46 protein-coding genes (2 of these 46 running past the window's edge) are annotated in these 57671 nt (G+C 48.4%); 31 read left to right on the forward strand and 15 right to left on the reverse strand.

Annotation, left to right across the window (positions count from 1 at the left end; all coding sequences use genetic code 11):
* Window positions 1-1292: the 3' portion of a trigger factor gene (gene tig / locus LQ567_RS08170; RefSeq protein ID WP_231004010.1), read on the forward strand. The gene continues 115 nt to the left of window position 1, outside the view; 1292 of the gene's 1407 nt are visible here — the last part of the coding sequence; its start codon lies off the left edge, out of view; its stop codon occupies window positions 1290-1292.
* A 67-nt stretch (window positions 1293-1359) separates the two neighbouring features.
* Window positions 1360-2271 carry a hypothetical protein gene (locus LQ567_RS08175; protein ID WP_231004011.1) on the forward strand — a complete coding sequence of 304 codons (912 nt, stop codon included), beginning with the start codon at window positions 1360-1362 and terminating at the stop codon, window positions 2269-2271.
* A gap of 57 nt (window positions 2272-2328) precedes the next feature.
* Here the strand turns inward: LQ567_RS08175 and LQ567_RS08180 are convergent, their stop codons facing one another.
* Complete coding sequence (locus tag LQ567_RS08180) at window positions 2329-3144, reverse strand: metallophosphoesterase family protein (protein WP_231004012.1); 816 nt, start codon at window positions 3142-3144, stop codon at window positions 2329-2331.
* Window positions 3145-3408: 264 nt separating this feature from the next.
* Here LQ567_RS08180 and LQ567_RS08185 point away from each other — a divergent pair, with 264 nt between their 5' ends.
* The 4 genes from LQ567_RS08185 to LQ567_RS08200 all read left to right on the forward strand — a co-directional run bounded on the left by LQ567_RS08185 (window position 3409) and on the right by LQ567_RS08200 (window position 6386).
* Window positions 3409-4092, forward strand: a complete 684-nt coding sequence (locus tag LQ567_RS08185) for a ClpP family protease (protein WP_262909588.1) — start codon at window positions 3409-3411, stop codon at window positions 4090-4092.
* Between the two features lie 87 nt (window positions 4093-4179).
* On the forward strand, window positions 4180-4833 hold the full coding sequence (locus LQ567_RS08190) for a ClpP family protease (protein ID WP_231004013.1): 654 nt from the start codon (window positions 4180-4182) through the stop codon (window positions 4831-4833).
* Window positions 4834-4935: 102 nt separating this feature from the next.
* Entirely contained in the window at window positions 4936-6183 is a 1248-nt protein-coding gene (clpX, locus tag LQ567_RS08195; protein WP_231004014.1) for an ATP-dependent Clp protease ATP-binding subunit ClpX, read from the forward strand.
* Window positions 6184-6239: 56 nt separating this feature from the next.
* Window positions 6240-6386 (forward strand): hypothetical protein, encoded by a 147-nt coding sequence (locus LQ567_RS08200; RefSeq protein WP_231004015.1) that lies wholly within the window; start codon window positions 6240-6242, stop codon window positions 6384-6386.
* Between the two features lie 278 nt (window positions 6387-6664).
* On the opposite strand, the gene LQ567_RS08205 is transcribed toward LQ567_RS08200, so the two are convergent.
* The gene (locus tag LQ567_RS08205) at window positions 6665-7717 is read right to left on the reverse strand and encodes a LacI family DNA-binding transcriptional regulator (RefSeq protein ID WP_231004016.1); all 1053 of its coding nucleotides are present in this window, start codon (window positions 7715-7717) and stop codon (window positions 6665-6667) included.
* Window positions 7718-8034: 317 nt separating this feature from the next.
* On the opposite strand from LQ567_RS08205, the gene LQ567_RS08210 reads away from it, so the two are divergent.
* The 4 genes from LQ567_RS08210 to LQ567_RS08225 all read left to right on the forward strand — a co-directional run bounded on the left by LQ567_RS08210 (window position 8035) and on the right by LQ567_RS08225 (window position 12207).
* Window positions 8035-9501 (forward strand): circularly permuted type 2 ATP-grasp protein, encoded by a 1467-nt coding sequence (locus LQ567_RS08210; RefSeq protein ID WP_231004017.1) that lies wholly within the window; start codon window positions 8035-8037, stop codon window positions 9499-9501.
* 9 nt (window positions 9502-9510) lie between these two features.
* Window positions 9511-10449 (forward strand): alpha-E domain-containing protein, encoded by a 939-nt coding sequence (locus tag LQ567_RS08215; RefSeq protein WP_231004018.1) that lies wholly within the window; start codon window positions 9511-9513, stop codon window positions 10447-10449.
* 20 nt (window positions 10450-10469) lie between these two features.
* Window positions 10470-11378 (forward strand): transglutaminase family protein, encoded by a 909-nt coding sequence (locus LQ567_RS08220; RefSeq protein WP_231004019.1) that lies wholly within the window; start codon window positions 10470-10472, stop codon window positions 11376-11378.
* A gap of 208 nt (window positions 11379-11586) precedes the next feature.
* Complete coding sequence (locus LQ567_RS08225; RefSeq protein WP_231004020.1) at window positions 11587-12207, forward strand: YdeI/OmpD-associated family protein; 621 nt, start codon at window positions 11587-11589, stop codon at window positions 12205-12207.
* Window positions 12208-12483: 276 nt separating this feature from the next.
* Here LQ567_RS08225 and LQ567_RS08230 read toward each other — a convergent pair whose 3' ends face one another.
* The gene (locus LQ567_RS08230; protein ID WP_231004021.1) at window positions 12484-14223 is read right to left on the reverse strand and encodes an ABC transporter substrate-binding protein; all 1740 of its coding nucleotides are present in this window, start codon (window positions 14221-14223) and stop codon (window positions 12484-12486) included.
* Window positions 14224-14258: 35 nt separating this feature from the next.
* Here LQ567_RS08230 and LQ567_RS08235 point away from each other — a divergent pair, with 35 nt between their 5' ends.
* Both LQ567_RS08235 and LQ567_RS08240 read left to right on the forward strand, forming a co-directional pair.
* The gene (locus LQ567_RS08235) at window positions 14259-15920 is read left to right on the forward strand and encodes a M1 family metallopeptidase (protein ID WP_231004022.1); all 1662 of its coding nucleotides are present in this window, start codon (window positions 14259-14261) and stop codon (window positions 15918-15920) included.
* Window positions 15921-15929: 9 nt separating this feature from the next.
* A complete protein-coding gene (locus LQ567_RS08240; protein ID WP_231004023.1) occupies window positions 15930-17444 on the forward strand; it encodes a polysaccharide biosynthesis C-terminal domain-containing protein in 1515 nt (504 codons plus the stop codon).
* Between the two features lie 226 nt (window positions 17445-17670).
* Here LQ567_RS08240 and LQ567_RS08245 read toward each other — a convergent pair whose 3' ends face one another.
* Complete coding sequence (locus LQ567_RS08245; protein WP_231004024.1) at window positions 17671-18237, reverse strand: C40 family peptidase; 567 nt, start codon at window positions 18235-18237, stop codon at window positions 17671-17673.
* A gap of 597 nt (window positions 18238-18834) precedes the next feature.
* Here LQ567_RS08245 and dnaE point away from each other — a divergent pair.
* A complete protein-coding gene (gene dnaE, locus LQ567_RS08250; protein WP_231004025.1) occupies window positions 18835-22506 on the forward strand; it encodes a DNA polymerase III subunit alpha in 3672 nt (1223 codons plus the stop codon).
* Between the two features lie 191 nt (window positions 22507-22697).
* Here the strand turns inward: dnaE and LQ567_RS08255 are convergent, their stop codons facing one another.
* Window positions 22698-23015, reverse strand: a complete 318-nt coding sequence (locus tag LQ567_RS08255) for a GIY-YIG nuclease family protein (protein ID WP_231004026.1) — start codon at window positions 23013-23015, stop codon at window positions 22698-22700.
* A 184-nt stretch (window positions 23016-23199) separates the two neighbouring features.
* A complete protein-coding gene (gene uvrA / locus LQ567_RS08260) occupies window positions 23200-26034 on the reverse strand; it encodes an excinuclease ABC subunit UvrA (protein WP_231004027.1) in 2835 nt (944 codons plus the stop codon).
* A gap of 341 nt (window positions 26035-26375) precedes the next feature.
* Between uvrA and LQ567_RS08265 the strand changes: the two genes are divergently transcribed.
* From LQ567_RS08265 to LQ567_RS08290, 6 genes are all read left to right on the forward strand, one after another.
* A complete protein-coding gene (locus LQ567_RS08265; protein ID WP_231004028.1) occupies window positions 26376-27074 on the forward strand; it encodes a hypothetical protein in 699 nt (232 codons plus the stop codon).
* 150 nt (window positions 27075-27224) lie between these two features.
* Window positions 27225-27899, forward strand: coding sequence for an OmpA family protein (locus LQ567_RS08270; protein WP_231004029.1), 675 nt, complete (start codon window positions 27225-27227; stop codon window positions 27897-27899).
* 39 nt (window positions 27900-27938) lie between these two features.
* The gene (locus LQ567_RS08275; RefSeq protein ID WP_231004030.1) at window positions 27939-28640 is read left to right on the forward strand and encodes a porin family protein; all 702 of its coding nucleotides are present in this window, start codon (window positions 27939-27941) and stop codon (window positions 28638-28640) included.
* Between the two features lie 281 nt (window positions 28641-28921).
* Window positions 28922-29623, forward strand: coding sequence for an outer membrane beta-barrel protein (locus LQ567_RS08280; protein WP_231004031.1), 702 nt, complete (start codon window positions 28922-28924; stop codon window positions 29621-29623).
* A gap of 883 nt (window positions 29624-30506) precedes the next feature.
* A complete protein-coding gene (locus LQ567_RS08285; protein ID WP_231004032.1) occupies window positions 30507-31010 on the forward strand; it encodes a GNAT family N-acetyltransferase in 504 nt (167 codons plus the stop codon).
* Between the two features lie 37 nt (window positions 31011-31047).
* Window positions 31048-31746 carry a hypothetical protein gene (locus LQ567_RS08290; RefSeq protein WP_231004033.1) on the forward strand — a complete coding sequence of 233 codons (699 nt, stop codon included), beginning with the start codon at window positions 31048-31050 and terminating at the stop codon, window positions 31744-31746.
* Window positions 31747-31920: 174 nt separating this feature from the next.
* Here LQ567_RS08290 and LQ567_RS08295 read toward each other — a convergent pair whose 3' ends face one another.
* A complete protein-coding gene (locus tag LQ567_RS08295) occupies window positions 31921-32436 on the reverse strand; it encodes a GNAT family N-acetyltransferase (protein ID WP_231004034.1) in 516 nt (171 codons plus the stop codon).
* 426 nt (window positions 32437-32862) lie between these two features.
* Between LQ567_RS08295 and leuC the strand changes: the two genes are divergently transcribed.
* The 3 genes from leuC (at window position 32863) to LQ567_RS08310 (ending at window position 36733) form a co-directional block, all read left to right on the forward strand.
* Window positions 32863-34269 (forward strand): 3-isopropylmalate dehydratase large subunit, encoded by a 1407-nt coding sequence (leuC, locus tag LQ567_RS08300; protein ID WP_231004035.1) that lies wholly within the window; start codon window positions 32863-32865, stop codon window positions 34267-34269.
* A 202-nt stretch (window positions 34270-34471) separates the two neighbouring features.
* The gene (gene leuD / locus LQ567_RS08305; protein ID WP_231004036.1) at window positions 34472-35068 is read left to right on the forward strand and encodes a 3-isopropylmalate dehydratase small subunit; all 597 of its coding nucleotides are present in this window, start codon (window positions 34472-34474) and stop codon (window positions 35066-35068) included.
* 147 nt (window positions 35069-35215) lie between these two features.
* On the forward strand, window positions 35216-36733 hold the full coding sequence (locus LQ567_RS08310; protein ID WP_231004037.1) for an alpha-isopropylmalate synthase regulatory domain-containing protein: 1518 nt from the start codon (window positions 35216-35218) through the stop codon (window positions 36731-36733).
* 104 nt (window positions 36734-36837) lie between these two features.
* Here LQ567_RS08310 and LQ567_RS08315 read toward each other — a convergent pair whose 3' ends face one another.
* Window positions 36838-37266: a globin domain-containing protein gene (locus tag LQ567_RS08315; protein ID WP_231004038.1), complete on the reverse strand. Its 429-nt coding sequence runs from the start codon at window positions 37264-37266 to the stop codon at window positions 36838-36840.
* A 458-nt stretch (window positions 37267-37724) separates the two neighbouring features.
* Here LQ567_RS08315 and leuB point away from each other — a divergent pair, with 458 nt between their 5' ends.
* Together leuB and LQ567_RS08325 are read left to right on the forward strand one after the other, a co-directional pair.
* Window positions 37725-38795 carry a 3-isopropylmalate dehydrogenase gene (leuB, locus tag LQ567_RS08320; protein ID WP_231004039.1) on the forward strand — a complete coding sequence of 357 codons (1071 nt, stop codon included), beginning with the start codon at window positions 37725-37727 and terminating at the stop codon, window positions 38793-38795.
* A gap of 362 nt (window positions 38796-39157) precedes the next feature.
* Entirely contained in the window at window positions 39158-39817 is a 660-nt protein-coding gene (locus tag LQ567_RS08325) for a hypothetical protein (protein ID WP_231004040.1), read from the forward strand.
* Window positions 39818-40108: 291 nt separating this feature from the next.
* Here LQ567_RS08325 and LQ567_RS08330 read toward each other — a convergent pair whose 3' ends face one another.
* Complete coding sequence (locus LQ567_RS08330) at window positions 40109-40543, reverse strand: carboxymuconolactone decarboxylase family protein (protein ID WP_231004041.1); 435 nt, start codon at window positions 40541-40543, stop codon at window positions 40109-40111.
* Window positions 40544-40703: 160 nt separating this feature from the next.
* Here LQ567_RS08330 and LQ567_RS08335 point away from each other — a divergent pair, with 160 nt between their 5' ends.
* Together LQ567_RS08335 and LQ567_RS08340 are read left to right on the forward strand one after the other, a co-directional pair.
* A complete protein-coding gene (locus LQ567_RS08335) occupies window positions 40704-41831 on the forward strand; it encodes a 5-(carboxyamino)imidazole ribonucleotide synthase (protein WP_231004042.1) in 1128 nt (375 codons plus the stop codon).
* Between the two features lie 35 nt (window positions 41832-41866).
* Window positions 41867-42520, forward strand: a complete 654-nt coding sequence (locus LQ567_RS08340; RefSeq protein ID WP_231004043.1) for a hypothetical protein — start codon at window positions 41867-41869, stop codon at window positions 42518-42520.
* Between the two features lie 8 nt (window positions 42521-42528).
* On the opposite strand, the gene hutG is transcribed toward LQ567_RS08340, so the two are convergent.
* From hutG to hutH, 4 genes are all read right to left on the reverse strand, one after another.
* Window positions 42529-43506, reverse strand: a complete 978-nt coding sequence (gene hutG, locus LQ567_RS08345) for a formimidoylglutamase (protein ID WP_231004044.1) — start codon at window positions 43504-43506, stop codon at window positions 42529-42531.
* A gap of 118 nt (window positions 43507-43624) precedes the next feature.
* The gene (locus tag LQ567_RS08350) at window positions 43625-45634 is read right to left on the reverse strand and encodes a urocanate hydratase (RefSeq protein WP_231004045.1); all 2010 of its coding nucleotides are present in this window, start codon (window positions 45632-45634) and stop codon (window positions 43625-43627) included.
* Between the two features lie 206 nt (window positions 45635-45840).
* The gene (gene hutI / locus LQ567_RS08355) at window positions 45841-47091 is read right to left on the reverse strand and encodes an imidazolonepropionase (RefSeq protein ID WP_231004046.1); all 1251 of its coding nucleotides are present in this window, start codon (window positions 47089-47091) and stop codon (window positions 45841-45843) included.
* A gap of 2 nt (window positions 47092-47093) precedes the next feature.
* The gene (gene hutH, locus LQ567_RS08360) at window positions 47094-48677 is read right to left on the reverse strand and encodes a histidine ammonia-lyase (RefSeq protein WP_231004047.1); all 1584 of its coding nucleotides are present in this window, start codon (window positions 48675-48677) and stop codon (window positions 47094-47096) included.
* Window positions 48678-48802: 125 nt separating this feature from the next.
* Here hutH and LQ567_RS08365 point away from each other — a divergent pair, with 125 nt between their 5' ends.
* The 3 genes from LQ567_RS08365 (at window position 48803) to LQ567_RS08375 (ending at window position 50980) form a co-directional block, all read left to right on the forward strand.
* A complete protein-coding gene (locus LQ567_RS08365) occupies window positions 48803-49684 on the forward strand; it encodes a LysR family transcriptional regulator (protein ID WP_231004048.1) in 882 nt (293 codons plus the stop codon).
* Between the two features lie 162 nt (window positions 49685-49846).
* Window positions 49847-50380 carry a Crp/Fnr family transcriptional regulator gene (locus LQ567_RS08370; protein WP_231004049.1) on the forward strand — a complete coding sequence of 178 codons (534 nt, stop codon included), beginning with the start codon at window positions 49847-49849 and terminating at the stop codon, window positions 50378-50380.
* Between the two features lie 9 nt (window positions 50381-50389).
* Window positions 50390-50980 carry a DinB family protein gene (locus tag LQ567_RS08375; RefSeq protein ID WP_231004050.1) on the forward strand — a complete coding sequence of 197 codons (591 nt, stop codon included), beginning with the start codon at window positions 50390-50392 and terminating at the stop codon, window positions 50978-50980.
* 164 nt (window positions 50981-51144) lie between these two features.
* Here LQ567_RS08375 and LQ567_RS08380 read toward each other — a convergent pair whose 3' ends face one another.
* Window positions 51145-53403, reverse strand: a complete 2259-nt coding sequence (locus tag LQ567_RS08380; RefSeq protein ID WP_231004051.1) for an ATP-binding cassette domain-containing protein — start codon at window positions 53401-53403, stop codon at window positions 51145-51147.
* A gap of 44 nt (window positions 53404-53447) precedes the next feature.
* On the opposite strand from LQ567_RS08380, the gene LQ567_RS08385 reads away from it, so the two are divergent.
* Window positions 53448-53876: a MarR family winged helix-turn-helix transcriptional regulator gene (locus tag LQ567_RS08385; RefSeq protein ID WP_231004052.1), complete on the forward strand. Its 429-nt coding sequence runs from the start codon at window positions 53448-53450 to the stop codon at window positions 53874-53876.
* Between the two features lie 39 nt (window positions 53877-53915).
* Here LQ567_RS08385 and LQ567_RS08390 read toward each other — a convergent pair whose 3' ends face one another.
* The gene (locus LQ567_RS08390) at window positions 53916-56726 is read right to left on the reverse strand and encodes a hypothetical protein (RefSeq protein WP_231004053.1); all 2811 of its coding nucleotides are present in this window, start codon (window positions 56724-56726) and stop codon (window positions 53916-53918) included.
* A 233-nt stretch (window positions 56727-56959) separates the two neighbouring features.
* Here LQ567_RS08390 and LQ567_RS08395 point away from each other — a divergent pair, with 233 nt between their 5' ends.
* On the forward strand, window positions 56960-57671 hold the beginning of the coding sequence (locus tag LQ567_RS08395; RefSeq protein ID WP_231004054.1) for a translocation/assembly module TamB domain-containing protein. 4160 nt of this gene lie beyond the right edge of the window; the window shows 712 of its 4872 coding nt (coding positions 1-712); it begins with the start codon at window positions 56960-56962; its stop codon lies off the right edge, out of view.

Below are 57671 nucleotides of genomic sequence, written 5' to 3' on the forward strand. Positions count from 1 at the left end.
AAGCCAATATTCCCGGCTTCCGCCCCGGAAAAGTTCCCGCCGGTTTAATAAAAAAGATGTACGGTCCTTCTCTTTTTATGGATGAAGTGCTGCGCTCGATCGATAAAGAAATCCTGAATTACCTGGATACCAACAAGGTAAATATTTTTGCCCAGCCGCTTCCCCTGGAAAACGATATGGCGAAGCTGGATGCAAACAATCCTGCAGACTATGATTTTCATTTTGAGATCGGCTTAAAACCCGACTTTAAAATGCTGGATCTGGCAAAACTGGATATCACCGGATACAACATCGACATTACCGATGAAATGATAAAGGAAGAGGTAGAACGCCTGCAAAACCGGTATGGCAACATGACCGACAAAGATACCGTTGAAGACGATGATAACGTGGTGAACGTAACATTTACAGAAACCGGTGCAGATGGCAATGAAGTAGAAGGCGGTATTAAGAAGGACAATTCCCTGCTGGTAAAATACTTTGCACCGGCCGTAAGAACAGCCTTGAATGGCAAAAAAGCCGGCGACAGCATCAACATTACACTGGGTGAAGCTTTTGAAGAAAAGGAACTGGAATTTATTGCACAGGACCTGGGACTGAACAAAGACGAAGCCGCTACAAAAGAAAAAACCTTCAAACTGGAAATCACCAAAGTTGGGTTGCTGGAAAAAAAGGAACTGAACGAAGAATTCTTCAACCAGCTCTACCCCGCAGGCGACGTAAAAACCGAAGAAGATTTCAAAGCAAAAATAAAGGACGAGATCTATAATTACTGGGCGTCTCAAAGCCGGAACCAGATCCACGATCAGCTGTTCCACAAACTGGTAGACGACACAAAAATAGACTTCCCGGAAGCGTTCCTGAAAAACTGGCTGATTACGCAGAACAACCAGCCGCAGGAGGGCGAAAACCAGCAAGCGGCAAAAACACCGGAGCAGATCGAAGCAGAAATGCCTTCTTTCCTGAACCAGCTGAAATGGACGTTGATCACCGAAAAGATCGTGGCAGACAACGCCATCCAGGTAGGGCCCGATGAGATCCGGGATTTTGCCAAACAACAGCTGTTCCAGTACATGGGCGGCGCCATGGGTATGACGGATGATCAGCCCTGGGTGAACGACTATGTAGAACGCATGATGAAAGACCGGAAATATGTAGAGGATGCGTACAACCGCCTGCAGTCGCAGAAGGTATTTGAGTGGGCCGAAACCAAGGTAAAGCCCAAGGCTACATCCATTAAAGCGGAAGATTTTGCTAAAATGGTAAGTGAGCATCAGCATCACCACCATTAATCGATAAAAGATGTTTAAAAAGCCGTTCTAAAAATGAGCGGCTTTTTTTATGTATTTTTAAAATACCATGAACCCGTTAACCAGTAAACTACAATACCGGGACTTTGAAAAAGGCGAATTCACGGGCATCGCGGAGCGTACCCTCCAGGAAACGATGGCACTGATCCTTGCCTATCCCTGGACCGGACAACGGGACCATTTTGTAGTAGGGCTTACGGGCCCGGGTGTAACGGTTCAGGACAACCGGGGCAACTACCTGAAGCTGGCGCTTTATTACAACGGCAAATATATCGCGTATTATTGCTATGCCGCAGGACGACTGTACCAGAAAGCCTTCGAAAAACCGGAGGATGTTACCGATGCGGTTACCGCCTTTTTTACATCGTCCGATAACCCGCCGGAAGGCTTTTTGTTTCAGAAAAGCTTCTTTCAAAATCAGGGAACGCATTTCCCAACCAGGAATTTCCGGTATTCCATACAGGACTTAAGCTTCTGGCAGCTGATCTCCCGGGGAGGCACCGTATTTCATATTTTTATTGGAATCTTTCTTATCGCCACCGTTATTCCGGGTATCCGTAACTACAACAGCCCGGCTACGCAGGGCTTTTTATTGGTGCTGTTCCTCATTCTTTTTTTGATCGGCGGAGGCATCAATCTCTTCCTGCTTTACAGGTATTATATGGCCGATAAAAACACGGTGATCATTCTTTCTAAAGGGCTGCCGGATTTCTATTTCGGCAATGAACAGCAGCAAACCAAATACAATAAGCAGGATATTCAGAAAATTGAGCTCAAAAGGCGATCGAACAGGCGCAGCCCGGTCAGCGAATTTGCCGTATATAAGATCTGTATGACCAACGGAACCGAGCTCCGGTTTACCAGCCTGCTCATTCCTCCGGATCAACTTTCTGAAAAAATGCATAAGGTACAGGTAAAAGCAGTTGAACGGTTCGCCTGGCCCGCCTTCAGGGCTTTATAAACAACCTGTCTGCACCTACATGCCGCCAACACCGGATGCGGTTCCCTTAACGCAGCGTCAGAGCCGCGCTTCATTCAGCCGCCCGGCAGGATTCATCACATAGGTAAGTACGCTGCTGTCTTCCAGCAACTCCACCACCCTGAACCCGTGGTACGATGTGCCCCAGTTACCGCCTACATGTGCATCAAAAACAAAGGGAATATCCAGCTTTTTCTTGATCCCATCCTCATCATGATCATGCCCGTTGAAAACAGCTCTTACATTTTTATACCGTTTCAGCAGGGCCAGGAATTCCGGGCAATCGATACCATGAGTGGTAAGCTTCGCCGGGTTGATGTGAACAATTACAAAGAGATTTTTCGCCTTCTTATGCTGCTCCAGTTGCTGCTCCATCCATTTCAGATCCGGGCAGATATACTCTCCTTTTTCATTGGAGGTCGTTGCGGCTAGGAATACCGCACCATTCACCACAAAATCGTAATTCACCGGGCGGTTCCAGATGCGCTGCCAGTGCTCCGGGGTCACCATATCATGATTTCCGGGCGTTACATAATAACTCATTTTTAATTGCTCAATAAGCGCCTTGGCCGCCGGGTAATGTACCGGATCATTATGTACAATATCGCCGTTCAGCATGCAAAAATCAAAAGGCGTTCTGGCATGTTCCTCGTTGATCCGTGAAATCGCATTTTTTAAAAACCGGTCATAGTCCGTATCCGGCTGTCCGTAATGTATGTCAGACGCTATAGCAAAACGCAGTCTCTTTTTCTTCTTCAGCAGTTCGTTTACCTGTTCGCCGGCCCGTACAATATTTCCATTTGCCAGCAGTAAAAAAGCCGGTGCGGCTATTCTTAAAAACTCTTTGCGTTTCATTTTTCAGGATTTTGCTAAAGTTATTTCAATTTGCAGATATCCTACCGGTCATTCCATCAATAAATTATTAACAAAAAGCGCTTGCAATATGCAGTTATGACGAATTTACCGGGCCAAAACCGGCCAACTTGGCATTTAAAACCACTATTTTGCAAATGGAGAAATATTTGATTACTTTTAAAAGCTGTTGGCAGCCACCTGGTAATAAAGACCGGGCAGCAGAGGCGGCAGCCATTCAATTTTAACCTGTAACTTAAGATTATTATGACTTATAACTCAGAATTTGAAAAATATGCGGTAAAGCACCGGGGTATTTCAAGCAATACCCTGCATAGCTATGGTAACCACCTGGTAACCGCATTAACGCCCAATATTATTGAGGAGCGGCCCATGAATGTGGCCGTGATGGACGTGTACAGCCGGTTGATGATGGACCGTATCATTTTCCTTGGCTACCCCATTAACGACGAGGTCGCGAATATTGTAACCGCACAACTGCTGTTCCTGGACAGTACCGACCGCGTGCGGGATATCAACATGTACATTAACAGTCCCGGGGGAAGTGTTTATGCCGGGTTGGGTGTATATGACACGATGCAGTATGTAACCCCGGATGTGGCTACGATCTGTATTGGGATGGCAGCATCCATGGGTTGTGTGTTGCTTGGCGCCGGCACCCACGGCAAAAGAGCTGCATTGAAGCACGCGCGCATTATGATGCACCAGCCCAGCGGTGGTATTGGCGGACAAGCCAGTGATATTGAAATCACCGTGAACGAGATCCGCAAATTGAAAAGAGAGCTGTATGAGATCGTAAACCATCATACAGACAAGCCGATCGAGCAGATCGAAAAAGATTTTGAGCGGGATAAATGGATGACCGCCTCAGAAGCCAAGGAGTATGGCTTTGTAGATGAAGTATTGCTGATGAACAAGAAGAAAAAGTAAAACCGTTTACAAGTTGAAACATTTACAGGACGGCACGCTCCCTTCAACTTGTCAACCGATCAACTTATCAACAAAAAAAGAAACAACATGATATCCAATTTAAATGAAGATAAATGGTTAAACCCGCTTCGCTTTGATGGTGAAGGAGAAGAAGAAGAGCCAAAAGAAGCGGCAGATAAACGGGATGACCTGATGATGCTGAACAAACGCCTGGAGCAACTGTTCTTTGAAAAAAGAGCGGTATACCTGTGGGGGGTGGTAGATGATAAAAGCGCACGCGAAATCACCACCAAACTCCTGTTGCTGGATGCCGACAAGCCCGGAACGGAGATCAAATTCTACATCAACAGTCCGGGTGGCGTGGTAACCAGCGGAATGGTCATCTATGATACGATGAAGATGATCAAAAGCCCGGTAAGCACCATTTGTATGGGTTTGGCCGCATCTATGGGCAGCATCCTATTAAGTGGCGGAGAAAAAGGAAAGCGGTATATCTACCCCCACGGCGAGGTAATGATCCACCAACCCTCACTGGGCGGTTTTATCCGCGGTGTGAGCTCCGACCTGGAGATACAAGCCAAACAAACCCAACGGGTTAAAATGATCGGGGCCCAGATCCTGGCGGAAAACTGCGGCAAGACCGTAGACGAAATCCTGCGGGATTTTGACCGCGATTACTGGATGGATGCACAGGAAGCCATTGCATACGGCATAGCAGATGCGGTTGTAACTCAGCTATAAACACATCCCGAAAAGTAATAATTATATCATAAAAAATGGAAAATCGCTGTATTCACAGCGATTTTTTTAACTTTGCACATTAATTCTTTTAATCACTGTACTATGCCGGATAACGTGTTGAAATGTTCATTTTGCGGAAGGAACCGGGACGAGGTAGAAATACTGATCGCGGGGCAGGATGGACATATTTGCGAAAACTGTGTGGAGCACGCACAGGAAATTATTAACCAGGAGCTTCATTTCAGAGAAGATACCAAAAGCGTCAGCGGCTTCAATCAGTCGATCCGGAAGCCGATGGAGATCAAAAGCTTCCTGGACGACTATGTAATCGGCCAGAATGATGCAAAAAAAGTACTGGCTGTTGCTGTTTACAATCATTATAAACGATTAAAACAAAAGAACCGCGAGATCGATAATCACAATGATGTGGAGATCGAAAAAAGCAATATCATTATGGTGGGTGAAACCGGAACCGGTAAAACCCTTCTGGCACGAAGCATTGCCAAAATGCTGAATGTGCCCTTTGCCATCGTAGATGCCACAGTATTTACAGAGGCAGGATATGTTGGCGAAGATGTGGAAAGCATTCTGACCCGTTTATTGCAGGTATGCAACTATGACGTGGAAGCGGCGGAACGGGGTATTGTGTATATTGATGAGCTGGATAAAGTGGCCCGCAAAAGCGATAACCCCAGCATTACCCGCGATGTGAGCGGTGAAGGGGTACAACAGGGTCTGCTGAAACTGCTGGAAGGAACCGATGTACTGGTACCTCCGCAGGGTGGCCGTAAACATCCGGATCAAAAACTGATCAAGGTAAATACCCAGAACATTCTTTTCATATGTGGCGGTGCCTTCGATGGCGTTGACAAGATCATTGCGCGTCGGGTACAAACCAATACCATCGGTTTTAATGTAGACAAAGAAGAGCAGGAAGATATGAAAAAGAACCTGCTTCGTTTTGTGAATGCACAGGACCTGAAAACTTTTGGCCTGATCCCTGAGCTGCTGGGCCGTTTGCCCGTGGTTACCCACCTGGATCCGCTGGATGCCGTTACGTTGCGGGCCATCCTCACCGAGCCGAGGAACGCGCTGATGAAGCAATATAAAAAGCTTTTTGAACTGGAAGGTATTGAGCTGGAGATTGAACCCGCAGTTTTGGATTTTATGGTAGACAAGGCGGTTGAATACAAACTGGGGGCCCGTGGGCTGCGCAGCATCTGCGAAAGCATTTTAACGGATGCCATGTATGAGTTGCCCTCGACTTCAGAAACCCGCTTTACCCTTACCAGGGATTATGCACGGCGTAAATTTGAAAAAAGCAAAATGGGACTGGTAAAGGCTGCATAGTTTTTTAACGACGGTCCCGGAAATTCAATTTAATTTTTAACCATCAAACGCTTTATATGCAGGAATTAATCGACAAATTAAAAGCAGACGCACAGTTAAGTGACGAACAGGCACAAAAAGCCATTGAAGCAGTAAAGAATTATATTATTGAAAAATTCCCCATGCTGGAAGGTGCGGTGGCCAACCTCTTCGGAAAAGGCTGATCCCTCTTGCATACCTATATTTTTGAAACAGGCTACGGCCTGTTTTTTATTGCGGGGCTATTTGCATTCAGGTTCTTATCGAACAATTCATCGGTGCCGGATATCGCTGATCGGCAGCTGCGGATAGCAACAAGGTTCGATATGGCGAAAGCCAATTTGTTTTCCAATACCACGTCGCATCGGTCATTGCTACCTATGATTCCGGACCGGGTGGGTCTATTCCTGTTTCAGGGGCACCTTAATAACAGAACGAACGGGGCCTGTTCCGGCACTGCCACTCACCCTTCGTAGAACCGGTAGTTTTCTTTTGTAAGGATATCGATTGGCATAAATACCTGTTGTTCTACAGGCTCCCCTTTGATCAGTTTATTGTAAAGGGCCATCACTCCTCTGTACGCCTGTTCTCTTGGCTTTTGAGAAATAATGAAGTCGATGCGGCCGCTTTCGAGACCGCTGATATTTTTATCGATCAGATCAAAACCGATCAGCCGGATGTTGCTGATGCCCGCTTCTTCCAGGAACCGCGCCACATAAAATACCCGGGAATTTGTTACAAAGATCAGGTCTACCCGCTGCGCCTTCAGTACTGCCGTCAGCTCCTTTTTTATTGAAGCGTAGTCCGTTCGCTGGATATCGGATTTTAAGATCCGCCCTTTTTTACGGTCCTTGAAATAGGCACGGAAACCCTTTTCCTTTTCCAGCAGGTGATAGTAACTATCCGGTGTCTTTGAAATATGTACAATGAGGCAGGTGCTGGTTTCTTTGGAAATAAAATCGGCCAGCTGGCCTCCCAAAAATCCACTGCGATATAAATTCGGGCCAATATAGCTCAGGCTGTTCTGTCCCGGTACATCCGAATTAATGTATACAAAGGGGATCTTCTGTTCGGTAAGCTGTTCCGAAAACACTTCAGCATCTCCTTCAAAATGCGGCGCCATCAGCACGCCGTCTGTCTTGCTTTTCAGGATCCTTTTTGTTTGACGAACAAAACTTTGTTTGTCATTCAGATCAAAAAAATATTTTTCAATCGTAACGCCAAATTGCCGCACCTCGGCTTCTGCCTGACCGATCCCATCCAGCGGTGCCTGCCAGTAGGTTGTTTCTTTTGAAACCGCGGGAATCAGTATCGCCAGCCTGATTACCTTTCGCGAAGCCAGCGTACGGGCCAGGATATTGGGCCGGTAATCATACTTCTTAATAATGGCTTTGATCTTTTTCTCGGTGGCCAATGCCACTCCCGGCCGGTTATGCAATACCCGGTCTACGGTAGCAATCGATACATTCGTCATCTTTGCAATATCCTTAACACCTATGCGCGTCCCTGACTTCATTTAATTTGGTTTTACAATCAAATATAACGTTAATTTACAGTATGTCCCTCGCCAAAAAAGCAGTCTTAACATTGTTTATTTTCCTTCGCCATTGACCGGCCCTGTGGCTCGCGATCGCCGACTTTCACCGGAACCGCACCGATCAGGCAAACCCGCAAGTTACGGCCGCAGCAACCTTTCAATGCACCGATCCGTTAAAGCGAAGGACCGGCAGCCGGTATATGACCACCAAAAAGACGTTGCCGGAACACCGTTTTAAATTTGCCGTTCTTTTATCTTTTTTATATCTTCCAGTAAAGAAACCAATACCGGAAATTATGACGCACTGGAGTGATGCTTATCTTTCTGAGCCGTCTGCTTATGACGAAATGCATGTTGAAGGCGGAACCGTAAGGGTGCCTTATGAACGGGTGAATGAATTCCTGAAAAAATATACCACGGGCGCATTCAGGGAAAAGGAGAAAATGGCGGGTAACCTGTTCCTGAACCGGGGGATCACATTTACCGTTTACAGCGAAAAAGAGGGTATCGAACGCATCTTTCCTTTCGACATTATTCCACGTATCATTACGGCCTCCGAATGGGCCGTTATTGAGGCCGGCATTAAACAACGCCTCAAGGCATTGAACCTTTTCCTGAAGGATATCTACCACAACCGGCAGATACTGAACGACGGGGTGATCCCGGCCGCACTCATTGCCAGCTGCCCGCATTATACGAGAGACGTTTATGGCATCCGGGTACCGCACGATATCTATGTACACATTTCCGGCATCGATCTGATCCGGGATGCCGACGGCACTTTTTATGTGCTGGAGGATAACCTTCGTACGCCCAGCGGTGTGAGCTATATGCTGGAGAACCGGGAGATCACCAAACGCATCTTCCCGGACCTGATTGCAACCAGCAAGGTAAGAAGCATTTCAGATTATCCGTTGCTGCTGCATAAGGTATTATCGGCGGTGGCCCCGCGCGACATGAACAATCCTACTGTTGTGTTGATGACTCCGGGTATCTATAACAGCGCCTATTATGAGCATACCTTCCTTGCCAAATACATGGGCATTGAACTGGTTGAAGGCCGGGACCTGGTGGTGCAAAACGACCGGGTATATATGAAATCGACCAGCGGCCTGAAACAGGTCGATGTGATCTACCGCCGCGTGGATGATGACTTCCTGGATCCGCTGGTGTTCCGGCCAGACAGTACGCTGGGCGTGGCGGGCTTGCTGAATGTATGCCGGAAAGGGAATGTAAGCATCGTAAATGCCGTAGGCAACGGGGTTGCAGACGACAAAGCGGTTTACCGGTATGTACCCAAAATGATCGAGTATTATCTCAATGAAACCCCCATCCTGAAGAACGTGCCCACTTACAGCATGGAAAACGAAGAAGAACGTGCGCATGTTATTTCCAACATCAGCAAAATGGTGGTAAAGAAAACCAATGAAAGCGGCGGGTACGGATTGCTAATGGGCGATAAGGCATCCGACGCCGAAATTGCGGAAACCATTACGGCCATCAGCGAAAACCCCAGGAACTTTATCGCACAGCCCATCATCACACTGAGCACCGCCCCTTGTTTCATCGATAACAAACTACAGGCACGTCATGTAGATCTTCGTCCGTATGCCCTTTGCGGACCCGGCGGGGTAGAGATCGTTCCCGGTGGCCTCACCAGAGTAGCACTCCGGGAAGGAAGCAAGGTGGTAAACTCCTCCCAGGGAGGCGGCAGCAAGGATACCTGGATCGTAAACGACACCTCATTCACCGGATCAATTTAGTTCACTCATATGTTAGCAAGAACCGCAGACAATCTTTACTGGATGAGCCGTTATATGGAGCGCGCAGACGTGATCTTACGCACGCTTTCCAACGGGTTTTATGCCAGCTACGACATCAATGACTACCAGTTGTTTAACTGGAATTCCATTGTAAAGATCTTTTGCTACCTCCCCGAGGAAGCCCTTGAAGCCGTTTCCGCAAACTCCGATAATGTATTGCGGCAACTGCTCATACATGATGAGAACAATTCATTAAAAGAGCTGGTAACAAAAGCGAGGGAAAATGCCCGAGGTACCCAGGAGCATCTTACAAAAGAGGTTTGGGAGGCCATCAACGAAACCTACCACTCTACCATAAGCATCGATATCGAAACCGCCATTTCCTCAGGCGAACAATTGAACATCCTGCTGAAACAGATCGATGAGAGCCTGATCTATTACGGTGTGTTTGAAAATACCATGCCGCGGGGCCAGGGCTGGAATTTTATGAACCTGGGGCGGTTTATTGAGCGCAGCATTCAAACGCTTAATTTCACCGAAGCCAAATTCCTGTCGCTCGATCAGAAGGACCCCGAAAGCATTCACATCCTCTACTGGAAAAACCTGCTGCTCAACCTGAGCGGTTATGAACTTTACCTGAAAACATACCGCGGTGGCGATCACTCCGAGCACATTATCGACATGATCTTCCTGAACAGCGCTTTTCCACGGAGTATCGCATATACACTTCATAAGATCTGCCTGTATATCCAGAAAATTCTCAGGGAAAACGACAACCACAACAATCCGCAGATTGAGCGTAAAACGGGTATGCTTCATGCAAAGATCGCCTATACAGACCTGGAAGAGATCCGGCGGAAAGGTGTACAGGCCTTTATCGGCGAGCTAAAATCCGATCTTCACCAGCTCAGTCAGCTCATTGGTCAAAGTTTCTTTTCGTATTATTAGTTTACTTCCAATCTGCATTCATGCCTACATATAATATCCGACATATTACCGAATACCTCTACGATGCACCGGTTGTTGACAGCATCAACCAGGTAAAGATCTATCCTTTCCACGGCAATGATCAAAATGTGATCCAGCAGGAAGTGCTTATCACCGGGGATCCCACATTGAGTTTCTTTATCGACTACTGGGGTAACCGGGTGGGCGTATTTACGATACCCGAGCCGCACTATTCGGTAAAGATCGACAGCCGGATCACCGTGCACACAGAAGCACCGTCCATGCGGCTGATGAAGCCGCTGCCGGAGATCATACGCCTGGATTACAGCACACCCTTTACCATTACCTCCGGCCACATCATTGACGATATCCTGGCGCAGGCGCCGGCCAATGTACATAAACGCACGCTGGTAGAATGGTGCAGCCAGTATGTATATCATCACTTCAGATATGAAAAAGGGGTGACCACCATCGAAACCACTATCGACGAAATTCTTACGCACCGGAGCGGTGTATGCCAGGATTTTGCACACCTGCTGCTGCACTTGCTGCGCACGCTGGGTATTGCCAGCCGTTACGTTAGCGGTTATATTTGCCCTAACCGGAACGGCATGCGTGGCCAGGGTGCTACCCATGCCTGGGTAGAAGCCTGGATGGACGAATACGGGTGGTATGGCATTGACCCCACCAATAATATGTGGGTAACGGATACCCATGTAAAACTGGCCGTGGGACGCCATTTCAACGACTGTTCTCCGGTGAAAGGCGCGTTCAAAGGCATTGCCAACCAGAGTATGAATGTTTATGTAAGCGTGGGATACGAAGACGGGCATACCATTGAAGACAATAACGAAGTAGAAATGCATCAGCAAAAAGTGCAAACCCCTGCCATCATTCCCAAACAGTTCTTTATGCAGCAGCAACAATGAGCGAAGGACGGATTTGAGATTTGAGATTCGAGACTGCAGATTTCAGACTTCAGCGTTCAGCAGTCAGCAATCAGCTATCAGCGATAACGTTATGTGTTGAAATTTGGTGCTTTGGCTCCTGAGATTTGAGATTCGAGATTTGCTTTTTAGAATTTAACATTTGGCTCCACAATTATCAGCTTCCGGTAACTTCAATAAAATCTTTACCATGGCAACCCGGGATCCCAAACACGAAATGTATATATCCAACGCGCAACCCTTTGCCCAACCGGTGCTGGAACATATCCGGAAGCTGGTGCACAAAGCCTGCCCGGATGTTGAGGAAACCATGAAATGGTCCTTCCCGCATTTTGACTACCACGGAAAAATATTATGCAGCATGGCCGCCTTTAAACAGCACGCCGCGCTGAACTTCTGGCTGAGTAATGATATAGAGGCATTAAAACCTTATCGGGTGGTTGAGGGCACGGCCAAAGCAATGGGGCAGCTTGGCAAGCTTACATCGGTTAAAGACCTGCCGCCGGACAAGATCTTGCTGCTGGCCATAAAGGAGGCCATGATATTGATTGATGCCGGGGCATCCCTGAAAAAAGCGCCACCCCAAAAAGCCGCGGAATTACCCGTGCCGGATATGCTTAAAAAGGCCCTGGCAAAAAATAAAACGGCCAAAGCCGTTTTTGAAAAGTTTCCACCTTCCCATCGCAAGGAATACATTCAATGGATCACAGAAGCTAAAACCGATGCCACCCGGGATAAGCGCATTGCCACCACGCTCGAATGGCTTGCTGAAGGGCGGAACCGGAACTGGAAGTATGAGCGGAAAAATTAAGCGAACAGTTCCAGGTTTGGTTTAACGTTCAAGGTTAGCGTTCCGGGAGCAGCGTTTGCATACCAGCCTGCAAATTTTAATACTAAATGCCAAAGATCAAAAAACAAGAACCAAAGAACAAAAAAGCAAAAATCCCAATATCAAAATCCAACGCTACAGGACAGGAGCGCGATAAATGGGTAACTTAAGCTTAAATGCTAAACCGAAAGGGCCAGGTTAAAATATGATAATGCCACTGATTGCTGAACACTGAAGGCTGAAAGCTGGCTGCTCAAATCACCGGTCCTCAATCCGCACCCTTCGCAGCTCCAGTAAATTCAACGCATTGGGCTGGTATCCCTTTATATTGGGCTGCAGCAACTGGATCACTTTATCATACCAGAGCGGTACCACGGGAGCGTCGTTGATCGCAATCTGATCCGCCTTCTGGTATAACAGGTACCGCAGCGAATCATTGGTTTCTTTGATCGCCGCTTCAAAAGCCGCGTCAAACGCCGGGTTTTTATAGCGCGTATAATTGGGCGGCGCGGGATTTTTTGAATAGAAGACCGACAGGTAATTTTCCGCATCCGGGTAATCGGCGATCCAGCCACCTCTGAAGAACGCAGCCCTGGAATTAGCCGTCATCTCAAACAACAACGATTTTTGCACCACTTCCACCTGTATCTTCATGCCGATCGCTTCCAGTTGCTTGGCGATAAAATTGGCAAAGTCTGCGTATATAGAAATGGTCAGCAGCCGGATCTGTGGCAGTCCCGTTCCATTTGGAAAGCCTGCTTCCTTCAGCAAAGCCATCGCTTTTACAGGATCGTAATGATACCCTTTTACTATTGAATCATTAAACGAAGGCAATCCCTTGGGCACAAAACCAGATTCTGCCGGTGTACCTAATGAATTGCGCAGGTAGAGGATCATCTTTCTGCGGTCGAACCCATAATTGATCGCCTGCCGTACTTTTTTCAACCGGAGCGGGGATTGTGCCACCAGCGGGTTCAGCGAATCTACCAGGATACCGAGGTATTCAATGTTTAAATAAGGCTGCGTTTTCAATACCAGTTTTCCTTCCCACTCCTTTTTAAGCGTTCCTCTTTTGGTAAGTACCTCATCTTTAAAGCTGGGATCCAGCTCATTTACAAAATCGAGATGGCCCTGGCGCAGCAACAGGAATTCGGTAGCCCGGCTGTCTTTAAAACTGATCTTGACGCCATCGATATAAGGCAACCGGTTTCCGGCGCTGTCTGTTTCAAAATAACGGGCGTTCTTTTTAAACACCAGGCCCTGCCCCTCTTCCCAGGCCACAAACTGGAAGGGCCCCGTGCCCACCGGGTGACTTCTGAAATCCACACCGAATTTCTCCACTGCTTCCCGGGCAACCACCGAACAATACTGCATGGAAAGTATACCCAGTATCGGCTGGTAAGGCCGCATCAGCTTTAGCTGGAACACCGTATCATTAAGAGCGGTAAAGGGCTGAAGCGTATCGATCTTCCCGTTAAAGATCCATCCTCCCGGACTTGCAACCCTGGGGTCAATGATCCGGTTCAGGCTGAAAACCACATCCCCCGCTATCATTTTTCGTCCCCGCGCGTAGGGAAAAACCGGATCGTCATGAAAAAAAACATCATTCCTTAAATAGAAGGTGTAGGTACGTTTATCATCAGAGATCTCCCAGTGTTTAGCCAGCGAAGGGCGAATGTGCAAACTGTCGTTGATCTCCACCAGGGTATTGAACAACTGATGTGCCGGCCACATTGTGGATTGGTTTTTGGCAAAAGCCGGATCCAGCGAAGCGATGCCGGCATATTCATTATACCGGAATATCGTTCTTTTATTGCTGCCGTTATCTTTGCAGCCCGCAGCAAACAGGTAACCCAATAGTAAGAGCAACACCCAACAGGAACGGTTGCTTTGCCTGTAAAAGCCCTTCCCATGCGCAACCGGTTGCGTTTGTGAAAAAAAAGCAAAACGGCGGGGAAAAGCAGGAAGGATCCAATATAGTCGGTTCGTTTTCGTCATGAACGTTTAAATTTACAATTCAAACCATTCCGGTAATGATTTTTTTGAAAAATATTCTCAAAACGCTTTGTCTGCTGCTGCTTGCAACAGGATCTGTGCAGGCACAACTGCTGAACCATGAAGATACGTTTACCCGGCAGGACAGCCTGAGAGGCAGCAACGGAGCAGGAAGAAGCTGGTGGAATGTGCTTCAATATGACATCCAGCTGCATGTAGATATTGAAAGCAAAACGGTAAGCGGGTACAATGATATCACTTATTCCGTCCTCAGCAACTCAAAAGCGCCGCTACAACTCGATCTGCAGGAGCCCATGCAGATCGAAAAGGCAGAAGACCGGGATACGAAGAGCCCCATCCGCTTTCAGCGGGAAGGAAATGTATTCTGGCTCTATATACCACGCGGTACGGCCGGCCGCAAAACCCGTACCATCCGCGTTTATTTCCGGGGCAACCCCATTGTGGCCAAAACTCCACCATGGGATGGCGGATGGATCTTTACAAAAGATGCGCAGGGACGGCCCTGGGTCAGCACCGCCACACAGGGGATCGGCGCCAGTACCTGGCTGCCCTGTAAAGATTACCAGGCCGATGAACCAGACCGGGGCATCACCTTTACCATTCATGTGCCGGATAGCCTTGCGGCTGTGAGCAATGGCCGGCTGACCTCCAAAACCTCCGGCCAGGATGGTACCACCGCATGGAAATGGACGGTATCGCAACCGATCAATACCTACCTCATCACACCTTATATAGGGCATTACGTAAATTTCAACGACACCCTGCAGGGCGAAAAAGGAAAGCTGGATATCGGGTACTGGGTGCTGGATTATAACCAGGAAAAAGCAACCGAACATTTTAAGATCGTAAAGCCCATGCTCCGCTGTTTTGAACACTGGATGGGCCCCTACCCTTTTTATGAAGACAGTTATAAACTGGTTGATGCACCGCACCTGGGCATGGAGCATCAGAGCGGGGTAGCTTACGGTAATAAATATTTAAACGGATACCTCGGCAAAGACCGGTCTGCCACCGGCTGGGGCGACGATTGGGATTTTATCATCGTACACGAAAGCGGGCACGAGTGGTTTGCCAACAATATCACCACAAAGGATATTGCCGATATGTGGGTGCACGAGGCTTTCACCACCTATACTGAAACGCTTTTTGTACAATGCAGGCATGGTCTGAAAGCCGCCAACGAGTATGTGATCGGCCAACGGAAAAACATCCAGAACGACACGCCCATAATCGGCCCCTATGGCATAAACAAAGAAGGCAGCAGCGATATGTATGATAAAGGCGCCAGTATGATCCATATCATCCGCCAGCTAATGAACAACGACGACAAATTCCGCGATTTGCTGCGTGGCCTCAACCGCGACTTCTATCACCAAACGGTAACCGGCAAACAGATCGAAAGCTACATCATCCGCAAAACCGGAAAGCCGCTCCAGAAAGTATTTGATCAATACCTGCGTACCACGAATATACCGGTACTCACCTATACCCGCAGCGGCGGTAAAGTGCGTTATAAATGGACCAACTGTGTGCCCGGCTTCAACATGCCGGTGCAGCTGGCCGGCGGGCAGTGGCTCAGCCCCAGGGAGCAGTACCAGGAGGCGCCCGCGAGCATCCTGACGGATGGTGCGTTATTGGCGAGTCCTAATTTTTACATCCGGGTAGCAGAGGCTTCTTAATTTTTTTCAATGAGCGCACAAATCAGGAAGCACAGTCTTATTTCGTCGGCAGTTATTTATATCGGGTTTGCGGTAGGCGCATTAAACACGTATTTATTTACAAAAGAAGGTTTTTTTACAGAAGAGCAATATGGTTTAACACAATTGTTTGTAACAGCTGCCCAGCTCATCGTATCCTTTGCATCCCTGGGAATGCCCTCCTATATTTACAAGTTTTACCACTACTATAATGATCACCTGGAGCCCCGGAAAAATGACATGATTGCCTGGGCCCTGTTAACCGGGCTTGTTTGCTTTGCCCTTGTTTTTGTTCTGGGAATTGTTTTTGAGGATCTTTTCGCCAGGAAATTCAGCAACGGATCGGCTCTGGCCGTTTATTATTATTACTGGATGTATCCCATGTCTTTTGGGCTAACCATCTTCGGTATCCTGGAGGCATACGGCTGGAGTTTAAAAAAATCCATTCTTACCAACTTCCTGAAAGAGGTCCAGTGGCGTGTGCTGGTTACGATACTCATTGTTTTATTTATTGTAAAAATCGTCCCGGATTTTGACCGGTTCATTAAGCTCTATTCTTTTGCCTATCCCGTTATTGCGTTAACCTTATTGATTTACCTGGTAGCCACCAAAAAGATACACCTAACCTTTAAAGTAAGCAAGGTAACCCGCCGCTTCTTCAGGCCCATCATTCGCTTTATAGCCTTTATTTATTCCGGCATGCTGGTGTTTACCATTTCCCAGCAGTTCGATTCGCTGGTACTGGCTTCGGTTACAGAAACCGGGCTAAAAAACCTAGGAATATTTACATTGGCCCAGTTCCTCACCAGTCTTATACAGGCGCCGCAACGCAGCATTATAGCCGCTTCCATGCCTTATATATCCAAGGCCTGGAAAGACAAAAAAATAAGCCAGATCCAGAATATTTATCAGCGTTCCTCCATTAACCAGCTGATCTTTGCCTGTTTGATGTTTACGCTGATCGCCTTGAATTATACAGATGCCGTTGTTACTTTTAAATTACGGGAAAGCTTCCTGCTTGGCTTTGTTCCGTTTATCCTGTTGGGATTAACAAGAGTGGTGGATATGGGTACGGGTGTAAATGCCCAGATCATCGGCACATCCACTTACTGGAAATTTGATTTCATCAGCGGCATCATCCTGTTGCTGTTTATGCTGCCGCTCACCTATATCTTTACCAAACGGTATGGCCTCATTGGACCTCCTATTGCCAACCTGATTTCCATTACCATCTACAATATCATACGGATTACATTCTTATGGAAAAAGTTCCGGCTCTTTCCTTTTACCAGGCAATCATTGTATACAGTGATCCTCAGTGTAACAGTATACCTGCTCGCCTGGCTGCTGTTCCGCAACCTGCATGGCTTTCTAGGTTTATTTGCCCGCAGTATTTTTATTGTGGTGTTATTCACCGGCAGCGTTTATATGCTAAACCTTACGCCCGACCTGAAACCGGTACTGGGTTCACTGGTAAAGCGGCTGAAGAAAAATAAGGAGCGTTAAACGATCAGCCATCAGTTTTCAGTTAATTACATTCAGGATCGGGGAGTTAACAACTGTACCAAGTATGAAACCGGATCCATTGTTAAACCTTAAACTTATTCTCAGTTGCCGCCCATTAGCTTACAAGACCGATTCCATCTTTAGATCCTAAACAATATCCCATGTCGCTATAAAAACAAAAAAGCGCTCCTTTTCAGAAGCGCTTTCCTTGCTAATAAAAAAATCATTAATTGCTTACCCCGGAAGATCCGCTGCTATTGCGAACCAGGTATTCTTCAGATGTAGCTTCTATACGGCCTGCGCCGATAAAACGTGAAAGATAATACGTTTCGTAAAGGTCGCTAATGGTAACCCCTTTACTGGTAGATGCATGTACAAATTTGTTGTTCCCCAGGTACATGCCCACATGAGAAACTCCGCCGGTTGTATTAAAAAACACCAGATCGCCTTCTTTCAGCTCCGTGCTTGAGATCTTGCGGGCACGGCCATATTGCTCACGGGCGGTACGGGGAAGTTCGATACCAAAAGCGCCCCGGTACATTTCGCGGGTAAATGCGCTGCAGTCGATCCCGTATTTGGTGGTACCACCATATTGGTAGCGGGTACCATACCAGTCGTCCATTGTTTCCAACAGATCGTTATTGCCAATAGTATTGGGCAGCACATTCAAAATCAGTGCATATTTTTTCTGCAATTCGCTGGCCGGGGCTGTACGTGGTACCAGGATGGCTGCATGCACCGCCTTTACATCCCGCACCCCACTGGAGGCAATGTTCTGTTCGATGCGTTGCATCCGCGTATCGGTTTTCGAGTTCCTCGGAGAAATGGTCACCTGCTCCATATAAGCGTTCGCAGCAGGACCGGGCTTTTGAGTGGGTTGCAGCTCAGATTTCGGATTGCTTTTATTTGATGAGGCAAAAAATTTAGAGGCGGTTGAGCAGCTAGTCATCAGCACCATCAAGCTAAATCCCGTCAATATATGTCTCAAAATAATAAAATGTTTAATTGTTTACCAATTATCAGCATTCAAATCCAAACCATGCTGAAATGCCAATTTTCAAATATCTATAAACGTTGATCCAGATCATTTATTGCCCTTTCTTAAAATATTTTTAAATTTTATTCACAAATAACTGATAATCAATGGTAAAAAATATAGTATAGTTGCCTGTAGATAAATGGAACAGTGCAGCTGACCTTTTAAACCCTCGCCCTGCTTTCATTGTTTTCATTTTGCAGATGTGCATAAAAAGATCGCTGTTTTTACCGTTTTTATAGGACTTTAGCAACCGGAAAAAACCGGGCGCAACAGGCCGGCAAAAAACACCTGTAAGCACTCAAAAAATTGATAAGAAATTGACCTTCAAAGGTTAACTACGAAATAAACAACATGAAATTTTCGCATCTACACGTTCACACCCAATATTCCTTGCTGGATGGCGCCGCGCCGATCGGTTCTTTATATAAAAAAGCCATTGCCGACGGGATGCCGGCCCTCGCCATCAGCGATCACGGAAATATGTACGGAGCCTTCCAGTTTGTGGCGGAGGCCTATAAACATTTGGATGAAAACGGCAAACCGAAGGTAAAACCGGTAGTGGGTTGCGAATTTTACCTCGTGGAGAACCGCCACGAAAAAACCTTCACCAAGGAAAAAAAAGATAAACGGTATCACCAGATCCTGCTGGCAAAAAATGAGCAGGGGTACCGCAACCTGACCAAACTAACCTCGCTGGGCTTTATTGAAGGGCTGTATGGTAAATATCCCCGTATCGACAAAGAGCTGATCCTTAAGTACCATGAAGGATTGATTGCTACCACCTGCTGCCTGGGAGCTTCTGTGCCGCAGGCTATTTTGCGTAAAGGGGAAGCCGAGGCAGAGGCTGAATTTAAATGGTGGCTGGATCTTTTCGGAGAAGATTTTTATGTAGAACTGCAGCGCCACGGCATCGGCGACCAGGATAAGGTGAACGAAGTACTGATCCGGTTTGCGGTAAAATACAAAGTGCCCATTATTGCCAGCAATGATTCGCATTATGTGGAACAGGACGATTTTAACGCGCACGACATCCTGCTTTGCATCAATACCGGTGAAAAGCAGTCAACACCTGCCTTTCGCGGTGATTTTGCAGACGATGACGTAAACATGAAGAACATGCGTTTTGCGTTTGCCAATGACCAGTTCTATTTTAAGAATACGGAAGAAATGAGTAAACTGTTTCACGATCTTCCCGAGGCCATTGACAATACCAACGCCATTGTTGATAAAATTGAATTGCTGGACCTCAAACGCAGTATCCTGCTTCCCAACTTCCCGATACCGGACGGTTTTAAACGGCATACCGAAGATGAGAAAACGGATAAAGGAGTGGTTTCGGCCGATTCACTCAACCAGTGGGAATACCTCCGGCACCTGACTTACGAGGGTGCGCAGCAACGATATGGCGTTATGCCCGATAGTACCAAGGAACGGATCGATTTTGAGTTGTTCACCATTAAAACCATGGGATTTGCCGGGTACTTCCTTATTGTAAGTGATTTTATCAAGGCCGGCCGCGACAGTGGTGTATTTATCGGGCCGGGCCGGGGTTCTGCCGCCGGATCGGTGGTAGCCTATTGCATCGGTATCACCAATATCGATCCCATCAAATACAATCTCCTGTTTGAGCGTTTCCTGAACCCTGACCGTAAATCGATGCCGGATATCGATACCGATTTTGATGATGAAGGACGCCAGCGGGTGATCGACTATGTGGTACAGAAATACGGGAAGAACCAGGTAGCACAGATCATTACCTATGGTACCATGGCCGCGAAAATGAGTATCAAGGACGTGGCGCGGGTAATGGACCTGCCGCTGGCCGACTCCAACGCGCTGGCAAAACTGGTTCCGGAAAAACCGGGTATCTCATTAAAACGCGTATTACACGCGCCGCTTTCCCCAAAGGCCGGTGAAAAAACGCTGATCGAAAAAGAGGGACTGGGTGCCGATGATATTGAAAACGTAAAACGGATCCGCGATGTGTACAACGGGAACGACCTTCAGGCCAAGGTACTGCATGAAGCCGAGATCCTGGAAGGATCCGTACGCAATACCGGTATTCACGCTGCAGGGATCATCATTGCCCCCAAAGACCTTACAGAACTGATTCCGGTAAGTACCGCCAGGGACTCCGATCTTTGGGTTACCCAAATTGAGGGCAGTGTAATTGAAGAAGCAGGCGTTATTAAAATGGACTTCCTGGGTTTAAAAACCCTTACCATCATCAAGGACGCGCTGAAGCTGATCAAGCAGAACTATGATCTGGATATTGTGATTGACGATATCCCGTTGGATGATGAAAAAACCTATGAACTCTACCAGAAAGGAGAAACCAATGCCACGTTCCAGTTTGAAAGTGCGGGGATGCAAAAATACCTGCGGGAGCTGAAGCCCGACCGTTTCGACGATCTGATTGCCATGAACGCCCTGTACCGGCCGGGACCATTGGCGTATATCCCAGATTATATTGAGCGGAAACACGGCCGCCAGGAGGTGGTCTTTGACCTTCCGGAAATGGAAGACGATCTGAAGGACACTTATGGAATTACCGTGTACCAGGAGCAGGTGATGCTGCTGAGCCAGAAGCTGGCCGGCTTTAGTAAGGGGGATGCGGACGTACTGCGGAAGGCGATGGGTAAAAAGCAAAAAGCGGTTCTTGACAAAATGAAAAAGCAGTTTGTGGAAGGTGCCTCGCAAAAAGGGCATCCCGCAGATAAGCTGGACAAGATCTGGACCGACTGGGAGGCATTTGCACAATACGCGTTCAATAAGTCGCACGCCACCTGCTATGCCTTTGTGGCCTATCAAACCGCTTACCTGAAGGCCCACTACCCCAGCGAATACATGGCCGGCGTATTGAATAACGCCGGTTCCCTGGAAAAGATCACCTTCTTTATGGAAGAGTGTAAACGGATGGGATTGCCGGTATTGGGTCCGGATATCAATGAATCACAAAAAGGATTTGCCGTAAACAAAAAGGGTGAGATCCGCTTCGGGCTCGGCGGCTTAAAGGGCGTGGGTGAAGCTGCCGTTGAAAGCCTGATCCAGGAGCGGGATGAAAATGGCGCTTATGCGTCCATCTTCGATATGATTAAACGGGTAAACCAACGTACCGTAAACAAAAAAACCCTGGAAAGCCTGGCATATGCGGGAGCCTTTGATTGTTTTACAGACCTGCACCGTGCCCAGTATTTTCATGTACCGGTGGGAGATACCACCAACGGTCTTGAAAAAATTGTAAAATATGGACAGATCTGCCAGACCCAGTCGCAGACAACCACCAATACCCTTTTTGGCGACCTGGCAGAGGTGATGGAAGTACAGTTGCCAAAGATTCCCGAATGTACCCCTTGGCCGCTGGTAGTACAGCTCGATCATGAAAAGCTGGTAACGGGGATCTTTATCAGCGGGCATCCGCTGGATGATTACCGTTTTGAAATGGAGCATTACGGCATTACCAAGATCTCCTATATCAACGAGTACAAAAACCAGGAAAAAGAAAAAGTGAGTTCCGCAGCTACTTTTAAAATTATGGGACTGGTGTCTGATGCGCAACACCGGGTTTCCCGTACCGGGAACAAATTCGGGAGTTTTATCGTTGAAGATTACAGCGGAAAGCTGGATATGGTACTGTTTTCTGAAGATTATATGAAGTATTCCCCCATGCTGCAGCTGGGTGCAACCGTATACCTTACCGGCTTTTTTAAACAGCGCTTTAACGGCGATTTTGATTTTAAGATCACCTCCATCTGCCTCGCTGAAAGTGTGATAAAGAACCAGACCAAAAACCTCAAGATCGAATTGCCGGTTGAAGAGATCACAAAAGAAACGGTAGAGTTCATTCACTCCAACCTGAAAGCGCATAAAGGCCCCAGCACACTCAAACTGTCGATTAAGGACGCCGCCGAAGATGTTACGGTAGACCTGTTAACCCGCGGAAAAGGATTTGAAATGAACAATGAACTGATCGAATATCTTTCAAAGCAGGCCAACTGGAATATAGCGGTGGAATTGAATTAACATTTGTCTATTTCCTGTCGTTTCGAGCTTTCCGGGAAACCGCTGCGGGATCCAGGTAAGATATCGTCCGACTCGACGATTACATAAGAATCGCTCCGCTGCGGCAGGGGTGAAAGGATCTTTCATTTCCGCAACAAAACACCCGTCGTTTCGAGCTTGCCGAGAAACCTTTACGGATCATGCTTCAACCGTTAATACAAAAGGCTATAAATCTCCTCATATACTTCCTCATTCAAAAAGCGCCATTCTGGATTCTTCACTTTTACCAGCGCTATTTTCTTTGTTCTTGACCATCGCTTTAATTGTTTCTCTCGTTCAATAGCCGCAATGATGGAATCGAACCACTCGTAATAAACAAGACAGGTAACGTTGTACTGATCGGTAAAACTATTTTGATTTTCGTGATGCGCATGCTCCCATAACCTGGCCCGCAGATTGGAGGTGACACCGATGTACAAAACCGTTTTTAGCTTATTGGTCAAAACATAAATGAATCCTCCTTTTTTCATAGGTCATTTTTGGTGTACAACCTTTCAGGTGCATTAAAGACAAGAAACATTCAGCCTCGTTTCGAGCTCAGTCGGAACCCTTTATGGAAATATCGCTAAACAAATCCCCGCACGCTCCTGAACATTATAAGACCGTAAAGACCTCTCCGCTGCGGTCGAGGTGACGGTGGTATTTTCACTCCGCTCACAACTCCCCTTTCAGATACTGCCCCGTGTAACTTTCCTTACACTTTACCAACCCTTCCGGCGTTCCCTCAAAAAGGATGCGTCCGCCGCCATCGCCGCCTTCCGGTCCCAGGTCAATAATATGATCGGCCACTTTGATCACATCCATATTGTGTTCAATTACCAGCACCGTATTCCCCTTGTCTACCAGTTTATTCAATACCTGCAGCAGATGTTTAATGTCTTCAAAATGCAAACCGGTGGTCGGCTCATCCAGAATATAAAAGGTTTTTCCCGTGTCCTTTTTACTCAGCTCCGTGCTTAGCTTCACCCGCTGGGCCTCGCCCCCGCTAAGGGTTACCGCACTTTGTCCGAGCGTAATATAACCCAGCCCTACATCCTGCAGGGTTTTTATCTTCCGGTAAATAGAAGGCACGGCCTGAAAAAATTCAACGGCATCATCTACCGTCATATCCAGCACATCCGAAATCGACTTTCCTTTATAGCGGATCTCCAGTGTTTCCCGGTTATAGCGTTTGCCATTGCATTTTTCACAGGGTACATATACATCCGGAAGAAAGTTCATTTCAATCACCCGCATGCCTCCGCCTTCACACACATCACAGCGGCCGGTTTTTACATTGAATGAAAAACGCCCGGCATTATAGCCCCGGATCTTGGCCTCCGGAACAGCCGCAAACAGCGTACGGATATCCGTAAAGAATCCGCAATAAGTAGCCGGGTTGCTCCGTGGCGTACGGCCGATAGGCGATTGATCAATTTCCACTACCTTATCAATATGCTCCAGTCCTTTTACCGATTTATAGGCCATGGGCGCCTTTTTGGAATGATAGGCGTGTTGCGATAAAATGGGGTACAGGGTTTCGTTGATCAGGGTCGATTTCCCGCTGCCGCTGACCCCGGTTACCACAATCAGTTTACCCAGCGGAAACTGCACGCTTACATTTTTTAAGTTATTGCCGGTGGCGCCTTTCAGCTCCAGCGTTTTTCCGTTACCTGGTCTGCGTTCCAGCGGCGTTTCTATTTTCAGATGTCCGTTCAGATACCCCGCTGTGATCGTATCCAGTTTCAGGATCTCCTTGGGGGAGCCCTTTGCCACCACACGTCCGCCATGATAGCCGGCCTTGGGACCGATATCGATCAGGTAATCGGCTGCCAGCATAATATCTTTATCATGTTCCACTACCAGCACACTGTTACCAATATCCCGCAGGTTTTGCAGAGAGGTGATCAGGCGGTGATTATCCCGCTGGTGCAGTCCTATCGACGGCTCATCCAGGATATACGTGATCCCCTGCAATTGCGAGCCGATCTGCGTGGCCAGCCGGATCCGCTGCGATTCACCGCCGCTCAGCGTACGGGACGGGCGGTAAAGCGTCAGGTAGGTTAGCCCTACATCCAGCAGGAATTGGAGGCGTTCCCGGATCTCTTTTAAAATATCCTTGGCGATCGCATTTTGTTTTTTAGACAGGCGGGATTCGATCCCCTTCAGCCATATCCCCAGTTTATCCAGGTTCAGGTTACTCAGTTCTGCAATATTCTTTTCATCTACCCGGAACCAAAGGCTCTCCTTTTTCAGGCGGTCGCCATTACAGGATGGGCAGGATTTCAACATCATAAATTGCTCCACCCATTCCCGCAGCCATTCGGAGGTTTGACTGGAAAAGAACCAGCGCTTCAGCATGGGAATAATTCCTTCATAGCTGCCGGTGTAAATATCCGGGATCGACTCATCGGAGCCATCGAGGTCCAGTGCCTGGTCGGCACCTCCATCGCCGTATAATAACAATTCCAGCTGACCGGCGGGCAAGGATTCCACCGGCTTGTTCATATTGATCTTGTGTTTTTTGGCAAAAGCCACAACCTGCTGAAACACGCTTGCATTACGCTCTTCACCCAGGGGGGCGATACCGCCTTCGCTGATGCTGAGTTTGCGATCGGGCAATACCGATTCCATATCGATCGCATAGGCCGTTCCAATGCCTTTGCAATACGGGCAGGCTCCATACGGTGAATTAAACGAAAAGGAGTTGGGAGAAGGTTCTTCATAACTGATACCGGTATCTTCACACATCAGTTGTTTGCTATACTGCACCGGCTGGTCCGTTTGATCTACCAATAAAAACATCAGTTCTTTGCCCAGCTTCAGTGTAGCCTGTACACTCTGGCTCAGGCGGGCTTTGGAAGCCGCATTTACTTCCAGGCGGTCCACTACAATTTCAATATCATGGATCTTGTAACGGTCTACCTGCATTTTCGGCACCAGGTCCTTTATCTCCCCGTCTACCCTTACTTTCAGGTACCCCTTCTTCCGGATATCTTCAAACAGTTCGCGGTAATGCCCCTTACGGCCACGCACTACAGGTGCCAGCAGGTTGATCTTTTGATCACGGAACCTTTTAAAAATATTTTCAACGATTTCTTCTTCACTCCACTTCACCATTTTCTTTCCGGTATTATACGAATAGGCTTCGCCGATGCGGGCAAAAAGTAACCGGAAAAAATCATATACCTCCGTAATCGTTCCCACGGTTGAACGGGGGTTTTTATTGGTGGTTTTCTGTTCAATAGAGATCACGGGAGACAGACCGGTGATCTTATCCACATCCGGCCGTTCCATATCGCCAATAAACTGGCGGGCATAGGCGCCGAATGTTTCCATATAACGACGCTGCCCTTCCGAATAAATGGTGTCAAATGCCAGGGAAGATTTGCCGCTGCCGCTGATGCCGGTAATAACCACCAGCTCATTTTTCGGAATCGAAATATCAATATTCTTCAAATTGTGTACCCTTGCGCCGGATACGTCAATTACTTCATTTTCAGCTTTCAATTGTATATGAATTTGGAATGACGGTAAAAAACAAGGCACAAACCTACATAAATTTTCTTTCCCAATCTGCGAAAGGATCCGAAATCGGCAGGGAGTTTTTTTTGCCGTAAAATTTCAACCAGTTACATATCCCTCCACTCCCTTTTCCCGGCTCCGGGAGCCGGCGCCTTGTGCTTTTTTATGCTGGCAATCTTCATTTCCAGCTCCGGACCCGTTCAGAATCAGCTGCGCAAGTCATAAGCAAAAATTAAAATATATATTTTTCAGGCCAAACGCCCGGTTTGGCATAATAATTTCAGTGGTTAGGATAATTTGAAATCATTCTTAAATAAAACGTATTTATGAAAAAAAGGTCGTTTCTTACATTCTTCTTAGCAATAGCCATCGCTATGGCAACGATTGCTCAAACAAGCACTACTCCAGAAGTTCCCCGAAACTATAAACCACAACCCAAGGAATTATTACCGATGCCGGACTCGATGACGGAGAACGAAATCTTCCCGGTATTGGGCAGCTTTGATTTAACCGATAAAAAAGGCACATCATCGCATGTAACCATTACAAGAGACGGGGAGAACAAAGGAATTGTTTGGGTAAGCGGATTGCCTCAGGGAAAATTTAAGGCCCTGATAAAGGATGCTCCTGCAACGTACAAGATCCCTGCTCAAAAAACCCTGGCCAATGATGAAGAGGCCGTGGAAGCAACCGGGGATGATGCTACCGCCACTAAAACGAAAAGTAAAGTGGTAAATGGTCGTGCCATTCAGGAAGGTACCCTCATTTTTGACAAGGACGCCAATACCCTGTATGTAAACATCGGTAATAAATACAACGAGGAACAACCGGCGACTGTATTTCCTGAAATGACCGTAGCTGCGGATTCTGCAGCCGTAGCCAGCGAGGCAGACATGACGGATGATACCGCTAAAAAACCCAAAAAGACCACCACAAAAAAACCGGTGATCAAGGGTATTACCTATACCGGTACGAAAACGGATGCACCGGCAGCCGCTGTTGAAGCCGCACCTGCCCAGAATTAATCCGGATCAATAAAAATGTTAAAATCAGCGGGTTGCCTGTGTTCAGGCAACCCTTTTTTATAAAAACAGGTCTTTATTTCCAAACTGCCAAATTTTCAAAATCTGTTTTGGCATATTATTTGGCAAGACTTGAATATCAAAAGAAAAAACATGAAACAACTGAGAAATTTATCGTTGGGAATCGCGTTAACCGGCTTAACCCTTGCAGGTTGCGATTCTATGAACCGGACTCAAAAAGGGGCCATTATTGGAACCGGAGGAGGCGCTGCTATGGGAGCTGTAATTGGTAAAGCCGCAGGCAATGCCGGACTTGGAGCCATCATCGGAGCCACTGTAGGTGGTGTAACCGGCGCTATTATTGGTAAAAAAATGGACAAACAGGCAGAGGAAATCAAACAACAGGTACCTGGAGCCAAGGTAGAACGTGTAGGTGAAGGTATCACGGTGGAGTTTAACAGTGCTGTATTGTTTGGCTTCGATCAGTCGTCTCTTTCAACTGCTGCCCAGGGCACATTGAATGACCTGATCACCATCCTGAATAAATATCCTGATACCGACCTGGAGATCCAGGGGCATACCGACAATACCGGTACGGCAAAATACAACCAGGCCTTATCTGAAAGAAGAGCTTCCAGTGTAGCCAATTACCTGGGTTCGCACAACATTTCTCTGGAACGTATGACCACCAAAGGTTACGGCTTTAGCGTACCCAAATACTCCAATGACACACCTGATGGCCGGGCGCAGAACCGCCGCGTAGAATTTGTGATCTCTGCCAATGATAAGATGAAGGCAGATGCCGCAACAGAGGCCAAGAAAGGATAAGAAGAACAGCAGAAACATTGATCATTAAACCTATATTTTATGAAAAAGAAGAATCAGTTATTAAAAGCGTTTATGGTGGCTGCCGCAGTAAGCATATCAGGTGCGGCCATGTCACAGGTAGAGATTGGTATTCGTGCAGGCGCAAACTTTTCAAATGCAACCATTAAAGATGCCAATGACAACAAAGTTGATACCAAGCTGAATCCGGGCTGGCATGCTGGGGTTACTTTCGATATTCCGGTAGCCGATGAGTTTTACGTACAGCCAGGCGCTTTGTTCAGTACCAAAGGTTTCAAAACAGATAACAGTTACTTTGGTGGCAATGCAAACATCAACGGAAAAGCATCAGCATCTTATATTGAAGTACCTGTAAACTTTCTTTACAAACCTGAACTGGGATCCGGTAAATTATTACTGGGTGCAGGTCCTTATGTAGCCTACGGTGTTGGTGGAAAATGGGACGCAAAAGCTTCAGGCGGCAATGCATCTATTAGCAGCGATGGATCTTTAGAATTTAAAGGTGATTCAAAAGACGCTTCAGGCGGAGACAAATTAGTTTATGGTAAACCATTTGACGCTGGTGCCAACCTGCTCTTTGGTTATGAATTTGCCAACAAGCTGTCCTTTCAGCTGAACGGTCAGTTAGGCCTGTTGAATATCGAGCCTAAAAATGATGGCAAAAAACCAGACGCAAAAATGAAAAATACCGGATTTGGAATTTCCGTTGGATATAAATTCTAAAATATATTCATTCCGAACTCATGAAACAGACAGCCACCCTACGGGGTGGCTTTTTTGTATACAAAGCAGTACCGTTACTTCAGCAATTTTAAAACCACCGGGACGCGTTCATTATTGAGCAACGCCGCTGAACATCGCACCCTTATTCTGTTTTGTAAAATCATGGTGAAAAGCGGCTTTTAATTTTAACCAAATTTTGCATTGGAATATGAAGGCACCTAAAAAAAACGGCCTAACTTAACATTATTAAACAACCCATTTTATCGAAACCATTTCTGCTTATGAAGCATAAAAAACAACGGCTTTGCTTACTGGTTTACGGCGCCCTTTGCTTATCCGTTTTAAATACAAAGGCGCAGACCGTAGTAAGTTTGAACGCAGGATTTAATGCATCAAAAGTAGCCTGGAAGGAAACCCGCAACGGTGCGGCCGTTAAAAATAAATTCAACCCGGGATATCAGTTGGGTGTTCTTGCAAACATCCCCATAGCATTGAACCGGCGCCCTATTACCCTTCAAACCGGTCTTCAATTCAGCACAAAAGGATACCGGGAGGAGTACGATGAAGGCAGCCGCGATGGTATTTTATGTGTTACCCCCTGGTATGCAGAATTGCCCCTGAACATTCTTTATTATCTACCCGGCGATATTGAGCGCTTTTTCATTGGAGCGGGTGGTTATATTGCCTATGGCCTCGGCGGCCGGTGGACGCTAAAGTATAATACCTCCTGGGGATGGGATACCGGCTCCATCGAATATACCGATATCAGCAAGCAGGACCCGGATGACGATAAATTCAACTATGGCCGCAGAGCAGACCTGGGCGTGAACCTGCTGGCCGGTATGAATATCGGATCTTCGGTATACCTGCAACTAAACGGTCAATTCGGGTTACGTAATATCGCTCCGCTGGAAAACAATAAAGTGACCAGCGAAGAATTCAGAAACATGGGAATCAGTCTTGCGGTCGGTTATCATCTTTGATCAAAGGCCGTTGCTACCACAAAACACAAATCGAAAAGTGCAGCTAAGCAACTTCTAACCGCTGCGCCGCCGCTACGTCGTACCGCCGCGTGAAACAAAAGAAGCATTGAGTCCGCATGGAATGCACCGGATCACCAGGAACTTCGGAACGCTACACACTGTGTCATTATTGAAAAAAGACCGTTGCTATCACAAAAACACAAAGCCGCAAACTGTAGCCAGAAACGCTGCGCCCCTGCTCCGCCGCATCGCTGCGTGAAACAAAAGGAGCAATGAATCCGCAAGGGACGCACCGGATCGCTAAGAACTTCAGAACCGCTGCACATGGTATCGTTATTGAAAAAAGGCCATTGCTATCACAAAAACACAAAGTCGCAAACTGTAGCCTGAAGCTTCCAACCGCCGCGCCACAGCTTCGCCATATCGCTGCGTGAAACAAGAGGAGCAATAAAACCGCAAGGAACGCAATGCATCGCTAAGAACTTCGGAACCGCTGCACACGGTATCCTTATTGAAAAAGGCCGTTGCTGCCACAAAACACAAAGCCGCAAACTGTAGCCAGAAGCGCTGCGCCGCTGCGCCCCTGCTCCGCCGCATCGCTGCGTGAAACAAAAGGAGCATTGAGTCCGCATGGAATGCACCGGATCACCAGGAACTTCGAAACCGCTACACACTGTGTCATTATTGAAAAAAGACCGTTGCTATCACAAAAACACAAAGCCGCAAACTGTAGCCAGAAACGCTGCGCCCCTGCTCCGCCGCATCGCCGCGTGAAACAAACAAAAATGGATCTGCAAGAACAGTCTGTTCGTAAACACCACCGTTCTCCCCGGGCCCGCGCTGATCGAACAATTCCACAATCGCTATTTCCTATCTTTGAAAAATGACGCAACAGGAAACAACCACCGTAAGAAAGGCAACCCACGCCGAAGTGTCCATTATTCATCAACTGGCACTGGAGATCTGGCCCAAAGCCTTTGAGCAGATCCTCAACAAAGAACAAATGGATTATATGTTGCAAATGATGTATGCCCCCGCTGTTCTGGAAAAGGAAATGGAACGGGGTGTTGCATTCTATATCCTGCGGCATAATGGAACAGATATGGGATATACCGCCATCGAACAAAAAGGGCCCGGTGCCTGGAAACTCCATAAAATCTACCTGTCGCAAAAACTGCATGGAAAAGGGATCGGTAAATTCCAGTTAAAAAGTATGGAGGATATTGTAAGCGGATACGGCGCACAGGAATTATGGCTGAATGTAAACCGCCAGAATAAGGCCGTCGGTTTTTATCAAAGCCAGGGGTACGAGATCCAAAAAACCGAAGATATTGATATTGGCAACGGTTATTTTATGAACGATTACCAGATGCGGAAAAAACTGTAGTAGTACAGGATGACCCCTATAGACAGGGTACGCAACAATGGATGACGTTTTAACACGCAGCGGCTTCCTGTTCCGGCACCTTGCAGCATGGAGCGAACATGCTCGTTTTTTTATCAACGCACATTTTTTAACCAACATGGACGTAGAAGCCAAACTAAGAACCGCCGGAGCCCTGGTACTCGTGATCCTGGCCTACGCAATTATAAAGCAGGCCACAGTAACCAATGACGACAAAACCTATATGCAGATAAACAATCTTCATTTGGCAACAGACGCTTCCTATACCCCGGCCACCCAGCAAACAGAGCCCGCAATTAGGTTGAAGTTTATCGAAAGCCCCCGCACCTTCAGGGTGATTTCCTTACAACTAAAATGCATCAATCCCCGGACAATCACCAATCATTTTAAAAAAGGAACCGTCGCATCCATTACCATAGAAGCATCCGACTACAAAATATTCAGAGATGCTCAATGGTACGATTACGAGTCCTGGCTTTATGGTTTATCTAAAGACCGGGTTCAGTTTTTACCCAGTTCCTGCCGGCATCGTTTAAAAGTTGAAGCATCCAACCAGTTAATGATCACCTGCCTCACAACCGGCCTTGTAATCATTGGATTCATCGCTTACATATCGCTAAATAAAAACGGAGCTGCCCGCTTGGAGCGTATTCCGTTAGGCCTCCTGCTTGCTGCTGTTTTCTTCATCACATTATTCTCAACGGGCTTTTTCTCATAAAGCACAGGAACCATGGCGGAATGTCCCCCCAGAATAAAGCAGCCGGTTTTTATCAAAGCCAGGGGTACGGGATCCAAAAAACGGAAGATATTGATATTGGCAACGGTTATTTTATGAACGATTACCCGTTGCGGAAGCACGGCACCAGGAATAAGTAATGGGCCGCTCGTTTGTTTATACGTTTTTAATTCCTGCTGCAAGAAGGGATAGATCTTTCCATCCATAGCCGCCATGAAAATCGCCGTTCCCGGCAAAAAGCCGCTCTGCACCCATGCGTTCGTAAAACTTATTAGCCGGAAGATCCGCATCGCCAAACAACAACATTGACCGGATATTGCGTTGTATAAATGCGCGGGCAACGCAGCCGATCAATCGTTTTCCCAACCCCCTGCCCTGGTATTCCCGCAGCAGATATATCTTATTCAGCTCCCCTGCAAACTCAGAATGAGCCGCTTCCTGATAGGCCTGCCCTTTTGCAAACCCGATCAGGCCGCCCGATGCTGTTTCCATGACAAGGCAGAACCAATTGCCCTCCGGTGCCATAAAAACCTGCTCCCACTGCCATACACGCAACGCAATTTCCGGTGCGCCGATGCTCCCGTGTGTTTCTTTGAAAACAGTTACATGTAATGCTGCTATCGCCGGCACATCGGCAGCTGTTGCTAACCTGGTGGTAAAAACGGTCTCCATATTATATCCATTTACTATATTTAAACCGGGCAGATGTCTGGTACAAAATTATGAGAAACCCGATACGGTTCCGGAAAAACCGGTTCCGATAGCGCGGAATCGACCGGAGCCTCCGATCAAATTCCAAAGCTATCTACGCTTCCCAATGCCGGTTCTTCAAAATTCAAAAATCCTGTACCTGCGGTATCCGCTGCGCCATGAACGACATGCAAAACAATAATTATCAGCAACTTAAACTAACTCACCCGGTTACAGCACATGCTCCTCAACATCCCCCAAACCGGTTCTATTTTACATTTTCCAAAAATTCAAACAAGCGTCGCTGTTTTATAAATAGACCCCTGGTACAGTGTCTTTCCATTAAAAATTTGTCTAATTTTACAGGCACTCAATTGGATATATTTAAATAACAATTCAAGTTTTATAATGAGCAACGCGACTACTTTGTTTGATAAGGTGTGGGACGCCCACGTGGTACGCCATATTGAAGATGGCCCGGATGTACTGTTTATCGATCGTCATTTTATTCATGAGGTAACCAGTCCGGTGGCCTTCCTCGGTTTGGAACAAAGAGGTATTCCGGTAATCTACCCTCAGCGTACATTCGCCACCGCAGATCACAATACCCCTACCATGAACCAGGATCAGCCGGTGAAAGATCCTTTATCGGCAAACCAGCTGGCAGCGCTCTCCAGCAATGCTATCAAATGGGGCATTTCACTGTGGGCATTGGGAAGTCCCAAGAACGGGATCGTACACGTGGTAGGACCCGAAAACGGTATCACTCAACCGGGAATGACCATTGTTTGCGGAGATTCCCATACCTCTACTCATGGTGCCTTTGGAAGCATCGCATTTGGTATCGGAACCTCAGAAGTAGAAATGGTGCTCTCTTCCCAGTGTATCATGCAGCCAAAGCCCAAGAAAATGCGCATTACGATCAATGGCAAACTGGGCAAAGGCGTGCTGCCAAAAGATGTGGCCCTGTACATGATCGCCCAGATCACGGCCAGCGGTGCCACCGGTTATTTTGTAGAATATGCCGGCGAAGTTTTTGAAAACATGAGCATGGAAGGCCGGATGACCGTTTGTAATATGAGCATCGAAATGGGTGCCCGCGGCGGTATGATTGCTCCGGACCAAACCACATTCGATTATATCAACGGAAGAGACAAAGCACCCAAGGGTGCCGATTGGGATACCGCACTTGCCTACTGGAAAACCCTGAAAACCGATGATGCTGCCGCGTTTGATAAAGAATTGCATTTTGACGCAGCCGATATCGAGCCCCAGATCACTTACGGTACCAATCCCGGCCTGGGCACCGGTATCACCAACCATATACCAAAAGCATCCGAAGTAAAAGACGGAGAAGCCTCTTATAAAAAATCGCTGGCTTATATGAATTTTGCCGAGGGAGAAGCAATACTGGGCAAAAAGATCGATTACGTATTCCTGGGCAGCTGTACCAACGGCCGCATTGAGGACTTCCGCGCCTTTGCCTCCATTGTAAAAGGCAAAAAGAAAGCCGACAATATTACGGCCTGGCTGGTTCCCGGCTCTCATATTGTAGAAGCACAGATCAAAGAAGAAGGCATCCTGGATATTTTAAACGAAGCCGGTTTTGAACTGCGTCAGCCCGGATGTTCTGCCTGCCTGGCCATGAATGAAGATAAGATCCCCGCCGGCAAATACGCGGTAAGCACCAGCAACCGCAACTTCGAAGGCCGTCAGGGTCCCGGTGCCCGCACGCTGCTGGCAAGTCCGTATGTGGCTGCCGCGGTGGCAGTAACCGGTGTGGTAACCGACCCACGCGAGTTGATGGAAGCCTAACCTTGCATGGTGTATGTTGTAATGACCAATCATCCCCAGGATTATGTAGCCGGCACCGGTGCTTCTTTCATCTTTCTTGCGTCGCACACTTGTACCGCAGTACAGATCCGGAAGTTTACACAACATCAGCAAACAAACGTTCCATCCCAACAGCAAAGAGCAGGAACCTGAAACTTTAAACTTCAAATTTTAAACAAATAGAATGGCTTACGATAAATTTACAGTATTAACCTCCACAGCGGTTCCCTTACCCATCGAGAATGTGGATACCGACCAGATCATCCCCGCCCGCTTCCTGAAAGCCACGGAGCGTAAGGGTTTTGGCGATAATCTTTTCCGCGACTGGCGCTATAACAGCGACGATACTCCCAAACAGGATTTCGTTTTAAACAATTCCATCTACTCCGGGAAGATCCTCGTTGGTGGTAAAAACTTCGGCAGCGGCAGCAGCCGCGAGCATGCCGCCTGGGCGATTTACGACTACGGATTCCGCTGCGTGATCTCCAGCTTTTTTGCAGATATCTTTAAAGGTAACTCGCTCAACATCGGGTTGCTGCCCGTAACCGTAAGCGAGGCCTTCCTCGACAAAATATTCCGGGCAATTGAAGCCGATCCCCTTACAGAAATCGAAGTAAACCTTCCTGAGCAAACCGTTACCATCCGGGCTACCGGCGACCAGGAAAGCTTCGATATCAACGGCTACAAAAAGCATAACATGATGAATGGCTTCGATGATATCGACTACCTGCAATCCATGAAACAGGACATCACCGCATTTGCAGATAAAAGCCTGTATTAATCAACCGCCTGTTTAAGGCCCCTTATAAAATCGTGTCATGCTTCGTCTCCCAGAATATGCTTCGGACAGACCCCGCATGACACGATCATTTAGCACACTACTCACCGGCCCGCCGGCAACACCGGCTCAGGGTAATATACCGGAAAGATGAAACAACGATCAATCGAAATAATGGATACCACGCTGCGGGATGGAGAACAGACCAGCGGCGTATCTTTTTCAGCAACAGAAAAACTAACACTTGCCCAACTGCTTTTAACCGAGGTAAAAGTAGACCGGATCGAGATCGCATCCGCACGCGTTTCCGAAGGCGAATTCCAGGCGGTAAAACGCATTACGGACTGGGCCAGGGAAAACGGGCACCTGCATAAGATTGAAGTACTGACCTTCGTGGATGGCGACACTTCCATCAACTGGGTGGAGAAGGCCGGTGCAAAGGTGATGAACATTCTTACCAAGGGTTCCCTGAACCACCTGACCCATCAGCTCAAAAAAACACCGGAAGAACATTTTAGAGATATTGCGGCGGTTATAAAAAAAGCACAGAAAAAAGGGATCGACTGTAACGTGTACCTGGAAGACTGGAGCAACGGGATGCGCAACTCCAAAGAATATGTGTTCCAGTACCTGGATTTTATCGCCAAGCAACCCATCAAACGTGTATTGCTGCCCGATACCCTGGGTATTTTAATTCCTTCGGAAACCCATGGCTATATCGCGGCGATCACCGGGCGGTATCCGCAGCTGCACTTCGACTTTCACGGACATAACGACTATGACCTGGGAGTAGCCAATGCACTGGAAGCCGTAAAAGCAGGCGCACACGGGTTGCACCTTACCATCAACGGCATGGGTGAACGGGCCGGAAACACGCCCCTGGCCAGCATTGTAGCTGTACTGAACGATTTTCAGAAAGATGTTAAAACCAACGTAAACGAAAAAGCGCTTTACAAGATCAGCAAACTGGTGGAAGCCTTTTCCGGCTTCCGTGTATCACCGAATAAACCCGTGATCGGTGAAAATGTATTTACCCAAACGGCCGGCATCCACGCCGATGGCGATAAGAAAAAGAACCTCTACTACAACGACCTGATGCCCGAACGGTTTGGGCGTAAACGGAAATACGCCCTGGGCAAAACCTCCGGCAAGGCCAATATCGAAAATAACCTGCAGCAACTGGGTATCCAACTATCCGATGAAGATCTGAAAAAAGTTACCCAACGCATTATTGAGCTGGGCGATAAAAAGGAAACCGTAACACAGGACGATCTTCCTTTCATCATCTCCGATGTACTGGACAGCAATACCACAGCAGAAAAAGTACATGTGGAAGATTATGTGCTCACGCATTCAAAGAATATGCGTCCTTCTACCACGGTCCGCATCCGGTTTGAAGATGGTGTGGTAGAGGAAAATGCGCAGGGCGACGGTCAATACGATGCATTTATGAATGCACTCCGTAAGATCTATACACAGAAAAAATTGCCATTGGCAAAATTGACCGACTATATCGTGCGGATCCCTCCCGGTGGAAAATCCGATGCACTTTGCGAAACCATTATCACCTGGAATCATAACGGCCGGGAGTTTACAACTACAGGCCTGGACAGCGACCAAACCGTTGCCGCCATTAAAGCCACGCAAAAAATGCTGAACCTGGTGTAGCTGAGCGGGAAGGAAAACCATTCCCGTACCGGAATGCCTGATCTCCCCAAGCATCATAACAGCGTTCCGATCGGCATGTATACGCATTATGGGCGCCGGGTCTGCTAACGCGGAGCCGGATAATGCGCGTGGCTATTTTGAATCATGATATCGGCAACCTCCTGGTAAAGGGCTGCCCAGGCGGCCGCCACATCGGCATTCCAGTCATTTCCCAGGCCCTGTTGCAGCGTCCATAACAGGGCATTTCCCACCAGCATATAGTGTGCTTCTTTTACACCATACCCGGCATGGCGTTTTGCAAGGGCTGCAAGATAACCCGCTATTTCATCCTTGTTTTCCAACCGGGCCACCAGCACATTGAGGGAAACCAGCAGCTTCCGGTACTGGGCCTCCATGTTTGCAGGAAACAGCTTCCTCAACCCCGGGCTGTCTGCAAACAGTTTCCCGTAGAAAGCATCTCCCACCGCGGCCGGAGAAACAAAGCGGAATAACCTCCAGGTTTTTTTTATAAGTATGGTTTGCGTCTGTGTCATTGGATCACTTTAAAATGAATGGCAGGGCACATGCTCACCTGCAGGGGCAAACCTTTTGCCCGCAGCGCCGGTCCTCCTTCCTGCAACCGGTGATCGTAAAAAAACAACGCTACGAATCGTACAGATGATACCTGCGGCCTGATTCATTTGGTTCTTCATAAAATAAATGATTGTAATCGTTCAGGTGTAAAAATGAACTTCTATTCGCAGCCGGGAAAATAAAAAATGCGCAAGCCGCTTAAATGCACGCTGAAGCGGGTAAGAAACGGAATAATGCGTAAGCGCTAATGGCCCGGCGGGTTTCGTAAATGTTCATACAGCCCCTGCCCTGGCAAAGGATCTTCATTTTTTTTGAAAAAATAACCCGGTATCCAGTATCTTAGGGGGCCGCCTGAACAGCTTTTTAGAAATTCTCTAATGTGCCGTGGCAGCCGGTAGAAATCAAATAAAAAAGACGCATGAAAAAGAATATTCTCATTGTACCCGGGGACGGGATCGGACAGGAAGTAACCGCTGTAGGTAAAAAAGTGCTGGATAAGATCGCTGAAAAATACGGTCATGAATTTACCTATGATGAGGCACTGATCGGCCATGCCGCCATCGAAGCCACGGGCAACCCGTTACCCGACGAGAGCCTGGAAAAAATGAAACAATCAGACGCGGTGCTGTTTGGTGCCGTAGGACATCCAAAATATGATAACGACCCCTCGGCCAAAGTGCGCCCGGAACAAGGGTTGCTGAAAATGCGCAAGGAACTGGGACTTTATGCCAACCTGCGCCCGATCAAACTTTTTGATGAACTCCTGGGAGCCTCCAGCATTAAACCGGAAATTTTAAAAGGCGCTGACATCCTCTTTTTCCGGGAGCTGACGGGAGATATCTATTTTGGAGAAAAAGGCCGCAAAGACAATGGTGATACTGCTTTTGACATTGCACAATACAGTCGCTTTGAAGTAGAGCGCATCGCCCGTAAGGCCTTTGAAGCGGCCATGACGCGCGGCAAGAAACTGTGTTCCGTAGATAAAGCCAACGTGATTGAAACCAGCCGCCTCTGGCGCGAAGTGGTGCAGCAGGTGGCCAAAGAATATCCTGAAGTGACCGTAGAACACCAGTTTGTAGACGCCACAGCCATGTTGCTGATCAAGGATCCCAAACGTTTTGACGTAGTGGTTACCGCCAACCTGTTTGGCGATATTCTTACCGATGAAGCTTCGCAGATTGCCGGGTCCATGGGTATGCTGGCCTCCGCCTCTATTGGCGACGGCACAGGCGTTTACGAGCCCATACATGGCTCCGCTCACGATATTACCGGAAAGGGAGTAGCCAACCCCATGGCCTCCGTATTATCTGCTGCCCTGCTGCTGGACATTTCCTTTGGCTTAAAGCAGGAAAGCGAAGATGTGATCAATGCCGTAGACCAGGTATTGAAAGCCGGGTTCCGCACCGGGGATATTGCAGATAGCTCCACTCCAAAAGACAAGATCCTTGGTACCGATGCTATCGGTGAAGAGATCCTGAAGCGGCTTTAAACAATGCGCAGGATACCGGCCATCCGTAATCGCCGATACAAATATTACGATAAAGAGGGGGTCTGAAAAGGCCCCTCTTTTTTTGCATTCATTCGAATGACAATCCCAGTATAAAGCACCCTTGAAAAATCTTTATTGCCAAAATCAATATGGTCCATGAAGAAATTACCAACTCCTACCTCCCCGCATAATCGATTGAGGAGATCCTGCAGCAGCTGCACTGCTTAAAAATAATTGGCGCGATCGCATGGAAAACCATTTTTTTGAAGTAACTTACTGTACAAAGCCGCTTTTTCAAAAACGGCTCAATGCAATGGATTTTGACGAGGACAGGAATTTGTTTCAAAATAAAACTTGTCGTTATGTTCCAGCATCAGGTATTTCCCCGCAACAACAATTTCGGAACGCTCATTTCAATGCCACGGTTAAACCGGCGCATGTATTTGAGCACAGCAATTCTTCTCTCGATTTTAACCCTGTTCTTTTTTGCCGGTTGTTCGTCCGGAGCAAAGGAAAAGGGGCAAACCGAAACATCATCGCAGGCCGACAAAGATTCGATTATGGCCACTATTGAAAAAGAAACGACCTCCTTTTTTGCACGTGACTACGAAGGTTGGAAGTCTACCTACGCTCATGAAGATTATGCCTTTCAGGCGTGGAGCAACAGGGATGGCACGTTTGACGCCAGCGTTGGATGGCCGGGTATTGACAATTCCGTGGGACGGTATATCCACGATAACCCGGACCCCCAAACAGGCAGCCATCCTATTGTAGAACGGAGACGGATCACCTTCAAATTCTATGGTAAGGATGCCTGCTATTTAACATGGGACCAGTATAATAGCAACAAGGATGGCAATTTCAGGCACAGTAAAGAAGTGCGGGTCATGGAAAAGCAGAACGGTCAATGGAAGATCGTTTGTGTGGCTGCGTTCTGGGATTATGTGAACATTATACCGGCGAACCAGTTAAAAGATATCCAAAGCCTGGATAAGGAGAACCGAGGCACCAACAAATTGTAGGGCTGCCGGCTGTAATGGTCCGGTTGATCCCCCGGATGCAACCGTTCCTTTTTGAACGACCGGAATGCCATGGACCGGATCCAGGTCGAGTGCTGTGATCGTCATACCAGGTTTTTAACTGCCTGCGCCCATATAATGCGGCAGCTACAAACACGCCCGTATGACCCTGCCTTTCAACGCAGCCTTTGGCTGAGCCCTGTACTGGGTTTGATCGTCCCGGTAATGCATGTGCACCGGCACCTTATCATGCATTTGGCATTCAACCAACACATGCATGAAGCCGGCCCGCTGTTACAATTCCGGCACTTTGTGAAAGGTAATGGCCACCCGGTTCAGCATATTCATATGCGCGATGGCAAGACCAAGGTCCACCAGGTCTTTATCCTGGAAGTGCTGCCGCGCTTCATTATAAACAGCATCGCTTACTTCCAGTCCGGGTAAAATGGTTATAGCTTCGGCATAGGCCAATGCCGCCTTTTCCAACGGGGAAAAAAAGGGCATATATTTCCAGTTTGATACGCCATTCAGTTTGCGGGGCTCTTCACCGGCCTGGATGGCATCCTTCCAATGCAGGTCTACACAATAAGGGCAGCCGTTGATCTGCGAAACACGCAGATAAACCAGGTGCAACAGTGCCGGCGCCAGATCGGTTTTTTTCAGGTAACCATACATAGCCAGTAAGGTTTTATATCCTTCGGGAGCCGTTACCGCATAATCAATACGCATAAAATAATTTTTGCGCTAAAGTAAGCATATTGCCGGTCATTGGGAATCGAGCACCGGGATATGCGCCGCCCGTTCGTTCCGGCGTCAGTGCCCTGTTTGCTCCCGAAAGCCGGTCGCTGAAATCTGATTACTCCAATCTCAAATCTCATATCTTTGCGCCATGCAAAAAGTAGGTATTCTTGGCGGCGGCCAGTTAGGGCGGATGTTGTTGCAGGCAGCTGCAAATTACCCGGTAGAAACATATGTGCTGGAAAATGATGCGCATGCCCCGGCAGCGCACCTCTGTCATCATTTTATCCAGGGAGATATCCGCGATTATGATGCGGTTTACAATTTTGGCAAGGACCTGGATGCCATTACCATTGAAATCGAAAATGTAAATGTAGATGCACTTGAGGCCCTGGAGAAAGAAGGCGTAAAGGTGATCCCGCATCCCTCCGTGCTCCGTACCATCCGGAATAAGGCCAGTCAAAAAAAATACTATACGGATCATCAGATCCCTACTGCTTCCTACCTGCTTACCCACAACATCCAGGAGCTGGCAGAGCAACGCGCGTTTTTCCCCGCCGTACATAAAATTGCCGAGGGCGGATATGATGGACGCGGTGTGCAGATCATCAACGACGAAGCCGATGTACCAAAAGGTTTTGATACCCTATCGGTGCTGGAGAAACTGGTGGATGTAGAAAAAGAGATCGCAATGATGATCGCCGTAGGCCAGTCCGGGGAAATAGCCATTTACCCTGCCGTTCAGATGGTTTTTGACAAAACCCTGAACCTGCTGGACTTTCAATTATGCCCCGCCGATATTGAGGAAAAAACATACTGGAAAGCAGAAGCGATTGCGCTCACTACCGTAAAGAATTTCAACTCACCGGGTATTTTCGCCGTGGAATTGTTTGTTACACCCGGCGGAGAGGTACTGGTTAATGAAACCGCTCCGCGTGTACACAACAGCGGGCATCATACCATTGAAGCACATTACAGCTCCCAGTTCGATATGGTTTGGCGGATCCTGCTGAACTACCCCCTGGGTAATACAGAGGCCGTTCTTCCTTCCGTAATGCTCAATATCATCGGCAAAGAAGGCTATTCCGGCGATGCTGTATACGAGGGACTGGAGGAGCTGCTGAAGATCGAAAATGCCTTTTTTCACCTCTATGGAAAACGGCAAACCAAACCCGGACGTAAAATGGGACATGTTACCATCATCAGCAAAGAAAAGACAGATCTGCTGCACAAGGCGAATAAGATCAAGCACGGGCTATCCGTGATTTCCCGTAACTAAATGCCAAGAACGCTTTTTATGTAAAAAGCCAGTGCATGGCATCTTTTCAGAAATCGTTTTTTCAACATAAAAAACCTTTGATGATAATGAAACCGTGTCTGACATTTTTAATCAGCGTAATTGCCGGGATCATACCGTCCTTTGCGCAGCCGCCTGTCCATCAGGAAGCATCGGCCAATCGCCCCCTTTTTATTGTGGACTCTGCCGTTATCGAAAACATGAGCGACCTCAAGCCTGAGGACATTGAGTCCGTTACTGTATTAAAAGGGCAGGATGCTGCCGGCACGGCTGCCCGTTTTGGAAAAGATGGCGCCGCTGGTGTGGTACTCATCAGAACGAAAGATCCCCGGCGCTATCTTCCCGTAGCCAACATCCTGTTACTCCGTCAGATAAAGCTAACGCCCCATACCCTGGTGATGGTGGATAACAAACTGATCGATGATCCAAAGGAGTACCGGTTAGATACCTCAAAACCGGCGCAGGTCTATATCGAAAACATCAACCGTTTCAACTACATCGACACGCTGTATAAGCAATTGAAGATTATAAGAATCGTTACGAACCCTGCAGCCAATGTCCGCACCGTGCTTGAAGGCCGCCTTCGCAGCGGTCCTTCTCCTGTAGATGAAAACAAGCGCCCCATCTATATTCGTGGTACAGACGCGCCTGAAGAGCCCGTCAAAAAATAACACGTCATTTAACAGCCATGATCACTTACCAGCCTGAAAATAAGATCTGCAGCCAGTTTGGCGGTTCGGTGGTCGATGTCAAATGCGGGATTTAATTCGGCAATATCAAAAGACACCAGTTTTCCCGAACGTAAAACCTGTTGGAATAATTGCTGGAAACAATGGCCGGGGCTAATGCCGTTAAACGCCGGAGCACTTACCCCCGGGGCAACGGATGCCGCAAATACATCCAGGTCGATGGTCAGGCACAGGCGCTGCACGTTATCGATAAATTCCTGTATGGTTCGTTGCACCGGTTCCATATTACCGGCGTAGATGGCTTCCGCCTCTATAAACGGCACCTTCAACCCAGCGGCCGTTTGAAATAATTGTTGTGTATTGCTGATCCTCCGGATACCGACCGGAAGGTAGGCGAAAGGACGCTGTTGCTGTTCCAGGTCTTTTGCGATCTGGTAAAATCCCGTGCCGGAATTCCCTAAGGCGCCAACCGGTTCCCGCAGGTCAAAATGCGCATCAAAGTTGATGATGCCGGTAGTATCATTGGCGTTCCCCGCTTTCCGGCTCCCCTTAAAATGCCCGTAGGTTACTTCATGTCCGCCCCCCAGTATCAACGGGAAGGCGTTTCTTTTTAAAATAATGTGTACCGCCGTGGCCAGTGCTTCCTGTGCGGCTTCCAGGTTGCCGTCTTCACAGGTAATATCCCCTGCATCGTAAAGCATTACCGCCGGCGCATGATGTACCGGCAGGTTTTTCAAAACCGAGCGGATCGCTGCCGGTCCCTGTACCGCTCCCGGTCTTCCCTGGTTCCGGCGCACGCCCTCATCACAGGCAAATCCCAGCAATACAAAGGAAGCTCCCAGGTCTGTACCGGCATCATTCAGATCGAGCAACTGCATTACCTGGTGCCAGCGCCGGCAAGCGGGTATGGTTCCGTCTACACGTCCCTGCCAGTTTTCAGCAGAAGGAGATTGGTATCGCACTATCATGAGCTATCTGTTATCGTTCTTAAATTCTTTTTATGTACCTCCTGTGGCAACCGGCCTCCCGTTACCGGCTTCCGCAGCGCTCCGGGTATCAGACAACCCGGGCCGGGAACCTGAAATGTTAAACCTGGAATTTCAAATCATCCAACAGCCGGTCATCCACCAAATGCGGTTTTGTAACATTCAATAAGGGTGTACGTTGTAACTCCCGTTCCAGGGCTTCCAGCGCCTCCGGGTTGCGGGCCCATGCCCTGCGGGCGATGCCATTGTTTACATCAAAAAACAACATCGACTGCAGCTGCTGACCGGCCGTTTCCGTACCATCCAGCACCATCCCGAAGCCACCGTTGATCACTTCTCCCCAGCCCACACCGCCGCCATTATGGATCGAAACCCAGGTAGCCCCGCGAAAGCTATCCCCGATTACGTTGTGGATAGCCATATCTGCAGTAAAGCGGCTTCCGTCATAAATATTGCTGGTTTCCCGGTAGGGAGAATCCGTGCCGCTTACATCATGGTGATCTCTTCCCAACACTACCGGAGCCGACAGGCGCCCATCCTTTACGGCCTCATTAAAGGCTTTTGCGATCCGGATCCTTCCAACAGCATCGGCATACAGGATCCGGGCCTGTGAACCCACTACCAGCATGTTCTTACCCGCCTCCCGGATCCAGCGGATATTATCCTCTAATTGTTGCCCGATGCTTGCGGGGGCCTGTTCTTTTAATTCCATCATCACCTCCAGCGCCAGCTGGTCTGTAATCGCAAGTTCCTCCTCTTTTCCGGAAGTGCATACCCAACGGAACGGTCCAAAGCCATAGTCAAAGCAAAGCGGTCCCAGGATGTCCTGTACATAGGAAGGATATTTAAACTGCGTTTCGCCGCCGGCAAACACATCCGCCCCCGCCCTGCCGGCCTCCAGCAAAAAGGCATTACCGTAGTCGAAGAAATAAGTACCTCTCTCCGCATGCCGGCTAATGGCTTCCACCTGCCGGACCAGCGATACCTTTACGTGCTCCCGGAACTGTTCCGGGTCTTCCGCCATCATCCGGTTGGCGGCTTCAAAAGATAATCCCGCCGGGTAGTATCCGCCCGACCAGGGATTGTGCAATGAGGTTTGATCGCTCCCCACCGTTACAAAAATACCCTCGGTATCAAACCGTTCCCACAGCTCTACGATGTTCCCGATATACGCCAGTGATACCACTTCTTTTTGCTCCATGGCAGTACGCGTACGTTGTACCAACGCATCCAGGTCTTCAAACAATGCATCCACCCAGCCCTGCTGATGCCGCTTGTACGCCGCAGCAGAATTAACTTCCGCACATACGGTTACACATCCTGCAATATTGCCGGCCTTGGGTTGTGCACCACTCATACCGCCCAAACCGGAGGTAAGAAAGAGCCGCCCGCTAAAATCCTGCGCCTGCCCTAACTGCCGGCGCAGAGCATTCATCAGCGTAATGGTGGTACCATGCACAATACCCTGCGGACCGATGTACATATAGGAACCTGCCGTCATTTGACCGTACTGCGTTACACCCAGTGCATTGAACCGCTCCCAGTCATCCGGCTTTGAATAGTTAGGAATCATCATCCCGTTGGTTACCACCACCCGTGGTGCGGCCGGTGCGGAAGGAAAAAGTCCCATCGGATGTCCGCTGTACATATGCAGTGTTTGCTCCAGCGTCATTTGGGAAAGATATTGCATGGTTAGCCGGTATTGCGCCCAGTTCTGAAACACGGCACCATTGCCGCCATACGTGATCAGTTCCTGCGGATGCTGCGCCACCGCCGGGTCCAGGTTATTCTGGATCATCAGCATCAATGCTGCAGCCTGTTTTATCCTTGCCGGATAGGCATCAATGGCGCGGGCATAAACCGGATGCTGCGGCATAAACCGGTACATATAAATACGCCCATAGGTCTGCAGCTCCTCCAGGAACTCAGCCGCCAGTTCCGCATGCCATGCCGCGGGGAAATAGCGCAATGCATTGCGAAGCGCCAGTTGTTGCTCCTCCCGGTTCAATATGGCCTTGCGTTTGGGCGCATGACTGAATGCCGGGTCCGGCTGTTGATACGGCGGTAACAGATCCGGTATTCCTTGTTGTATTTCTTCCTGGAAGGTCATTGGGGTAATGAGATTTGAGATTTGAGATTTCAGATTTCAGATTTCAGATTCGAGATATGAGAGTTGAGATATGAGAATTGAGATATGAGAATTGAGATCAGCCGGCTACCGGTTGACGGTATCCGGTTTTAATAGTTGCTTGCCTTTTGTTTTTCCACGGGCATTCAGCATTTAGAGTTTAGAATTTAAGATCTAGCATTTCAACGTTAATCCGTAAACGTTAAACGCGTTCCGTTCTTCCATACCTCCACCGGCTGCAGGCTCCCCTGGTGATAAGGAATTTCCTGGTAGCTTGCTGCATCATACACCACAAAATCGGCACAATAACCCGGAGCCAGTACGCCCCGGTCCTTAAACCCAAGGGCCGCTGCCGCCCGGCAGGTAATGCCTGCCAGCAGCTCGGCATTGGTCAGCTTTTCAAAGGTTGCCAGTACCGAAGCCTGCAGCATCAGGTTGCCCATCGGTGCAGAACCCGGATTCCAGTCGGTAGCAATGGCCAGGCTGCAACCGGCATCCAGTAATTTACGGGCCGGTGCAAATGGACAACCCAACCCTATCGAGGCGCCGGGCAGGGCCACAGCGGCTACATCCGAATGCGCCAGCAATGCAATTTCCTTCCCGGTGGAATGTTCCAGGTGATCTGCACTTTTGGCGCCTACGGCTACCGCCACCTCCGATCCTGAAGTCGTAAATTGATCTGCATGTACTGTGATATCAAAGCCCATCGCTTTCACTTTTTTAAAGTAAGGCAGGATCTGTTCCGCGGAAAAGGCAGTTCGTTCTACAAAGGCATCCACCCGGTGCGCAAGTCGTTCGTTTTTTATAACCGGCAACAACGCATTTACCATCAGCTCCAGGTAAGCTTCTGCTGACCCGTTAAAATCGGCCGGCAGCATATGCGCCGCCAGGCAGGTGCTCACCAGATCCGCCTTTGTCATCCTGCGCGCTTTATCAATAGCCCGTAAACATTTTAGTTCTTCTGCTACATTCAGTCCATAACCACTTTTTACTTCAATGGTTGTGATCCCTTGCCGTAACAGGGTATTGGCCCTTTGTGCCGTCAGTGCTGCCAACGCGTCTATTGTCAGTGCCCGGGTGGCTTTTACAGTGCTCCAGATCCCCCCGCCGCTTTCAGCAATCTCCAGGTAAGTACTGCCGCCATTCCGGAGTGCAAAGTCCGCAGCCCTGCTTCCACCAAATGCGATATGTGTGTGCATGTCGGTAAAGCCCGGCAATACCACACCCTTTACGGGTTGATCCATACTTATAACACCCGGCTTTACTGCCAGCGTTTCAAAATCATCCACGGCTTCGATCCGTCCTGCTTTCCAAAGAATACCGCCGTTCCGGATCACCCGGAGCGCGCTGTCTTTCAACGCGCCTTTTAACGGCAGCGCCTGCATGGTTACCAATTCCCGGAACGGACCAGCCAGATGATATGATGTGTTGGAATGCATGATCAATACGTATCAAAAAGTTCTCCAAGTTCGGGGATATAGGGCAATTGATGTTCTTTGGAAACTTCACGGGCCAGCGCGATCAATGTGCCCGATTGCACCAGTGCCTGTGCCTGCTCCAGCCAGGGTGTGAATACCTGGTCGGTTTCCAGGTGCGGGATCACGCTTCTAACCTGCAGATGCAATTGTTCCACAATGCGCGTGGGCTTCAGCGGGGCATGAAAATCCAGGGCCTGGGCCGCACAAAGCAATTCTATCGCCTGGATCTTTTCCACGTTGCCGATTACCTGCAGCAGCTTCCTTCCGCTGATGGATCCCATACTCACATGATCTTCCTGTCCGAGCGAAGTAGGAATGCTATCGGCGCTGGCCGGAAAACACAGACTTTTATTTTCGCTGGCCAATGCAGCGGTGGTATATTGCAGGATCATAAAGCCGGAGTTGAGCCCGGTAGATCGCATGAGCAGTTTGGGAACGCCCGGCGTATCTCCCTCCAGCGAAAGATACACCCGCCGGTCGGCAATATTACCGATCTCCGCTACGGCCAGGCAGGCATAGTCCAGCGCCATTGCCAGTGGCTGGCCATGAAAATTACCGCCGCTGATCGTAAGCGTTTCATCGATCAGGAGCGGGTTATCGGTAACCGCATTGATTTCGGTTTCCACCAGCTCCTTTAAATGCAGCCACGCCGTACGGGAAGCACCATGTACCTGCGGAATACAACGTAGTGAATAAGGATCCTGTACCCTTGAACAATGGGCATGCGCCTGCACGATCCCCGATCCGGCCAGCAGGTTATGAATGGTGGCCGCTACAAACTGGTTGCCTTTAAACGGACGCAGCGCATGCAGTTGCGGATAAAAAGGTTTTCCGGATGCGCTAAGGCCTTCCAGCATCAGTACCGCATTCAGGTCAGCCTGCATCAGCAACTGGTGAAAACGGGCCACACCGGTAACGGCATGTGCAGCGATAAATTGTGTGCCATTGATAAGAGCCAGTCCTTCTTTTGCACCCAGCTGCAACGGCTCCTGCTGCAACAGCTTCAATACCTCATCCGCCGGACGGATTTCCTGTTGATAAAAAACCTTTCCCAAACCGATCAGGGGAAGAAAGAGGTGCGATAACGGCGCCAGATCCCCGGATGCGCCTACAGAACCCTGACTGGGAACCACCGGTATCACCCCGGCTTCAATATGCCAGATGATCCGGTCGACGGTTTCCTCCCGGATCCCCGAAAATCCTTTGGCCAGTGCGTGTACTTTTAGTACCAGCATGAGTATGGACAAAGCTTGCGGAATGGGATCTCCGATACCCACCGCATGACTCTTCAGGATATTCTCCTGAAGCCGGGCCGCATCTTCCCGGTTGATGGATGTGGTGCACAACGGACCAAAGCCGGTATTAATGCCGTAAACCACCTGCTCCGAAGCCACGATCTGCGCCACCAGGGCCGCACTCTTCCGGATCTGCTGCCGGCCTTTTTCAGACAGTACGCCCTTCACTGCACCACGCGCTATTGCCTGTGCACCGGAAATGGTTAAATGGTCCTCCCCATAGCGAAACGGTTGTGTATGTATTGTATTCATTGCGAACATGCTTGTTATTGATGCCTTCCCACCTCCAGGCGGAGTGGCATACCCCTGTTTATAACTCAAAGGTATCCCGGATTTATAATAACCAATAATACTATCTTTATCAATAATTAATAACTATGAGTTATCAGATAGAATTGCGGCATTTAACGTATTTCAATGTACTGGCGGAAGAACTGCACTTCCGAAAGGCAGCAGAACGCTTGTTTATTTCCCAACCGGGTCTTACCCGCCAGATCCGTCAGCTGGAAACCCTGTTTGGTGCCTCGCTGTTTGAACGGGGTAAGCGTTTTGTAAAGCTAACCGATGCAGGGCGGTTCTTAAAGACCGAAACGGATATCCTGTTCAGTCAGCTGGATTATATCCGCGTACAGTTGAAAAAGATCGGGGAAGGCAAACGGGCGGCACTCCGCGTGGGCTTTATCGGCTCTGCTGCACAAACCGTAATACCGGATATCCTGTACCGCCTTAACCGGAAGCATCCGGATATTGATGTCAGTCTGAATGAGCTGCCCAACGATGCGCAGGTAACGGCACTGCTGGAAAACAAACTGGATTTCGGATTTGTACGCCAGCAACAGGCGCCGGCCGGCTTATCGCTACAAAAAATATCGGAAGAACCGTTCGCACTGGTGGTACCGGACAAACACCCGGTGCACACCAAAAACTTCCGGTCGCTGCGGCAATTTGAAAAGGAAAACTTCGTCCTTTTTGGCAGGGATTACAGCAATGATTATTATCAACTGGTGATGAGCATTTTCAGCGATTGCAATTTTATACCAAGGGTACACTATCAAACGGTCAATGCCCTTACCATTTTTAAACTGGTAGAGAAAGGTATGGGTGTAGCCATTGTTCCGGCATCCCTCAAAAAAGGGTATGATATTCCGGTACGGTTTATTGAGCTGAACCGGATACCCCAGCGCAGCCAGCTTTCACTCCTCTGGAACCCGGCCAGCCGCAATCCTGGTATCGGAGCCCTGCTGGAACTGGTCAGGTAAACAAGCCACATCCGGATATATCTGCCGCCGCGTAGCAACTGAAGCGGTGATGCCGCGTGTTTACCCGGGTCTTTCATTATCCGATACATTTTTTCGCCCACGCAGTTCGTATACAAACCCGCTTTATCTTTACCACTCATCTGTTTAAGACAACAGGCATACATGAAACCAATTGAACTGATTCATAAGATACAGGAGTTTGAAGCGCATGCGCACCAACGGACATTGAAGCGGAACGAGTTACTCCTTCCGAAAAACAATTGCGATACCCATATCTATTTTGTAGAAAGCGGCACCATCCGGATGTTCGTGGAAGATGGGGATGCGGAACAAAACATCCGCTTCGGGTACCAGGGGGATATTGTGGTGTTTATGGATGCTTTTTTTTCCGGGAAGCCCACTTCCTATACGATGCAGGCCCTGAAAAAAACAACGCTTACCGTGCTTACAAAAGCTGCGCTTGAACGGTTCCTGGAGCAGGAACCGGCCCATCTCCGGATCTGGCTGTCGCTGCTGGAAGCGCTGGTATTACAACTCCTGGAGCGGGAAAAAGATATTCTTACCACTACCCCAACAGAACGCTATCACCGGCTGTTGCAGCGAAGTCCGCGGCTTTTCCAGGAGATCTCCAACAGGCATATTGCCAACTACCTGCGTATGAGCCCCGAAACCCTTTCGCGGCTCAAAAAACATTGATATTTGTCAATGCTTTTTAAATTACGCCGGCGGAATTTTGTAAAAAAAAAGATGACCATTCAATCACAACCCCTGCTGGATGCTTTAACCGGCCTTTCAAAAGAGCATATCCGTTTTGCAGAAACGCTGCACACGTTACCCGACGCCACCCTTACCAGAAGACCGGCGGCCGGGGGCTGGAATGTACTCGAGTGTATTGAGCATCTGAACCGGTACAGCGCATATTACCTGGGGGCCATTCAAACCTGCATCCGGAATGCCGGCTCCCGGCCCTCGGCTGTTTATAAACCGGGGTGGTTGGGCAATTATTTTTCCAAGGTCATTCATCCTGATACTTCGGCAAAAAAAATGAAAACGCCCCTGCCTATGAATGCACAGGATGCACCGCTCACCCGTTCGGTACTTACCGCATTTATCAGCAACCAGCAACAGTTAACCTGCTTACTGAAAGAGGCGCAGCAGGTCAATCTTGGAAAAGAGAAAACCGGGACCAGCATCTCCAAACTGATCCGTTTGAAACTGGGCGATACCTTACGCTTTGTTGTTTACCACAATGAGCGGCATACCCGCCAGGCCAGGAAGGCCCTGGCAGGTGCCTGAACACCCCGGTAATTATTGATTCAACTATTCCGGGGTAGCAGCGGATGGATCATTCTTCTCCCGGCGTCTCCTGAAAGGGACGCCGGGAACAGAAAACTTCCGAAGTTGCACAACGCGGGGTTTGCTGCAAGAAGCTCCGTTAAAAAGACCTTAACCCGAGCATGTTAAGTAAAGCTGGTAAGGTATTTAACCAGGTATTCCGAGGTAACAGAAGACGGATCCTTTAACAATTCTGCCACGGTTCCCTGAAACACAATATGCCCGCCATATTTGCCCGCCCCGGGTCCGATATCAATGATCCAGTCCGCCTGGGCAATAATGTCGAGGTTATGCTCGATGACAATGAGCGTATTGTTGTTGTTCACCAGGCCGTTTATAAAGGTGAGCAGTTTTTCGGTATCACTCGGATGCAGGCCGGTACTGGGTTCATCAAGGATAATGATGCTGTGGGATCCGGTTAATGCTTTTGCCAGTTTTAAACGCTGCCGCTCTCCGCCCGAAAAACTATTCAATCGCTGGCCCAGGGTCAGGTATTCCAGTCCCAGCCTTATCAAACGGTCAAATTCTTTAAAAAACGGTTGCTCCGGGAAAAAATCAATGGCTTCCGCAACGGTCATCTCCATAACGGCTGCAATATTACGTCCCTGGTAAAAATAACCCAGCACATCAGGATCAAAACCAGAACCGCCGCATACTTCACAGGGTTGTTCAATATCATCCATAAATGCCAGGTCGATCTTTTCCACACCCAGGCCTTTACAATGCCTGCACCCGCCTTCGCTATTTCTGCTGAATCGCTTTTCCGGTACATGATTGGCTTTTGCAAAATATTTCCGAACGGTATCCGACAGGTTCAGATAGGTTAACAGGTTGGACCTTGCGCCTGCATTCAAAGCCGATTGATCGATGATCGTTGCCTCCGGGTAAAAGGAAGGCAACACGTGGTTGATGAGTGTACTTTTACCGGATCCTGCCACACCGGTAACAACCGTTAATACCCTCGCGGGTATTGCTACACTGATATTCTGCAGGTTGTTCCTGGACGCATTTACGATTTGCAGCTGGCCCTGCGGCTTTCGCGGCGTTTGATTCCAGGAAGGCTTTTGAGCAAAATAAGACCCGGTTTTCCCTTTCGACTTTTTCAGTCCCGGAAAACGCCCCTGATAAATCACTTCGCCACCGTTCCTCCCCGATCCGGGGCCCATATCAATGATCCAATCGGCAATCCGGATCAGATCCGGATCATGCTCCACGATCAGTACCGTGTTTCCTTTTTCCTTTATGCGCTGTATGATTGCAGCAATGTTCCGGATGTCACCGGGATGAAGGCCAATGCTGGGTTCGTCGAAGATATACAGCAATTCAACCAGGCTGCTGCCCAGGTTCTTTACCATTTTGATGCGTTGAGATTCCCCGCCGGAAAGTGTATCCGTTCGCCGGTCGAGCGTCAGGTACTGCAAGCCGATGTCGATGATATGCTGCAGGCGCTTCGCCAGCTCCTGAACGATGATCTCAAAAGGTCCGGCATCCAGGTTGTGAACGAAATCCAGTAATTCGTCGATGGACATTGCCGTACAATCAGCGATATTTTTCCTGTTAATGGTACAGGATAAGCTCTTTTTATTCAGACGCTGACCATGGCAAACCGGGCATGCTTTGGTGGTGATCACTTTTTTCAGTGCCTCTTTCCGGGCCAGCGTTTCCCTGGAATCTTTCCGGAGAAATGATTGCTCAATCCGGGGAATCAGTCCTTCATATTTAACGGTTTTACCCCATTCCTTTCCCGGGTGCGGGGGCGTATGTTCCCGGGCATGAAGCAACAGCTCCCATTCATCCCGGGAGAAGTCTTTCAGTTTTTTATCGTTGTCAAAATAGCCGGAGTACACGTACCGCGTCCAACGCCATCCGCCAGGCTGAAAAGTAGGAAACAGAATGGCGCCTTCATTAAGCGATTTTTCTTTATCGATCAATTGCTGATGATTGACCGTTTGTACAAACCCCAGGCCTTCGCATTCCGGGCACATTCCCTGCGGGTTATTAAATGAAAACACATTGGAATACCCTACAAACGGCTTTCCCAACCTGGAATACAGCAACCGCAGTGAAGCGTATACATCGGTTGCTGTTCCAACCGTAGAGCGGGCATTGCCTCCCAGCCGTTTTTGATTGATGATGATCGGAACATTCAGGTTTTCTATCTTATCTACATCTGCAATTCCAAAATGCTGCAGGCGGTTTCTTACAAAACTGTTTTGCGTTTCGTTGATCTGCCGCTGTGCCTCGGCACCAATTGTTTCAAAAACCAGGGAAGACTTACCAGAGCCTGAAACGCCCGTAAAAACCGTAATGCGCTTTTTGGGGATCTGGAGCGACAGGTTTTTGAGGTTATGCTGCCGCGCATGAATGATGTTTATAGAGGACATGTTTTTCATTAACTTTGTTAATCATTAACTAAGTTAAGTATTTTATGGTTCTGACGAAATCCCGGAAACATTTTTATGAAGTTTTTACAGATTTCCAGTGTTATATACTGGCCAATATGCATAAGGGCGATTTCAATGGTGTGACTGCAACCCATTACAATATAGTGGAGTATATATGCCGGAAGGGGAAAACAACGGGAACGAAGATAGCTGCTGATTTTGGCGTTAGCCAGGCCGCCATTTCCCGGCAGGTACGGTTCCTGGTTACCAACAGGTTCCTGGAGCAAAAACAGCGCGAAGAAGACCGGCGGGTTTATGCCCTTCAGGCAACGGATAAGGGAAGGGCGTTGATCAATACCTCGGAAAGCTTCCGTACACATGTAACCAAGCAGGCGCATAAACTGCTGTCGCAAAAAGAGCTTACAACGCTAACCGCACTCCTGGCAAAAGTGCTGGAAGGGATCAAGCCCTAGCCGACATTCAACCGGCCTGTGCAACTTTACTGCATGTTGCTATTTTGGTATAATACTTACAGGGAGTATGAATTCATAGAACCAGCTTTGTGCCGGCTTTACCAGGTCTTTTGTAAGCAATCGCCCGGCGCGAAACCCAAAACTAAGCGGGTGCTGGTTCCACCATTGTGTATCTACAAAAAACTCCGCCCCGGCGCTTTGCAGCCGCTGCTGAAATCCTGCACGTGTTCCCCCAACAGCGGTATAATCATAAAAGGCGGCGCCTCTTACCCGTTGCAGGTAACAAATATTGCCAAAGCCCCAGTCCGGATACCATAACGGTGCATGATACGCGGCACCAAGGGTGGCCATCCGTGCAGAATCAACGCCATTAAATCCCCGGGCGAAATTGATACGGCTCGAAAAAATACGGTATTTCAGGGACGCCTGCTGATAGGCGGCAGACAATACCAGGCTCTGTGAAGGAACAATTCCCGGCAGGTAGGCGGTTGCCCGGGTAAAAAATTGCTGACTGTTCCATTTATTGATGGCATAGCGGTACTGCGTATTTATGGTAAAACCCAAACGCGGAAAAATATCCTGCACGGCCCGCTGCACCTGGGTTCCCAGCGTGAGGCTATGCGCCATATACCCAAAACTGGAAGTAGGAAATGCACTCCGGTTAGCGCCCCTGGCCAGGTCCCATCGGTAGCCAGCATTGGTGCCTATCGTTAAAAAACGGAACTGCCGGCCATGATTCCAGCTTAAGGGAACGGTTAGCGATACATAGTTATCCCATTGATCCCATTCCCGCAGTTTCTTTTGTACCTGTTGTTTCCGGTTGAACGTGTATTGCGTACCCAGCCCGATATAAGGAAAGAGACCGCCATAAGTGGTGTTTCCACCCACCGAATGGGTACGGTCGTTTTCATTGTATACATAATACACTTGTGTTTGTGTAGTGTTTAATGTATTGTTCCCGTACAGTGTAAAGCTGAATTCAGGATCCTCATAGTTGGGCCGCCAGCTGTGAAAGTTAAAAGGCCGGGTCAACCGTGCGTATTTTTTGGAGGCAGGCATATCCATCTGCTGCTCCAGCGGCCCCTCGCCGGGTGGAAGGCTATCACTTACAATACCCGTTGTTCCCGCGGCAAATGCCTCGGAGCTTACCGGCGTCCACAATGCTTTTTTTGCATCCAGGCGCCGTAGCTGGTACCCGTCTGCCGTAAAAACCGACCAGTTCAATTTTTCAAAACCCGCGTTTACAAAATACCGGTTTCCTTTACCGTTCTCCAGTTTACGCAGTACAAGGGTAGACAGGTCTACCGAAAAAACAGCATCTGTTAAACCGGAAGCACCGGTAAAATAAACCATGTTCTCCAAAAGACTGATCTGCCCTACTGTTTTAAAACTGGGCGGTGTTACCGGTTTCACCCGTTTGCCGGCAATATCTACCAGGCCGATATATACCCGGCCGTCTTTTTGCCGTATCGCCGCAACCACTGTTTCGGCATCTTTTATTTTGGGGTTTGCAAAGTAATCGATTTCCGGATCTGAAAATTCCTGCAGCAGGGAACCATCTGCAGCATTCAGCACAACCAGTGAAGACCGGCCTTTCAGATCAACCTTATTTGCCACGATCCGCCGTCCATCCGGAGAAATATCAGGAGAAAAATACCGGGTCTTTCCGGTTATCTTTTTCTGTTTACCCGATGCGATATCCAATACCCGCAGCACGCTATAGGTTTTCCAGGTCCAGCGCGGATCGGTTTCAACCGCAGCGTACACAATGCGGCCATTGACATAGCTGAACTGGCGCTCGCTGCTGATATCTCGGTACCGCAATAAATGTTCGCCCTGCTGATCCTGTATATAAAAAGCGGGGCGCTTTTTGTTTGATAGTTTTAAATACAATAACGAATCGGGGGCAACCTGGTGCGGATAGTAATACTGGGTTAAGGTATTTGTGTTCACCGGGAAAACAGCCTGTACCCCGGCGTCTGTAACAGGTGCGGGAGTACGCAGCCCATAACGGTCTTTATAAAGATCAAAGGCGTTTGCGATAAACTTTTTATACGGCAGGCCGGTATACCGTTTAATGGCGCGCTGCATCGGATAAAACAAGCCCCGGTAAGCAGCGGCATCAGCGGTTACCATACCCCAAAAATCCGATCCGTAGGTGGCGTAGCCATAATTGGTAAGCAGGTATCCCAGGTCATAATGATTCGGCACATAATCTTTAAACGACCCGTTGCGCAGCTTCATCCAGCTGTATTGCTTCCCGTCTGTCCATAAAGCAGGAAATGCCTTCAGGAAGGCCGGCATCCGTCCCCGGCCCTGGTCAGACAGGCTGGTTTCCTGGTACACCGCATCACCCTCAAAAAACCAGTTGGGCACCGCCGCGTTGATGGCCACTGCATATCCTTCCTGGCCAAAAAGCGTTTTCATCACCCCACTCAGGCCCCGGTTAAAATTATTGTACTGCGCCACATGCCGGTATTCGTGTAGGGCCAGCTGATCTGCCCAGTGCAGGCTGCCCTGGTCAAAATTATCCGGAGGCGGCGTCAGGTAAAACTCGCTCCGGAAAGGTCCCAGGCTTACATATCCGTTGGAAGTTACCGGTTGCGTTTGTAACACAATATCGATCTTCTTTATCCGTTTTCCTAAAGGATGGGCGTTGGTGGCAGCCAGCTGGTGTACAATAGCGGCGATGCGGTTTGCCGTAGCGTCCAGCCCGCCCGGGTAAATCACCCGAACGGTATCTGTATTTACCTGGCGCCATTTTACGGAAGGCGGATTTCCTCCGAATTGCTGGGCTCCGGCTACCCCTGCCATCCAAAAAAGCACGATCACACACAGTAGTTTACGCATACCTGATTTTTAAATATACGGTCCAATACAGAACACCGGTTTTTCCAGCCATTCCGGATCAATGTAACTAAAATATAAAATTAAACAGAGATCGCCTGCAAATTTGTGTGTACTCGTTGAATAAAGTACTTTTACAAATATTTTAATTCGATAGTTTACTGAAGAAATTAAAAAAGATATTACTTATTGTTACAGGCAGTCTTTTAGGCCTTGTAATTATCCTGTGGCTGGCATTGCAAACGCCCGGCGTACAGAACTGGCTGATCGGCAAGGTAACCAAACGCCTTTCCAAAGACCTGCAAACCCGGATCGATATCCGGCACGTGAATTTTTCCCTGTTCAATAAAATGCATTTGCAGGGAGTATTGGTAGAAGACCGCAAAAAAGATACGATCCTGAGTGCGGGGGAAATTACCGTTAACATCACCGACTGGTTCTTTCTGAAAAAGAATATCGAGCTCAAATACATCGGGCTTACCGATGCCTATATCCAGCTGCAGCGTACCGATTCCGTTTGGCGCCACCAGTTCCTGCTGGATTATTTCAGTACACCTGCCAGTAAGAGTCCCAAAAAAGAAGGGGCCATCAATATCGCCTTCCGGGAAGTGGACCTGCGGAACATCCTGCTCAAAAAAAAAGATGCCTGGACGGGGGAAGATCTTACCTTTTCGCTTACCTCGCTGCATGTGGACCCTAAACATATTGATTTTGACCGGAAACTGATCGACATCAATGCCCTAACCATCAACAAGCCGTATGTAGCGTTACGATCGTATGACGGGAATAAACCGGAAACCGAAAACCGGAATGACAGCCCTGCAAAACCGGAGAAGCCAAAGGTTGCCGGCCCTCAGGAACTGGAATGGAATGCCGGCCGCTGGGAGGTAAAGGCCGCCCGCATTGAAATCAATAACGGCACCTTTAAAACAGACAACGATACCATTC

The sequence above is a fragment of the Niabella pedocola genome (genome assembly GCF_021044425.1).
GTDB lineage: Bacteria > Bacteroidota > Bacteroidia > Chitinophagales > Chitinophagaceae > Niabella > Niabella pedocola.

Bases quoted from the DNA above. Each gene is read 5' to 3' on its own strand.
- LQ567_RS08175 (WP_231004011.1), top strand. From the start codon at position 1,360: ATGAACCCGTTAACCAGTAAACTACAATACCGGGACTTTGAAAAAGGC.
- LQ567_RS08180 (WP_231004012.1), bottom strand. From the start codon at position 3,144: ATGAAACGCAAAGAGTTTTTAAGAATAGCCGCACCGGCTTTTTTACTG.
- LQ567_RS08185 (WP_262909588.1), top strand. From the start codon at position 3,409: ATGACTTATAACTCAGAATTTGAAAAATATGCGGTAAAGCACCGGGGT.
- LQ567_RS08190 (WP_231004013.1), top strand. From the start codon at position 4,180: ATGATATCCAATTTAAATGAAGATAAATGGTTAAACCCGCTTCGCTTT.
- clpX (WP_231004014.1), top strand. From the start codon at position 4,936: ATGCCGGATAACGTGTTGAAATGTTCATTTTGCGGAAGGAACCGGGAC.
- LQ567_RS08200 (WP_231004015.1), top strand. From the start codon at position 6,240: ATGCAGGAATTAATCGACAAATTAAAAGCAGACGCACAGTTAAGTGAC.
- LQ567_RS08205 (WP_231004016.1), bottom strand. From the start codon at position 7,717: ATGAAGTCAGGGACGCGCATAGGTGTTAAGGATATTGCAAAGATGACG.
- LQ567_RS08210 (WP_231004017.1), top strand. From the start codon at position 8,035: ATGACGCACTGGAGTGATGCTTATCTTTCTGAGCCGTCTGCTTATGAC.
- LQ567_RS08215 (WP_231004018.1), top strand. From the start codon at position 9,511: ATGTTAGCAAGAACCGCAGACAATCTTTACTGGATGAGCCGTTATATG.
- LQ567_RS08220 (WP_231004019.1), top strand. From the start codon at position 10,470: ATGCCTACATATAATATCCGACATATTACCGAATACCTCTACGATGCA.
- LQ567_RS08225 (WP_231004020.1), top strand. From the start codon at position 11,587: ATGGCAACCCGGGATCCCAAACACGAAATGTATATATCCAACGCGCAA.
- LQ567_RS08230 (WP_231004021.1), bottom strand. From the start codon at position 14,223: ATGACGAAAACGAACCGACTATATTGGATCCTTCCTGCTTTTCCCCGC.
- LQ567_RS08235 (WP_231004022.1), top strand. From the start codon at position 14,259: ATGATTTTTTTGAAAAATATTCTCAAAACGCTTTGTCTGCTGCTGCTT.
- LQ567_RS08240 (WP_231004023.1), top strand. From the start codon at position 15,930: ATGAGCGCACAAATCAGGAAGCACAGTCTTATTTCGTCGGCAGTTATT.
- LQ567_RS08245 (WP_231004024.1), bottom strand. From the start codon at position 18,237: ATGCAACGCATCGAACAGAACATTGCCTCCAGTGGGGTGCGGGATGTA.
- dnaE (WP_231004025.1), top strand. From the start codon at position 18,835: ATGAAATTTTCGCATCTACACGTTCACACCCAATATTCCTTGCTGGAT.
- LQ567_RS08255 (WP_231004026.1), bottom strand. From the start codon at position 23,015: ATGAAAAAAGGAGGATTCATTTATGTTTTGACCAATAAGCTAAAAACG.
- LQ567_RS08265 (WP_231004028.1), top strand. From the start codon at position 26,376: ATGAAAAAAAGGTCGTTTCTTACATTCTTCTTAGCAATAGCCATCGCT.
- LQ567_RS08270 (WP_231004029.1), top strand. From the start codon at position 27,225: ATGAAACAACTGAGAAATTTATCGTTGGGAATCGCGTTAACCGGCTTA.
- LQ567_RS08275 (WP_231004030.1), top strand. From the start codon at position 27,939: ATGAAAAAGAAGAATCAGTTATTAAAAGCGTTTATGGTGGCTGCCGCA.
- LQ567_RS08280 (WP_231004031.1), top strand. From the start codon at position 28,922: ATGAAGCATAAAAAACAACGGCTTTGCTTACTGGTTTACGGCGCCCTT.
- LQ567_RS08285 (WP_231004032.1), top strand. From the start codon at position 30,507: ATGACGCAACAGGAAACAACCACCGTAAGAAAGGCAACCCACGCCGAA.
- LQ567_RS08290 (WP_231004033.1), top strand. From the start codon at position 31,048: ATGGATGACGTTTTAACACGCAGCGGCTTCCTGTTCCGGCACCTTGCA.
- LQ567_RS08295 (WP_231004034.1), bottom strand. From the start codon at position 32,436: ATGGAGACCGTTTTTACCACCAGGTTAGCAACAGCTGCCGATGTGCCG.
- leuC (WP_231004035.1), top strand. From the start codon at position 32,863: ATGAGCAACGCGACTACTTTGTTTGATAAGGTGTGGGACGCCCACGTG.
- leuD (WP_231004036.1), top strand. From the start codon at position 34,472: ATGGCTTACGATAAATTTACAGTATTAACCTCCACAGCGGTTCCCTTA.
- LQ567_RS08310 (WP_231004037.1), top strand. From the start codon at position 35,216: ATGAAACAACGATCAATCGAAATAATGGATACCACGCTGCGGGATGGA.
- LQ567_RS08315 (WP_231004038.1), bottom strand. From the start codon at position 37,266: ATGACACAGACGCAAACCATACTTATAAAAAAAACCTGGAGGTTATTC.
- leuB (WP_231004039.1), top strand. From the start codon at position 37,725: ATGAAAAAGAATATTCTCATTGTACCCGGGGACGGGATCGGACAGGAA.
- LQ567_RS08325 (WP_231004040.1), top strand. From the start codon at position 39,158: ATGTTCCAGCATCAGGTATTTCCCCGCAACAACAATTTCGGAACGCTC.
- LQ567_RS08330 (WP_231004041.1), bottom strand. From the start codon at position 40,543: ATGCGTATTGATTATGCGGTAACGGCTCCCGAAGGATATAAAACCTTA.
- LQ567_RS08335 (WP_231004042.1), top strand. From the start codon at position 40,704: ATGCAAAAAGTAGGTATTCTTGGCGGCGGCCAGTTAGGGCGGATGTTG.
- LQ567_RS08340 (WP_231004043.1), top strand. From the start codon at position 41,867: ATGGCATCTTTTCAGAAATCGTTTTTTCAACATAAAAAACCTTTGATG.
- hutG (WP_231004044.1), bottom strand. From the start codon at position 43,506: ATGATAGTGCGATACCAATCTCCTTCTGCTGAAAACTGGCAGGGACGT.
- LQ567_RS08350 (WP_231004045.1), bottom strand. From the start codon at position 45,634: ATGACCTTCCAGGAAGAAATACAACAAGGAATACCGGATCTGTTACCG.
- hutI (WP_231004046.1), bottom strand. From the start codon at position 47,091: ATGCATTCCAACACATCATATCATCTGGCTGGTCCGTTCCGGGAATTG.
- hutH (WP_231004047.1), bottom strand. From the start codon at position 48,677: ATGAATACAATACATACACAACCGTTTCGCTATGGGGAGGACCATTTA.
- LQ567_RS08365 (WP_231004048.1), top strand. From the start codon at position 48,803: ATGAGTTATCAGATAGAATTGCGGCATTTAACGTATTTCAATGTACTG.
- LQ567_RS08370 (WP_231004049.1), top strand. From the start codon at position 49,847: ATGAAACCAATTGAACTGATTCATAAGATACAGGAGTTTGAAGCGCAT.
- LQ567_RS08375 (WP_231004050.1), top strand. From the start codon at position 50,390: ATGCTTTTTAAATTACGCCGGCGGAATTTTGTAAAAAAAAAGATGACC.
- LQ567_RS08380 (WP_231004051.1), bottom strand. From the start codon at position 53,403: ATGTCCTCTATAAACATCATTCATGCGCGGCAGCATAACCTCAAAAAC.
- LQ567_RS08385 (WP_231004052.1), top strand. From the start codon at position 53,448: ATGGTTCTGACGAAATCCCGGAAACATTTTTATGAAGTTTTTACAGAT.
- LQ567_RS08390 (WP_231004053.1), bottom strand. From the start codon at position 56,726: ATGCGTAAACTACTGTGTGTGATCGTGCTTTTTTGGATGGCAGGGGTA.